This is a genomic window from Siculibacillus lacustris (assembly GCF_004328075.1).
Lineage (GTDB): Bacteria > Pseudomonadota > Alphaproteobacteria > Rhizobiales > Ancalomicrobiaceae > Siculibacillus > Siculibacillus lacustris.
Map to the genome: position 1 here is coordinate 170,020 of NZ_SJFN01000003.1, position 57,165 is coordinate 227,184.

Annotated in this window: 46 protein-coding genes (1 of these 46 only partly in view); 28 read left to right on the forward strand and 18 right to left on the reverse strand. The window is 68.5% G+C overall.

Annotated features, from left to right (window positions below; genetic code table 11):
• A protein-coding gene (locus tag EYW49_RS03315) for a DUF1007 family protein (RefSeq protein WP_131306092.1) crosses the window boundary here: on the forward strand, positions 1-264 show its 3' portion. 408 nt of this gene lie to the left of the window's left edge; the window shows 264 of its 672 coding nt (coding positions 409-672); its start codon lies beyond the left edge, outside the window; its stop codon occupies positions 262-264.
• Positions 255-1,391 carry a nickel/cobalt transporter gene (locus tag EYW49_RS23235; RefSeq protein ID WP_131306096.1) on the forward strand — a complete coding sequence of 379 codons (1,137 nt, stop codon included), beginning with the start codon at positions 255-257 and terminating at the stop codon, positions 1,389-1,391. The genes EYW49_RS03315 and EYW49_RS23235 overlap by 10 nt, the downstream gene beginning before the upstream one ends.
• A gap of 2 nt (positions 1,392-1,393) precedes the next feature.
• On the opposite strand, the gene EYW49_RS03325 is transcribed toward EYW49_RS23235, so the two are convergent.
• Complete coding sequence (locus tag EYW49_RS03325) at positions 1,394-2,146, reverse strand: gamma-glutamyl-gamma-aminobutyrate hydrolase family protein (RefSeq protein ID WP_131306099.1); 753 nt, start codon at positions 2,144-2,146, stop codon at positions 1,394-1,396.
• Between the two features lie 188 nt (positions 2,147-2,334).
• On the opposite strand from EYW49_RS03325, the gene EYW49_RS03330 reads away from it, so the two are divergent.
• From EYW49_RS03330 to EYW49_RS03340, 3 genes are all read left to right on the forward strand, one after another.
• Positions 2,335-2,880 carry a TRAP transporter small permease subunit gene (locus EYW49_RS03330; RefSeq protein ID WP_131306102.1) on the forward strand — a complete coding sequence of 182 codons (546 nt, stop codon included), beginning with the start codon at positions 2,335-2,337 and terminating at the stop codon, positions 2,878-2,880.
• A gap of 4 nt (positions 2,881-2,884) precedes the next feature.
• Positions 2,885-4,474: a TRAP transporter large permease gene (locus tag EYW49_RS03335; protein ID WP_131306105.1), complete on the forward strand. Its 1,590-nt coding sequence runs from the start codon at positions 2,885-2,887 to the stop codon at positions 4,472-4,474.
• A gap of 386 nt (positions 4,475-4,860) precedes the next feature.
• Positions 4,861-5,061, forward strand: coding sequence for a hypothetical protein (locus EYW49_RS03340; RefSeq protein ID WP_131306108.1), 201 nt, complete (start codon positions 4,861-4,863; stop codon positions 5,059-5,061).
• Positions 5,062-5,142: 81 nt separating this feature from the next.
• Here the strand turns inward: EYW49_RS03340 and EYW49_RS03345 are convergent, their stop codons facing one another.
• Entirely contained in the window at positions 5,143-5,865 is a 723-nt protein-coding gene (locus EYW49_RS03345) for a GNAT family N-acetyltransferase (RefSeq protein ID WP_131306111.1), read from the reverse strand.
• 183 nt (positions 5,866-6,048) lie between these two features.
• Here EYW49_RS03345 and EYW49_RS03350 point away from each other — a divergent pair, with 183 nt between their 5' ends.
• The 3 genes from EYW49_RS03350 (at position 6,049) to EYW49_RS03360 (ending at position 10,474) form a co-directional block, all read left to right on the forward strand.
• Positions 6,049-8,316 (forward strand): heavy metal translocating P-type ATPase, encoded by a 2,268-nt coding sequence (locus tag EYW49_RS03350; RefSeq protein ID WP_131306114.1) that lies wholly within the window; start codon positions 6,049-6,051, stop codon positions 8,314-8,316.
• Positions 8,317-8,436: 120 nt separating this feature from the next.
• Complete coding sequence (locus tag EYW49_RS03355; RefSeq protein WP_131306117.1) at positions 8,437-10,023, forward strand: glucan biosynthesis protein; 1,587 nt, start codon at positions 8,437-8,439, stop codon at positions 10,021-10,023.
• Between the two features lie 37 nt (positions 10,024-10,060).
• Positions 10,061-10,474, forward strand: a complete 414-nt coding sequence (locus tag EYW49_RS03360) for a DUF3293 domain-containing protein (protein WP_165498107.1) — start codon at positions 10,061-10,063, stop codon at positions 10,472-10,474.
• Between the two features lie 11 nt (positions 10,475-10,485).
• On the opposite strand, the gene EYW49_RS03365 is transcribed toward EYW49_RS03360, so the two are convergent.
• Together EYW49_RS03365 and EYW49_RS03370 are read right to left on the reverse strand one after the other, a co-directional pair.
• Positions 10,486-11,283 carry a creatininase family protein gene (locus tag EYW49_RS03365; RefSeq protein ID WP_131306124.1) on the reverse strand — a complete coding sequence of 266 codons (798 nt, stop codon included), beginning with the start codon at positions 11,281-11,283 and terminating at the stop codon, positions 10,486-10,488.
• A 200-nt stretch (positions 11,284-11,483) separates the two neighbouring features.
• Positions 11,484-12,821, reverse strand: coding sequence for an 8-oxoguanine deaminase (locus EYW49_RS03370; protein WP_131306127.1), 1,338 nt, complete (start codon positions 12,819-12,821; stop codon positions 11,484-11,486).
• 140 nt (positions 12,822-12,961) lie between these two features.
• Between EYW49_RS03370 and EYW49_RS03375 the strand changes: the two genes are divergently transcribed.
• The 4 genes from EYW49_RS03375 to EYW49_RS03390 all read left to right on the forward strand — a co-directional run bounded on the left by EYW49_RS03375 (position 12,962) and on the right by EYW49_RS03390 (position 16,584).
• Entirely contained in the window at positions 12,962-13,726 is a 765-nt protein-coding gene (locus EYW49_RS03375) for an ABC transporter ATP-binding protein (RefSeq protein ID WP_131306131.1), read from the forward strand.
• Positions 13,727-13,778: 52 nt separating this feature from the next.
• Positions 13,779-14,267: a MarR family winged helix-turn-helix transcriptional regulator gene (locus tag EYW49_RS03380; RefSeq protein WP_131306133.1), complete on the forward strand. Its 489-nt coding sequence runs from the start codon at positions 13,779-13,781 to the stop codon at positions 14,265-14,267.
• Positions 14,268-14,453: 186 nt separating this feature from the next.
• Positions 14,454-15,431: a DMT family transporter gene (locus EYW49_RS03385; RefSeq protein WP_165498108.1), complete on the forward strand. Its 978-nt coding sequence runs from the start codon at positions 14,454-14,456 to the stop codon at positions 15,429-15,431.
• A 118-nt stretch (positions 15,432-15,549) separates the two neighbouring features.
• The gene (locus EYW49_RS03390) at positions 15,550-16,584 is read left to right on the forward strand and encodes a LacI family DNA-binding transcriptional regulator (RefSeq protein ID WP_131306140.1); all 1,035 of its coding nucleotides are present in this window, start codon (positions 15,550-15,552) and stop codon (positions 16,582-16,584) included.
• Between the two features lie 42 nt (positions 16,585-16,626).
• Here EYW49_RS03390 and EYW49_RS03395 read toward each other — a convergent pair whose 3' ends face one another.
• Together EYW49_RS03395 and EYW49_RS03400 are read right to left on the reverse strand one after the other, a co-directional pair.
• Complete coding sequence (locus EYW49_RS03395; RefSeq protein ID WP_131306143.1) at positions 16,627-17,058, reverse strand: GlcG/HbpS family heme-binding protein; 432 nt, start codon at positions 17,056-17,058, stop codon at positions 16,627-16,629.
• A 47-nt stretch (positions 17,059-17,105) separates the two neighbouring features.
• A complete protein-coding gene (locus tag EYW49_RS03400) occupies positions 17,106-19,262 on the reverse strand; it encodes a malate synthase G (protein WP_131306146.1) in 2,157 nt (718 codons plus the stop codon).
• Between the two features lie 161 nt (positions 19,263-19,423).
• Between EYW49_RS03400 and EYW49_RS03405 the strand changes: the two genes are divergently transcribed.
• Positions 19,424-20,530, forward strand: coding sequence for a GNAT family N-acetyltransferase (locus EYW49_RS03405; RefSeq protein WP_165498109.1), 1,107 nt, complete (start codon positions 19,424-19,426; stop codon positions 20,528-20,530).
• 10 nt (positions 20,531-20,540) lie between these two features.
• On the opposite strand, the gene EYW49_RS03410 is transcribed toward EYW49_RS03405, so the two are convergent.
• Complete coding sequence (locus EYW49_RS03410) at positions 20,541-20,786, reverse strand: hypothetical protein (RefSeq protein ID WP_131306152.1); 246 nt, start codon at positions 20,784-20,786, stop codon at positions 20,541-20,543.
• Here EYW49_RS03410 and EYW49_RS03415 point away from each other — a divergent pair.
• From EYW49_RS03415 to xylA, 3 genes are read left to right on the forward strand one after another with little or no spacing between them, the layout of a single operon-like run.
• Positions 20,785-21,828, forward strand: a complete 1,044-nt coding sequence (locus EYW49_RS03415) for a LacI family DNA-binding transcriptional regulator (protein ID WP_131306154.1) — start codon at positions 20,785-20,787, stop codon at positions 21,826-21,828. The two genes, EYW49_RS03410 and EYW49_RS03415, sit on opposite strands and share 2 nt — an antisense overlap.
• A gap of 38 nt (positions 21,829-21,866) precedes the next feature.
• A complete protein-coding gene (gene xylB, locus EYW49_RS03420) occupies positions 21,867-23,324 on the forward strand; it encodes a xylulokinase (protein WP_131306157.1) in 1,458 nt (485 codons plus the stop codon).
• Entirely contained in the window at positions 23,321-24,646 is a 1,326-nt protein-coding gene (gene xylA, locus EYW49_RS03425) for a xylose isomerase (RefSeq protein ID WP_131306160.1), read from the forward strand. Before xylB ends, xylA begins: the two co-directional genes overlap by 4 nt.
• Before the next feature lie 588 nt (positions 24,647-25,234).
• Here the strand turns inward: xylA and EYW49_RS03430 are convergent.
• From EYW49_RS03430 to xylF, 3 genes are all read right to left on the reverse strand, one after another.
• Entirely contained in the window at positions 25,235-26,404 is a 1,170-nt protein-coding gene (locus tag EYW49_RS03430) for a sugar ABC transporter permease (RefSeq protein WP_131306163.1), read from the reverse strand.
• Positions 26,405-26,437: 33 nt separating this feature from the next.
• The gene (locus EYW49_RS03435) at positions 26,438-27,976 is read right to left on the reverse strand and encodes a xylose ABC transporter ATP-binding protein (protein WP_131306166.1); all 1,539 of its coding nucleotides are present in this window, start codon (positions 27,974-27,976) and stop codon (positions 26,438-26,440) included.
• A gap of 349 nt (positions 27,977-28,325) precedes the next feature.
• Complete coding sequence (xylF, locus tag EYW49_RS03440; protein ID WP_131306169.1) at positions 28,326-29,330, reverse strand: D-xylose ABC transporter substrate-binding protein; 1,005 nt, start codon at positions 29,328-29,330, stop codon at positions 28,326-28,328.
• 720 nt (positions 29,331-30,050) lie between these two features.
• On the opposite strand from xylF, the gene ykgO reads away from it, so the two are divergent.
• From ykgO to EYW49_RS03455, 3 genes are all read left to right on the forward strand, one after another.
• On the forward strand, positions 30,051-30,176 hold the full coding sequence (ykgO, locus tag EYW49_RS03445; RefSeq protein WP_131306172.1) for a type B 50S ribosomal protein L36: 126 nt from the start codon (positions 30,051-30,053) through the stop codon (positions 30,174-30,176).
• 85 nt (positions 30,177-30,261) lie between these two features.
• Entirely contained in the window at positions 30,262-30,879 is a 618-nt protein-coding gene (locus EYW49_RS03450) for a tetratricopeptide repeat protein (RefSeq protein WP_131306175.1), read from the forward strand.
• 100 nt (positions 30,880-30,979) lie between these two features.
• On the forward strand, positions 30,980-31,984 hold the full coding sequence (locus tag EYW49_RS03455; protein ID WP_131306178.1) for an alpha/beta fold hydrolase: 1,005 nt from the start codon (positions 30,980-30,982) through the stop codon (positions 31,982-31,984).
• A 4-nt stretch (positions 31,985-31,988) separates the two neighbouring features.
• Here the strand turns inward: EYW49_RS03455 and pyk are convergent, their stop codons facing one another.
• The 3 genes from pyk to EYW49_RS03470 form a co-directional block, all read right to left on the reverse strand.
• Positions 31,989-33,428, reverse strand: coding sequence for a pyruvate kinase (pyk, locus tag EYW49_RS03460; RefSeq protein WP_131306181.1), 1,440 nt, complete (start codon positions 33,426-33,428; stop codon positions 31,989-31,991).
• A gap of 213 nt (positions 33,429-33,641) precedes the next feature.
• Positions 33,642-34,052: a DUF1036 domain-containing protein gene (locus EYW49_RS03465; protein WP_228259449.1), complete on the reverse strand. Its 411-nt coding sequence runs from the start codon at positions 34,050-34,052 to the stop codon at positions 33,642-33,644.
• A 252-nt stretch (positions 34,053-34,304) separates the two neighbouring features.
• Positions 34,305-35,183 (reverse strand): DMT family transporter, encoded by an 879-nt coding sequence (locus tag EYW49_RS03470; protein WP_228259450.1) that lies wholly within the window; start codon positions 35,181-35,183, stop codon positions 34,305-34,307.
• A gap of 150 nt (positions 35,184-35,333) precedes the next feature.
• On the opposite strand from EYW49_RS03470, the gene EYW49_RS03475 reads away from it, so the two are divergent.
• A complete protein-coding gene (locus EYW49_RS03475) occupies positions 35,334-36,188 on the forward strand; it encodes an N-formylglutamate amidohydrolase (RefSeq protein WP_131306189.1) in 855 nt (284 codons plus the stop codon).
• 77 nt (positions 36,189-36,265) lie between these two features.
• Complete coding sequence (locus tag EYW49_RS03480) at positions 36,266-36,535, forward strand: DUF2312 domain-containing protein (protein WP_131306190.1); 270 nt, start codon at positions 36,266-36,268, stop codon at positions 36,533-36,535.
• 103 nt (positions 36,536-36,638) lie between these two features.
• Here the strand turns inward: EYW49_RS03480 and EYW49_RS03485 are convergent, their stop codons facing one another.
• From EYW49_RS03485 to EYW49_RS03495, 3 genes are all read right to left on the reverse strand, one after another.
• Positions 36,639-38,507: a DUF882 domain-containing protein gene (locus EYW49_RS03485; RefSeq protein WP_131306191.1), complete on the reverse strand. Its 1,869-nt coding sequence runs from the start codon at positions 38,505-38,507 to the stop codon at positions 36,639-36,641.
• Positions 38,508-38,770: 263 nt separating this feature from the next.
• Positions 38,771-41,224 carry a L,D-transpeptidase scaffold domain-containing protein gene (locus tag EYW49_RS03490; protein ID WP_131306192.1) on the reverse strand — a complete coding sequence of 818 codons (2,454 nt, stop codon included), beginning with the start codon at positions 41,222-41,224 and terminating at the stop codon, positions 38,771-38,773.
• A 103-nt stretch (positions 41,225-41,327) separates the two neighbouring features.
• On the reverse strand, positions 41,328-42,902 hold the full coding sequence (locus tag EYW49_RS03495; protein WP_131306195.1) for a sigma-54-dependent transcriptional regulator: 1,575 nt from the start codon (positions 42,900-42,902) through the stop codon (positions 41,328-41,330).
• 238 nt (positions 42,903-43,140) lie between these two features.
• Here EYW49_RS03495 and EYW49_RS03500 point away from each other — a divergent pair, with 238 nt between their 5' ends.
• A complete protein-coding gene (locus tag EYW49_RS03500; RefSeq protein ID WP_131306198.1) occupies positions 43,141-44,988 on the forward strand; it encodes a M3 family oligoendopeptidase in 1,848 nt (615 codons plus the stop codon).
• 215 nt (positions 44,989-45,203) lie between these two features.
• Positions 45,204-46,475 carry a tyrosine-type recombinase/integrase gene (locus EYW49_RS03505; RefSeq protein ID WP_165498111.1) on the forward strand — a complete coding sequence of 424 codons (1,272 nt, stop codon included), beginning with the start codon at positions 45,204-45,206 and terminating at the stop codon, positions 46,473-46,475.
• A 194-nt stretch (positions 46,476-46,669) separates the two neighbouring features.
• Here the strand turns inward: EYW49_RS03505 and EYW49_RS03510 are convergent, their stop codons facing one another.
• Positions 46,670-47,392 (reverse strand): hypothetical protein, encoded by a 723-nt coding sequence (locus EYW49_RS03510; RefSeq protein ID WP_131306204.1) that lies wholly within the window; start codon positions 47,390-47,392, stop codon positions 46,670-46,672.
• A 451-nt stretch (positions 47,393-47,843) separates the two neighbouring features.
• Between EYW49_RS03510 and EYW49_RS03515 the strand changes: the two genes are divergently transcribed.
• The 3 genes from EYW49_RS03515 to EYW49_RS03525 all read left to right on the forward strand — a co-directional run bounded on the left by EYW49_RS03515 (position 47,844) and on the right by EYW49_RS03525 (position 52,977).
• The gene (locus tag EYW49_RS03515; protein WP_131306207.1) at positions 47,844-48,236 is read left to right on the forward strand and encodes a hypothetical protein; all 393 of its coding nucleotides are present in this window, start codon (positions 47,844-47,846) and stop codon (positions 48,234-48,236) included.
• A gap of 470 nt (positions 48,237-48,706) precedes the next feature.
• Positions 48,707-48,958 carry a DNA-binding protein gene (locus tag EYW49_RS03520; protein ID WP_131306210.1) on the forward strand — a complete coding sequence of 84 codons (252 nt, stop codon included), beginning with the start codon at positions 48,707-48,709 and terminating at the stop codon, positions 48,956-48,958.
• Between the two features lie 53 nt (positions 48,959-49,011).
• A complete protein-coding gene (locus tag EYW49_RS03525) occupies positions 49,012-52,977 on the forward strand; it encodes a hypothetical protein (protein WP_131306215.1) in 3,966 nt (1,321 codons plus the stop codon).
• A gap of 1,222 nt (positions 52,978-54,199) precedes the next feature.
• Here EYW49_RS03525 and EYW49_RS03530 read toward each other — a convergent pair.
• Entirely contained in the window at positions 54,200-54,892 is a 693-nt protein-coding gene (locus tag EYW49_RS03530; RefSeq protein ID WP_131306218.1) for an alpha/beta fold hydrolase, read from the reverse strand.
• Between the two features lie 815 nt (positions 54,893-55,707).
• Between EYW49_RS03530 and EYW49_RS03535 the strand changes: the two genes are divergently transcribed.
• Both EYW49_RS03535 and EYW49_RS03540 read left to right on the forward strand, forming a co-directional pair.
• Positions 55,708-55,902, forward strand: coding sequence for a helix-turn-helix domain-containing protein (locus tag EYW49_RS03535; RefSeq protein WP_131306221.1), 195 nt, complete (start codon positions 55,708-55,710; stop codon positions 55,900-55,902).
• A 346-nt stretch (positions 55,903-56,248) separates the two neighbouring features.
• A complete protein-coding gene (locus EYW49_RS03540) occupies positions 56,249-56,935 on the forward strand; it encodes a hypothetical protein (RefSeq protein ID WP_131306224.1) in 687 nt (228 codons plus the stop codon).
• Positions 56,936-57,165 lie beyond the last annotated feature (230 nt).

Consider the following 57,165-nt stretch of genomic DNA (forward strand, 5'->3'; position numbering starts at 1 on the left):
CCGGTCAAGCCGAGCCCCGAGGGCGTGACCATCGACGTCTACGACCCGTCCTATTTCGTCGACTACCAGTTGGTCGAGCAGGAACCGGCCCGGCTGATCGGTGCGCCGGCCGCCTGCAAGATGGAGGTCAAGCGCAAGGGCGATCCGGATGCGGCGACCGCGGCGATCCTCGGCCAGATCCCGGCGACCGAACGGGAGTTGCCGGCCTCGCTCAAGGCGCTGACCGCCGAGCTCGCCAATCGGGTGACGGTGCGATGCCCGTGAGTACCCCGACCCGATTCGGCCGCGGGCTGCGGATCGCCGTGCCGGTGCTGGTGACGGCGCTGATCGCCGGGGCGATGCTGTCGGCCGCCTGCGAGCCGGCGGCGGCGCAGGCCGGGCCGTTCGGCGTGGCGGCGCCGGAGGCCGGCGGCGGCGTCGCGGCCGGCGGGATCTTCGGTTGGGTGGCGGCGCAGCAGAGCACCTTCTACCGCGGTCTGACGGCGGGGCTCAGGGCGATGCGCGCCGATCCCCACGCCGGCTGGTGGCTGGTGGCGCTGTCCTTCGCCTATGGGGTGTTCCATGCCGCCGGACCGGGCCACGGCAAGGCGGTGATCACCTCTTATGTGCTCGCCGACGGCGAGACGCTGCGGCGCGGCATCGCTCTCGCCTTCGTCTCGGCCTTCGTCCAGGGCGCGGTGGCGATTCTCTTCGTCGGCGTCGCGGTGGGCGTGCTGCACACCACGGCGCTGCAGATGACCGACGCGACCTTGGCGCTGGAGCGGACCAGCGCCGCGGCGATCCTGGCGCTCGGCCTGTGGCTGACCTGGCAGAAGATCGTGCGGCCCCTGGTGGCGCGGCCGGTGGCGGTCGCCGCCGAGCCCGACGTCGCGGTCGCCGAGATGCGGATCGGGGTGCCGCCGGCGGCGCGCCGCGACGGGCTGGCGCGGGAGTTGCGGATCGGCGCGCCGGTGGCGGCGACGGCCGCGGTTTCGGGGTCGTCGCGGCGGATCGTCGCCGATCCTTGCGACTGTGGCGTCCTCCATGCGCCGGATCCGGCGATGCTCGGTGGTCCCTTCGATTGGCGGCGGGCGCTCGCAGCGGTGGCGGCGGTCGGCATCCGGCCCTGCACCGGCGCGCTGATCGTGCTGGTCTTCGCCTTCGCCCAAGGGCTGATCGGCGCCGGCATCCTGGCGGTGCTGGCGATGGCGCTGGGCACCGGCGCGACGGTGGCGGCACTCGCCTCGCTGGCGGTGCTGGCGCGCGGCGTCGCCCTGCGCTGGGCCGGCGACGAGGGCCCGTGGGAGCGCCGGGTGCTGCGGGCGGCCGAGATCGGCGGCGCACTGGTGGTCCTGGCGATGGGGGTGCTGCTGGCCGGCGCCGCCCTGTGGGGCGGCAGCGGCGGCGGCTGATCTCAGCGGGCGGCGGCGTGGGCCGCCACGGCCGCGCCGAAGGCGGCGAAGATCTTCCCCGAGGGCTTGTCCGAACGCACCCAATATTCCGGATGCCACTGCACGCCGACCGCGAAGGCGGCGGCGGCTTCGACCCGCACCGCCTCGACGGTGCCGTCGGGGGCGGTCGCCTCGACCACCAGGCCGGGCGCCAGCGTCGCCAGACCCTGATGGTGGAGCGAATTGACGGTGATCTCGTCGGCCTCGACGATCCGCCCGAGGCAGCCGTCGTCGACCAGATGGACCGGATGACGGATGCCGTAACGCTGGTCGTCGGTGGGCGCGGCCGGGGCGCGATGATCCATGCGGCCCTCGAAGGTCTGGATCTCGGCATGGAGCGAGCCGCCGAGCGCGACGTTGAGTTCTTGGAAGCCGCGGCAGATGGCGAGCAGCGGGATGCCGCGCTCGATCGCTCGGCGGATCAGCGGCAGCGTCGTGGCGTCGCGGGCGGCGTCGAAGGGCTCGTGTTCGGGGGTCGGGTCTTCGCCGTAGAACATCGGGTGGACGTTGGAGCGGGCGCCGGTCAGGAGCACGCCGTCGACCCGGTCGAGGACGGTGTCGACGTCGATCGCGCCGCCCATCGCCGGCAGCAGGATCGGCACGGCATCGGCGCCGTAGACGATCGCCTCGACGTAAGTGGCGGGCGTGGCGTGCCACGTGGTGCCGTCGACGGTGCGCTGGTCGCAGGTGAGGAGGACGAGCGGACGGGGAGCCATGGAACCTCGCAGGCGTTCGATGTCGGTGCCGGCACGGGGTCGGCCGATCGGCAGATATGCCACGATCGACGACGATTGACGATAGCTGCGCGCGCAGGGCGGATCTCAGGCATCTTGCGTGCTCGACCCACCGCCGTGGCCCGTCTATGAAAGGGCCTTTCGGGGCAACGGCAGTGCGGGCGGACGCGATGTATGGACTGGCCGACGGTATCGACGGGCTGAACCGATGGATCGGGCGCACCATCGCCTGGGGCACCATCGTGATGGGCGTCCTGCAGTTCACGATGGTGATCACCCGTTACGTGTTCGGCATCGGTTCGGTGTGGATCCAGGAATCGATCACCTATGTTTTCGCCTCGCTGTTCATGCTCGGGGCGGCCTCGGCGCTGCTGACCGACGGCCACGTCCGGGTCGACATCTGGTACCGGGAGGCGAGCCCGCGCGGCCGGGCGATCGTCAATCTCCTCGGCACGCTGGTGTTCCTGTGGCCGGTCACCGGCCTGATCCTCTACGAGTCGTTCCCCTACGTGGCCCGGTCTTTCGCGATCCGCGAAGGCTCGCGCGAGACCAGCGGCATTCCGCTGCTCTACCTGCTCAAGGCCGAGATCCTGATCTTCGCCGTGCTGCTGGCGCTGCAGGGCCTGTCGGCGGTGATCCGATCGATCGGGGTTCTGACCGGGCGGGTGCCGCCCGCTGAGGACGACGCTGTCCCCACCTTGCGCGTGGGGCATTGAGATCATGACCGGATTGGCTCATCTCCTCGACGTCCTGATGTTCGTCGTCGCCTGTCTCCTGATCCTCGCCGGCTATCCGGTGGCCTTCACCCTGGCCGGCACGGCGGTGGCCTTCGCGGCGCTCGGCTGGTCGCTCGACCTGTTCAATCCGACCTTCCTGGCGGCGATCCCGCAGCGGATCTTCGGGGTGATGACCAACACCATCCTGATCGCCATCCCGCTGTTCGTGTTCAAGGGCGTGATGCTCGAGAAGTCGAAGGTGGCGATCCTGCTGATCGAGACCATGGGGCGGCTGTTCGGCCGGCTGCGCGGTGGGCTCGGCTATTCGGTGACCATCGTCGGCGCGCTGCTCGCCGCCTCGACCGGCATGGTCGGCGCCACCGTGGTGATGATGGGCCTGCTCGCCCTGCCGGCGATGCTGCGCTGGGGCTACAGCCCGCGGCTGGCCGCCGGATCGATCGCCGCGGCCGGGACGCTCGGGCAGATCCTGCCGCCGGCGATCGTGCTGGTGGTGCTCGGCGACGTGCTCGGCAACGCCTATCAGAAGGCCCAGACCGACCTCGGCAACTTCGCCCCCGACACGGTGTCGGTGCCCGACCTGTTCGCCGGGGCGCTGATCCCCGGGCTGGTGTTGTCCGGGCTCTACATCCTCTATCAGGTGCTGGTGGCGATCTTCGATCCGAAGAGCTCGCCGGCGGCGCCGGAAGAGCTCGGCCGGGTGACCTTCGGCGAGGTGATGAGCGCTCTGGTGCCGCCGATCGCCCTGATCCTGTGCGTGCTCGGCTCGATCCTCGCCGGCATCGCCACGCCGTCGGAAGCGGCGTCGGTCGGCGCGGTCGGCACGGTGCTGCTCGCCGGTCAGCGTCAGTCGCCGAAGAAGGCGTGGATCTTCGTCGTCGGCTGGGCGGCGCTGGCCGGGCTGGTGGTGCTGGCCTCGACCGTCGACATGAGGCTCGGGCGCAGCGTGGTCGCCACCCGCCAGACGGTGGCGATGATCGGTGCCGGGCTGTTGGTGGCGGTGCTGATCGTGTCGATCGCCATCGCCAGTTGGGAGACCTGGAAGAAGGGCGTGCTGGTCCCGGTGATGCGGGCGACGACCGAGATCACCGCGATGGTGTTCGCGATCGTCATCGGCGCCGCGTTCTTCTCGCTGGTGTTCCGCGGGCTCGGCGGCGAAGACTTGGTGTCGAGCTATCTGACGTCGCTGCCGGGCGGGGCGCTCGGCGCCACCGCGGTGGTGATGGTGGCGATGTTCGTGCTCGGCTTCTTCGTCGACTACATCGAGATCTGCTACATCGTCGTGCCGATCGCCGCGCCGGTGCTGCTCAAGATGCCGATGCCCGACGGTTCGGGGATGAGCCCGGTGTGGCTCGGCGTGCTGATGGGCGTCAACCTCCAGACCTCGTTCATGCATCCGCCGTTCGGCGTGGCGCTGTTCTATCTGCGCGGCGTGGCGCCGAAAGAGGTCAAGACCATCGACATCTATATCGGCATCATCCCCTTCGTGTGCATCCAGCTGGCGATGTTGTGGGTGCTGTGGCAGTGGCCGCATCTGGCGACGTGGCTGCCGCACCTGATCTACGGCGGGCAGTGACCCTCCGTTCGGCGCCCTCCGGGGCGCCGGGACCCGTAGCGGTGGGCGTCGCCGTTGCCGTGGCGGCAGCTCGTGCGCGAGCGGGGATCGACCGATCGGTTCGATCGGCGGCGTGATCGGTTCGTCATCACATGCATCGCGCATGCATTCCGCGTTCTGCCCCGGCCTAGACGAAAGACGGTCGGCGGGGTGCTTGCCAACGGATTCGACAGGGTTTTTAGTCGTCGCCCGGACATCGTAGCGCGCCGAGAGGCGGGTTCGTGACGGCGCGGCGGCGCTCTCTGCACGTGAGGGTCGCGGCGGTTCGATCCATTCCATTCGCGGATGCAGATCCGCTCGGCGGACCTCGACGTCAGATCGCGGCCGCCTCCCCGGGGGGAAGACCGATGATCGCTCCTTACGGCCTGCTGTTCGCCGCTGCGGCTCTGGTGGTGGCGGCGCTGCCGCCGGTCCATCCGCTGCGGGTGGCCGGCGAGGTGATCGAAGCGCCGCGCCCGGCGGCGCCCGAGGCCCTGCCGGCGGAGCGCAACGGCGGCCTGACGGTTCCCCCCGACGGCCGCCTGGGCACGCCGGCCCTGCCGGTCTGAACGATTCCCCCGACGTCCGAAACGACTTCGGGCCCGCAATGGCGGGCCCGAGCGTGATCTCGTTGCGGCTTCGTGGGCGCCTCAGTGGGCGCCGAGCTTTGTCTTCGACTTCGGTCGCAGATCGCCGAGCGCCGCCTTCTGATGGCCGACCGCGTCGAAGTTCTCCGGCCGCAGCCAGGCCTGGAAACCGGCGCGCACCGCCGGCCAGTCCTTGTCGGTGATGGCGTACCAGGCGGTGTCGCGGTTGCGGCCCTTGACCACCACGTGCTGGCGGAAGATGCCCTCGAAGGTGAAGCCGAAGCGGATCGCCGCGGCCCGCGACGGGGCGTTGAGGGCGTCGCACTTCCATTCGAAGCGGCGATAGCCGAGGTCGTCGAAGACGTGGCGCATCGCCAGGAAGATCGCCTCGGTGGCGGCGCGGGTGCGCTGGAGCACCGGCGCGAAGAAGATGTGGCCGATCTCGACCACGCCGAAGGCGGGGCGGGTCTCCATCAGCGTCAACACGCCGACGGCGCGGCCCGAGGCGGTGTCGATCACCGAATAATAGAGCGGATCGGTCAGCGCTTCGCGGCCGGTGAGCCAGGACAGGAACGCGCTCTCGTTCTCGAAGGGACCGTAGCCGAGATAGGTCCAGACCGAGTCGTGGCCGTCGACGGCGGTGAACAGGTCGTGGCCGTGGCGGGCCGCGTCGAGGGGCTCGAGGCGGCCCCAGTTGCCGGCGATGGTGCCGCGGACCGGGCGGGCGCGTTCGCTCCAGCCTTCCACCAAGGGGCCGACCGGCCGCTCGTCGTTGTGTCCCGGCATGGCGGGGAGTCCCTTCTGACTGATCGTTTCACTGTTCGTTCGATCTCCGACCTTGGCCCGCGACGGCGGGGAGATCAACGGGCATGCGGACTGTTACCGACACGACCTCCGTCGGGGGGTGATCACGCGACTGCGACCCGCGACCCCCTCGACCCGCCGGGCGCGACGCGGCACAGTGGCGCCATGACCATCCCCGCCCCCCCCGCCACCGCCGTCGCCGATCCCGCCGTGATCGACGAACCCGCGCTGTTCGACGTCACCGGCATGACCTGTGCGGCCTGCGCCGCACGCATCGAGAAGGTGGTCGGCCGGGTCTCCGGGGTCGAGCGAGCGACGGTCAATCTGGCGCTGGAGACCGCGGAGATCGACGCGCCGGGGGTTCCCACGGAAACGATCGTCGCGGCGATCGAGCGGGCCGGCTTCGGGGCGCGGCCGCGCGACCGGGCGGTGGTGGCGCGGCGCGCGGCGCTGGCGCGGGCGGCGACCGAGCGGGCGGCCGAAGAACGCCGTACACTCGCCCTGTTCGTCTTCTCGCTGATCGCGACCTTGCCGTTCCTGGCGGCGATGGTGCCGATGCTGACCGGCGGCCACGCCGAATGGCTGACGCCGTGGTGGCAACTCGGGCTCGCCACGGCGGTGCAGATCGTCGCCGGGGCGCGGTTCTATCGCGGCGCCTGGCGATCGCTCGCCGGCGGGGCCGCCAACATGGACGTCCTGGTGGCGCTCGGGACGTCGGCCGCCTGGGGCTTCTCGGTGGCTCAGGTCGTCCAGCGCGGCGATCAATCCCATGGGCATCTCTATTTCGAGGCGTCGGCGACGGTCCTGACCCTGATCCTGCTCGGCAAGGCGCTGGAGGCGCGGGCCAAGCGCTCGGCCTCCGCGGCGGTGACCAAGCTGATGGCTCTGCGGCCCGACACCGCGACGCGACTCGGCGGGAGCGGCGCCGAGACCGTGGCGATCGACGCGCTGCGCCGCGGCGACCGCATTCTGATTCGCCCCGGTGAACGGGTGGCCGCCGACGGGCGAGTGATCGAGGGGGCGAGCGAGGTCGACGAGAGCCTGGTCACCGGCGAGAGCGTACCGGTCGAAAAGAGCGTCGGCGCGGCGGTGATCGCCGGAACGATCAACGGTGTCGGCACGCTGACCGTCGAGGTCCGGGCGGTCGGTGAGGACACCACCATCGCCCGCATCGGCCATCTGGTCGAACAGGCGCAGATCGCCAAGGCGCCGGTCCAGCGGCTGGTCGACAAGGTCGCGGCGGTGTTCGTGCCGGTGATCGTGGCGATCGCCGCGGCGACCTTCGCCGGCTGGTGGCTGGCCGGGGCCGATTTCGAGGCGGCGCTGGTGCCGACGGTGGCGGTCTTGGTGATCGCCTGTCCCTGCGCGCTCGGCCTCGCCACGCCGACCGCGCTGGTCGCCGGCACGGGCGCTGCGGCCAAGGCCGGCATCCTGATCCGCGACATCGAGGCCTTGGAACGGGCCCACCGGGTCGACTGCGTGGTGTTCGACAAGACCGGCACCCTGACCGAAGGGCGGCCGGCGATCACCGACGTGTTCACCCTCGGCGTCGACGGCGACGAGACCATCCGACTGGCCGCCTCGGTCCAGAGTTCGAGCGAACATCCGCTGGCCCGCGCCTTCGCTGCCGCCGCCACCGCACGGGGTGTGACGATCGCGCCGGTTTCGGAGTTCCGCGCGGTGGTCGGGCGCGGTGTCGTCGGCACGGTCGGGGGACGAACCATCGCCGTCGGCAATCCGGCGATGATGGCCGATCTCGGGGTCGATCTGCGGCTGTTCGAGACCGAACGGGCGCGATTGGCGGCGGCCGGGCGCACCGTGGTGGCGGTCGCCCGCGACCGCGAGGCGCTGGGGCTGGTGGCGCTCGCCGATGCGATTCGGCCGGAGGCGGCGGACGCGGTGGCGCGTCTGCACGCCGCGTCGGTCGCCACGCGTCTGCTCACCGGCGACAACCGTCGGGCGGCGGAAGCGGTGGCGACGGCACTCGGCCTCGATGCCTTCGCGGCCGAAGTTTCGCCCCAGGACAAGCTCGCCGAGATCGGCCGGCTGCGCTCGACCGGGCTGATCGTGGCGATGGTCGGCGACGGGGTCAACGATGCGCCGGCGCTGGCCTCGGCCGACGTCGGCATCGCCATGGGCTCGGGCGCCGACGTGGCGATGGAGAGCGCCGGCATCACCCTGATGCGGCCGGATCCGCGGCTGGTGCCGGCGGCGCTGGAGATCGCGCGGGCGACCTGGTCGAAGATCCGCCAGAACCTGTTCTGGGCGTTCTTCTACAATGTCGTCGGCGTGCCGCTGGCCGCCGCCGGCCACCTGACGCCGGCGCTCGCCGGTGCGGCGATGGCGGCGAGCTCGGTGTCGGTGGTGGCCAATGCTCTGACCTTGACCCGATGGCGGCCGAAGACCACGGCAGCGACCATCAGATCCGTGTGATTGCCCACCATCCGCCCGATTGCGGTCGCATCCGCGGTGTCCTAGAACCATCTCGTCGCCGCTCGAACGGCCGTCCCCGGGCGGCGTGCCCTCTCGTCGGCCCTTCCTGAAGGACCCTCCATGACGTCGCAGCTCTCGCGTCGAGACCTCCTCTCCGCCTCTTTCGCGACCGCCGTCGCCGGCCTGCTCGGTGTGACCGGCCCGGCCGCCGCCGCCGCTCTCAAGTTCGGCCCCGCCCGCGCCTTCGCCTTCGGCAATCTGGTGCAGCGGGCGCGCGAGGCCGCGACCAAGGCCTATCTGCCGCCCAAGCGGCCGGCCCCGGAGATCGTCGCGGCGATCGACTACACCCAACACGGCAAGATCAAGTTCCGGCCGGATCGGGCGCTGTTCGGCGACGACAAGGGGGTCTACCCGATCACCTTCTTCCCGGTCGGCAAGTATTTCGCCAAGACCGTGAAGATGCACGCGGTCGACGGCGACAAGGCGGCCGAGGTGCTCTACGAGCCGGAATACTTCGACATGCCGGACGACAGCCCGGCGGCCAAGCTGCCGGAGGACACCGGCTTCGCCGGCTTCCAGATCCGCGAATCGAAGAGCCGGCCGGATTGGAAGACCCAGGACTGGGTCGCCTTCCTCGGCGCCTCCTATTTCCGGGCGATCGGCTCGCTCAACGAATACGGCCTGTCGGCGCGCGGCGTGGCGATCGATACCGCCAGCCCGCTGCCCGAGGAGTTCCCGGACTTCACCGAGTTCTACCTGCAGCCGGCCAGCGCCGAGAAGCAGCCGGTGGTGGTCTATGCCCTGCTCGACGGTCCGTCGATCACCGGCGCCTACAAGTTCACCATCCGCCGCACCGACGGCGTGATCGTCGACGTCGAGGCCAACCTGTTCCCGCGCAAGGACATCGTCAAACTCGGCATTGCGCCGATGACCTCGATGTACTGGTTCTCCGAATACGACCGCAGCTATCAGCTCGAGTGGCGCCGCGGCGCTCACGATTCCGATGGCCTGGCGATCTGGACAGGTGCCGGCGAACGCATCTGGCGGCCGATCGTCAATCCGCCGGGGCCGTCGACCTCGACCTTCGTCGACGAGAATCCGCGCGGCTTCGGGCTGATGCAGCGCAACCGCGACCCCAAGACCTATCTCGATCGCTATCTCAACTACGAGCGGCGGCCGAGCCTGTGGATCGAACCGATCGGCGGCTGGGGCGGCGGCTCGGTGCATCTGGTCGAGTTCCCGACCGATCACGAGGACTTCGACAATCTCGGCTGTTTCTGGGTGCCGCGCGATCCGATCAAGGCGGGCCAAGCGCTCGAATTCCGCTACCGGATGCACTGGAACGCCGACGAGCCCAATCCGCCGACCAATCTGGCGCGGCCGATCGCCACACGCATCGGACGCGGCGGCTTCCCCTATACCCGCGCCAACCCGCCCGAGATCAAGCGCTTCTCGATCGAGTTCGCCGGCGGCCCGCTCGAGGCCTTCCCGAAGGACCGCAAGCCCGAGGCGGTGATCTCGACCTCGCGCGGCGAGATCTCGTCGATCTTCTGCGAGACCACCTCGTGGAACAACGCCTGGCGGCTGCAGTTCGACATCAAGTCGGAGGGCGCCGATCCGATCGACCTGCGGGTGTTCCTGCGCGACGGCGAGACGGCCCTGACCGAAACTTGGCTGTTCAAACTGCACCCGCAGAAGACCTACTGAGCCGACCGTCATGGGCGTCGATCCGGCGGAAAGCGCCGTGGCCGCCGAGCTGATCGCGGCTTACGGCGGCGCGCGCTACCGCATCGAAGCGCCGGAGGGGGCCTTCACGGTCGTCTGCAGTGAGTGCCACGCCGGGCTCGAGCGGCTGCTCGCCGCCGCCGGTGCGCGTTCGGCGGCGCTGATCACCGCGCACAATCCGCGCGGCCGGCGCGCCGACCCGTCGGCCAATACGGCGGCGGAAGCGGCGCTCGGCGCGGCGATCGCCGACCTCGGTCTCGAAAGCCTCGTCACCGCCGGCGTCGATCCGAACGGGGTGTGGCCGGAGGAACTGGGGCGGCTGATCTTCGACATCGGCCGCGCCGCGGCGATCGACATCGCGGCTCGGTTCGGCCAGGACGCGATCCTGTGGTGCGCCGTCGGAGCGGCGCCGGAGCTGGTGCTGCTGCGCTGACGCGGGCACCGTCAGCCGGCGGTCCACAACCGGTCGGGATCGAAGCGGTGGACGTCGGCGAGCAGGTCGAGGAAGCCGGTGACGGCGTGATCGATCGCCGCCTGTCCCTTGGCGGCGGAGGCGACGCGGGCGTCGCCGACCGCGCCCGACGGGTTGAGATCGGCCATCCGCCAGCCGAAGGCGTGCGGCCCATAGGCGCGCAACCGGGCGAAGTCGCGCTCGAACGCCGCCTGCTGCGACGGGAAGGCGGCGCGGTCCACTTCGCGCACCAGATCCGGGCGTAACGCCAGCAGCAACGAGGTCTCGACGTCGCCGGCATGAATGCCGAGGCGGAGCTCGTCGGCCTCGAACACACCGTCCGGCCGGCCGAAGCGCGACCACGAGGTGGCGACCGCCAACAGATCGTGGCGAACGCGCAATTCGCGGGTGACCACGTCGAGGATCGGCGAATTGCCGCCGTGGGCGTTGACGATCACCAGTTTGCGCAGACCTGCGCGGGCGACCGCGGCGCCGATCTCCAGCCAGACGCGGGTGACGGTGTCCCATTGCAGGGTCAGCGTGCCGGGGGTGGCGTCGTGTTCGATCGACCAGGCGACGGCCTGGGTCGGTAGGAAGATCGCCGGCAGGTCGGCGGGCAGGCGGGCGATGGTGGCTGCGACATGGCCGTCGGCGATGATCGTGTCGGTGCCGAGCGGCAGATGCGGCCCGTGCTGTTCGATCGCCGCGACCGGCAACACGGCGATCCAGGTGGCGACATCGGGGGCCGCGAAGTCGGGCGCGGCGAGGTCGGACCAGTAGGGGCGGGGCATGGCGGGTCCTCGGTGGCGGCCGGCGATCGGGTCTTCATACACCCGCGCCGCGACGGGGCGGAAGCGGTCGTGGAGTGCGGGCGTAGGGTGCATGGAGCGGAGCGACTTGCACCATGGGCGGTCGTGATGGGGAGGCCGGTGGTCGGTCACGGGCGCCGCCGGTGGAACTCGCTGCGCTCGATCCACCCTACGGAGCCACCCTACGGCGCCAAGAACTTCTTCGCCGCCGCCCCATGTTCGCGGCGCAGGCGCGCCACGTCGACGTCGACCGGCAGGCCGTCGATCACCTTCCATGTGCCCGCGACCATCACCCGATCCGCCCGATGGGCGCCGCACAGGACCAGCGCCGCCAGCGGATCGCCGGCCCCGGAGAAGCGCAACTCGTCGAGCGTGAACAGTGCCAGATCGGCCTGGAGCCCGGGAGCGATGCGGCCGATGTCGTCGCGGCCGAGGCAGCGGGCCGAGCCTTGCGTCGCCCAGCGCAGCACGTCGAGATGCGACAGCGTCGCGTCGTAGCGCAGGCGGCCGAGCATCAGGGCGTGGCGTACCCCTTCCATGAGATTGGAATTGTCGTTCGACGCCGAACCGTCGACGCCGAGGCCGACCGGCACACCGGCCGCCTCCAACTCGCGGGTGCGGCACAGGCCGGAGGCGAGCACGGCGTTGGAGGTCGGGCAATGGCAGACGCCGACGCCGTGGCGGCCGAGGCGGGCGACCTCGGCGTCGTCGAAATGGATGCCGTGGGCGAGCCAGGTGCGGTCGCTCATCCAGCCGACCTCTTCGAGATAGTCGACCGGCCGGCATTCGAACTTCGCCAGGCAGAAGGCGTTCTCGTCCTCGGTCTCGCCGAGATGGGTGTGGAGGCGGCAGTCGTGGCGGGCGGCGAGCGCGGCGGTCTGGGTCATCAGCGAGCGGGTGACCGAGAAGGGCGAGCACGGCGCCAGCGCGATGCGGATCATCGCGCCCGGCGAGGGGTCGTGGTAGGCGCCGATCACCCGTTCGCAGTCCGCGAGGATGGTGTCCTCGTCCTGGACCGCGGTGTCGGGCGGCAAGCCGCCGTCCTTTTCCGACAGGTTCATCGAGCCGCGCGACACGGTCATGCGCAGGCCGAGGGCGCGGGCCTCGTCGACCTCGATGTCGATGGCGTCCTCGAGACCGGCGGGGAAGATGTAGTGGTGATCGGCGGCGGTGGTGCAGCCGGACATCAGCAGTTCGGTGCCGGCGAGGCGGACCGCGAGGCGGAAGGCCTCGGGGTTCAGCCCCTTGGTCCAGATCGGATAGAGCGCCCGGAGCCAGGGAAACAGTTCCTTGTTGATCGCTCCCGGATGGGCCCGGGTCAGGGTCTGGTAGACGTGGTGATGGGTGTTGACGAGGCCCGGAATCAGCACGTGGCGGGTGGCGTCGAAGACCGCGTCGACCGGCGCCATCGGTTCGCGGCCGGCGCCGACACATTCGACGATGCGGCTGCCCTCGACGACCACGCCGCGGGCGGCCTCGTCGGCGAGCACGGCGAGCGGATCCTTGAGCCACAGGCGCATGACGATCTCCTCCCTCGGGTCGGCACCAGTCTAGACGGGCCGGGCGGCAGCGTCACCCGCCCGCCCGCGGCGGCGTCGACGGCGGCCGCGCGCTCGGCTAGGGTCGATCCTTCGCCGCCCCCTGTCGCGAGGTGCCACCCGTGTCGCCGTCCGCCGTCGCCGCCGAACCGCCCGCCGAGGGGATCGCGGTGGCGCTCGCCGAGGTCTCCAAGTCCTTCGCCGGGCGGGTGGTGCTCGATCGGCTGTCGCTCACCGTGGCGCGCGGCGAGATCGTGTCGCTGCTCGGCCCCTCGGGCTGCGGCAAGTCGACGACGCTCAGGATCGTCGCCGGGCTGGAGCCGGCCGACGCGGGCCGCGTGCTGCGGCCGACCGACGGGCTCGGGGTGGTGTTCCAGGATCCGACGCTGTTGCCCTGGGCGACGGCGCTCGACAACGTGACACTGCCGTTCCGGCTTTCCGGCACGGTCGACGGCGACACCGAGGCGCGGGCGCGCCGGGCACTGGCGCTGGTCGGGCTCGAGGCGGCGGCCGGGCTGTTTCCGCGCGAGCTGTCGGGGGGCATGCGGATGCGGGTGGCGATCGCCCGCGCCCTGGTGACTCGGCCGCAGTTGCTGCTGATGGACGAACCCTTCGCGGCGCTCGACGAGATCGCGCGCGTCGCGCTCGACGAGGAACTGCTGCGGCTGCGGCGGCGCCAGGGCTTCTCGGTGGTGTTCGTGACCCATTCGGTGCCCGAGGCGGTGCATCTCTCCGACCGTATCCTGGTGATGGCGGCGGGGCCCGGGCGGATCGTCGCCGAGCTGCCGGGGTGCGGTGCCGCCGCCGGCGACGGCGATCCGCGGGTGACGCGCGACTTCGCCGAACGCTGCGCGATGGTTTCGGCGGCGTTGCGGCGGTCCCTATGATTGCTTCGTCGGCTGTCGTAAAATCGAAATGGGCAAACGATAGGTGTTCGGCATGACCTTTCAGCACCGCAAATCCGTGACCCACCGACTGGCGATGGCCGCGAAGGCTCATCGCGCCCGTTCCGGGACGCATCTCGCCCGGATCGGTCTGCACGCCGGCCAGGAGGCGGTGCTCAAGGCACTGGCCGACGAGGACGGCCGGACCATGAGCCAATTGGCCCAGGCGCTCGGCGTTCAGCCGCCGACCGTCACCAAGATGGTGTCGCGCCTGTCCGCTCAGGGCCTGCTGCAGCGCGTCGCCTCGCAGACCGACGGACGCCTGGCGCGGGTCCACCTGACCGAGCTCGGGCGCGGCCGGATCGACGAGATCGACCGCATCTGGAAGCGGATCGAGCGCGAGGCGCTGGCCGGTTTCGACGACAAGGACCGCAAGAAGCTGCGCAAGTTCCTGCGGGCGGTCGAACGCAATCTGACCCTCCAGCTCGATTCGCTCGACGACGTGGCGATCGCCGACGAGCCCGAGGACGATCCGGAAGAGTGAGACCCTCGTCCGGCGGTGGTGCACGGCCGCCGGCTCTGCGTCGGACGCGCGTCTGGGATGCGGCATAACGCCCCATTTCGAGCACAATGGATGGGCACCAGCGACGGTTCGCCCGATCCTTGGGCGAACCGCCCGGTTCACCGTCGCGGTGTCGTGCCGCTCGCGAGCCGTCGAAGGAACTGCGAAGTGTCGAACGCGCCCCTCCCGCGCCCGGATGCCGCGGCCCTGCCGCGCCGCCTCCAGGCGATCGGTCTGATGTGTCTGGCGCTGTTCTGCTTCACCGGCATCGACGCCTCGGCCAAGTGGCTGTCGCTGACCCTGCCGACCCTCGAAGTGTCGTTCTTCCGCTATCTCGTCGCCTTCCTCGTGGCCGCGGCGGTGTTCCATCCGTTCCGCATGCCGGACGCCTGGACGACGCGGCGGCCGTGGCTGCAGGGCTTGCGCGGCCTGTGCCTGCTCGGCTCGACGGTGTTCAACTTCCTGGCCCTGCGCCATCTGCAGCTCGCCGAGACGATGTCGATCTTCTTCTCGGCGCCGCTGCTGATCGCTCTGGTGTCGGGTCCGCTGCTCGGCGAGGTGGTCGGTCCGCGGCGTTGGGCGGCGATCCTGGTCGGCTTCCTCGGGGTGCTGGTGGTCGCCCATCCGAGCCCGTCGCATCTCGATCCGGCGATGCTTCTGGCCTTCGCCAACGTCGGTTGCTACGTCGTCTATGCGTTGAGCACCCGGATCCTTTCCACCGTCGATTCCGCGGCGAGCATGCTGGTGATCTCGGCGGGGATCGCGGTGGTGCTGCTCGCCCCGGCGATGCCGGCGATCTGGGTCTGGCCGCAAGGGGTCGTGCCCTGGGCGGTGGTGGTGCTGATGGGCTCGTGCGGGGCGATCGGCCATTTCCTGATCATCCTGGCCTTTGCGCGGGCGCCCGCCTCGGTTGTGGTGCCCTTCGCCTACAGCCAGATCCTGTGGATGACCGGGGCCGGCTGGTTCGTGTTCGGCGACGTGCCGAGCCACGAGACGATCATCGGCACGGCGATCATCGCCGCGAGCGGCCTCTATCTGATCCATCGCGAGCGCCTGGAGACCCGCCCCCCGGCGCCGCCCGCCACCCCGGCGGTCGCGCCGGTCGAACCGCCGGTCGACGGCCGCGTCGAGGCGCCGGCGGTCTGAGGGCGGGGCCGCGACCCCTCGGCCTGTTGCGTGCGCGGCCGCTTTCCGGCACAAAGCCGCTCGGGGGCCAGCGAGGCTGCGACGGGCGACCGCCGCCGCCCGAACACCAGAGTGTGCCATGGACAATCCAGGAGCGACGCCGAAGAAGCGGCTGACGCTGGCGATGATCGCCGAACGGCTCGATCTGTCGACCGCCACCGTGTCGCTGGCGCTGCGCAACTCGCCGTTGGTCGCCGAGGAGACGCGCAAGCGCGTCCACGCGCTCGCCGAAGAGCTCGGCTACATCTACAATCGCTCGGCCGCCAGCCTGCGCACCTCGCGCACCAACATCGTCGGGCTGGTGGTCCACGACATCCTCAATCCCTATTTCGCCGAACTGGTCTCCGCCGTGGAGACCGAACTCGGCCGCCTCGGCCAGACGGTGATCCTGTTCAACCACGGCGACGATCCGGTGCGCCAGCGGGCCTTCCTGGAGACGCTGCTGCAGTATCGCGCCGACGGGATGATCCTGTGCCCGGCGGCCGGCAGTCGCGCGGCGGACGTCGAGCGGATGGTCGAGGCCGGGTTGCCGACGGTGCTGATCGCCCGGGAACTGCCCGGCCTGCCGGACGTGCCGGTGATCCGCGGCGACGACCGCGCCGGCATCCGCGCGGCGGTCGAGCATCTGATCGGGCTGGGTCACACCCGCATCGCCCTGGTCGGCGGCCATCAGGCCTCCTCCAGCGGCTCGGAGCGGCGTGCCGGCTGGGTCGACGCGCTGACCGCGGCGGGCCTGCCGATCGCGTCCGATCTGGAGTTTCCCGCCGACGCCAGCCGCCGGGCCGGGCGCGACATCTGCGGCGAGGTGCTGGCCGCGGCGCCGACCGCGATCGTCTGTTTCAACGATCTGCTGGCGCTCGGCATGCTGATGGAGCTGAAGCGGCGCGGCATCGATCCCGGCCGCGACATCTCGTTGATCGGCTACGACGACATCGACGAGGCCTCGGTGTGGTCGCCGGGCCTGACTTCGGTGTGGAACGGTCAGCAGGAGGTGGGGCGGATCGCCGCACTGACCCTGATCGACGTCATCGCCGGACGGGCGCCGGAGCAGACCCGGGTGCTGGTGCACCCGGAACTGCGCCTGCGCGAGACGGTGACCACGCCCAAGGCCTGAGGAGCGCCACCCGGCGGCGGCGCGCCTTTTCGGCCCGTCGCCTCAGCCGACGTCGGCGATCAGGCCGGACGCCTCCACCGCGGTCACCAGCAGCGCTTCGTCGGCGTCGGAGGTGTCGCCGGAAGCACCGACCGCGCCGACCAGGACGCCGGCGCGATCGCGGATCAGAACGCCCCCGGCGACCGGCATGGCGCCGCCGTCGATCGACGAGAGCACGCCCGCCAGGAAGTGCGGACGCTCGACGGCGAGCACGCCGAGGCGGCGCGACGACATGCCGAGCGTCAGGGCGCCGTTGGCCTTGCCCTGGGCGATCTTCCAGCGGGCGATCGGCGCGCCGTCCTCGGACGCCGCGGCCTTGAGCGAGGCGCGGGCGTCGAGCACCACCACCGCCATGGGTTTCAGATTGCGGTCGCGGGCGATCGTCAGGGCGTGGTCGACGATCGAGCGGGCGACGGAGAGGGCGAGATCGGTCACGGGACGGACTCCATTCGGGAGTGACGGGACGGGCGGTGCGGTGCGGATCAGGCCCGCGCCGCCTTGGCTTCGCGACGGTAGGCGGTGAGCGTCGCCTCGGTGTAGCCGTTGGCGGCGTCGCGGCCGTCGAAGATCAGCGCCACGGCGGCGCGGAAGGCCGGTCCGTCGTAGGTCGGGGCCATCGGCCGATAGGCCGGATCGCCGGCGTTCTGACGATCGACCACCACCGCCATGCGGCGCAGGGTGGCCATCACCTCCTCGGCGCCGACGATACAGTGGGCGAGCCAGTTGGCGATGTGCTGGGAGGAGATGCGCAAGGTGGCGCGGTCTTCCATCAGCCCGACGTCGTGGATGTCCGGCACCTTGGAACAGCCGATGCCGAGATCGACCCAGCGCACCACGTAGCCGAGGATGCCTTGCGCGTTGTTGTCGAGTTCGGCGCGGATGTCGTCGGGCGGGTAGTTCGACTGGGCGAGCGGCAAGGTCAGGATCGCGTCGAGGGACGCCGGTTCCCGAGCGGCGATGGCGCGGCGGCGGGCGGCGAGGTCGACCTCGTGATAATGCAGCGCGTGCAGCACCGCGGCGGTCGGCGACGGCACCCAGGCGGTCGACGCCCCCGACAGCGGGTGGCCGATCTTCTGCACCAGCATGTCGGCCATCCGGTCGGGGGCCGCCCACATGCCCTTGCCGATCTGGGCGCGTCCGGCGAGACCGAGCGCCAGGCCGACGTCGACGTTGTTGTCCTCGTAGGCGCCGATCCAGGGGCAGGCCTTCATCTCGGACTTGCGCACCACCGGGCCGGCGGCCATGGCGGTGTGGATCTCGTCGCCGGTGCGGTCGAGGAAGCCGGTGTTGATGAACACCACGCGGTGCTCGGCGGCGAGGATGCAGGCGGCGAGGTTGACGCTGGTGCGCCGCTCCTCGTCCATGATGCCGATCTTCAGGGTGTGGCGCGGCAGGTCGACGGCGTCCTCGACGCGGGCGAACAACGTGTCGACGAAGGCGACCTCGGCGGGGCCGTGCAGCTTGGGCTTGACGATGTAGACCGAGCCGGCCGGCGAATTGCGCGATGCCGCCGGGCGGGCGAGGTCGTGGCGGGCGATCAGCGCGGTGACCATCGCATCGAGCAGGGTCTCGGGGATCTCGGCGCCGTCGGCGCCGCGCACCGCGTCGGTCGCCATGTGGTGGCCGACGTTGCGGGCGAGCATCAGGGCGCGGCCGGACAGGGCGAAGGCGCGGCCGTCGGGGGCGGTCCACGGGCGATCGGCGGCGAGCTTGCGGGTGACGGCGCGGCCGCCCTTGTCGAAGGTGTCGGTCAGCGTGCCCTGCATCAGGCCGAGCCAGTTGCGATAGACCCGGACCTTGTCGGCGGCGTCGACGGCGGCGACGCTGTCCTCCATGTCCATGATCGCGGTCAGCGCCGCTTCGAGGATCACGTCGGCGATGCCGGCCGGGTCGACGGCGCCGATCGGGCCCGAGCGGTCGACGACGATCTCGGCGTGGAGGCCGTGGTGGCGCAGGAGGATCGCGGTCGGCCGCTCGGGATCGCCGCGGAAGCCCGCGAAGCGCGTGGGATCGGCGAGATCGGTCTCGCGATCGTCGGCGAGCGACAGGCGCAGGGCGCCGCCCTCGACGGCGAAGCCGACCACGTCGGCCCAGCCGCCGGCGACCAGCGGGGCGATCTCGTCGAGCCGGGCCTTGGCGGCGGCGACCACGCCGGCGGCGCGGGCCGGATCGAAGGGGCCGGGGGTCGGGGCCGCGCCGAGGGCGTCGGTGCCGTAGAGGGCGTCGTAGAGGCTGCCCCAGCGGGCATTGGCGGCGTTGAGGGCATAGCGGGCGTTGTCGATCGGCACCACCAGCTGTGGCCCGGCGAGGGTGGCGATCTCCGGATCGACGTTCGCCGTCGAGATCGGCCGCGGCGCCGGGGCCGGGACGAGATAGCCGATGGTCTCGAGGAAGGCGCGGTAGGCCGCAGGGTCGTGGGGGCGGCCGCGGCGGGCGCCGTGCCAGGCGTCGATCTCGACCTGGAGGCGGTCGCGGGTGGCGAGCAGGGCGGCATTGACCGGCGCCAGTTCGGCGAGGATCACGGCGAAGCGCGACCAGAAGGCGGCCGGCGCGATTCCCGTGCCGGGGAGGGCCTCGTCGGCGAGGAAGGCGGCGAGGTCGGCGTCGACGTCGAGGTCCTCGATGCGGACACGGGTCATGCAGGGCTCCGGATGCTGACGGGGAACGGTTCCCCGCGGGGACTCGGGGGGGCGAGAGTGCCTCCGGATCGGGCCGACGTCAAAGGTATGACGCAGGGACACGTCTTCGTCATTCCTTAGGCACTTTCGGGCAGGATCGAGACGGGACCCGGGGGATGGTGATGTCGGCAGACAGATGGCGGATCTCGGTCCGGTGGAAACCGGACGAGGTGGCACGGCTGATCGGGCCGGACGCCGGATTGCGACGCACGCCCTTCCAGGACGCCGGCTGGCTCGCCGCTTGGCGCCACAGTCTCGGCGCCGAGCCGGGCGTCGAGCTCGTCGTGGCGGAGATCGCCGACGGGACCACCGGGGCGCCGGCCTTCGTGCTGCCGCTGATCCGGGAGACGCGCCGCGGCATCGTCCGCCTCTCCGCCTGGGACCGCGGGGTCGCCGACTACAACGGACCGCTGGTCGCCCCGGACTTTCCACCCGAAATGCTGCGGCAGCTGTGGCCGCGGCTGGTCGCCGCGCTGCCGGCCGCCGACGTGCTGATGTTCGAGAAGAGCCCCGGCCGGATCGGCGGAGCGGTCAATCCGCTGACCCTGCTCGACGGGCTGATTCCCTCGATCTTCTCCGGCCATCCGCTGCGCTTGTCGCCCGACTACGAACGCATGGCCGCGGAGCGCTTCGACGGCTCGACCCGCCGCTCGCTCGCCAAGAAGCGGCGCAAGCTCCAGGCCAAGGGGCGGCTGGAGTTCCGCATCGAAGAGGGCCCGGCGGTGCTGGACGGCCTGGTGCGGGTCCTCGAATGGCGCAGCCGCCGCTTCCCCACCGCCGCCGAGACCGCCGCCGACGGGCGTGCCTGGGCGTTCTATCGCCGTCTGGCGGCCGAGACCGGGGTGGTGCGGGTGGCGACGCTGACCCTCGACGGCGTGCCGATCTCGGGCTGTTTCGGCACGCTGGTCGGGACCTCGTTCCAGTTGATCGCGGTCGGTCACGAGGCGCGCTGGGACAATTGGTCGGCGGGTCTCCTGGCGATCGAGAGTTCGGTCGCCTGGGCCTGCGGCGCCGGCATCGAGACCTACGACTTCACGGTCGGCGAGGAGCCCTACAAGCGCACCTTCGGGGTCGAATCGATGCCGCTGTGGGAGCTGCGGGTGCCGCTCGGGATCAAGGGGCGGCTGGTCCTGTTGGCGCTGTCGCTGCGGACGCGGTTGAAGCGTCTGCGCGACGAATGGCGGGCCCGGCGACAACGCCGCCGGGCGTCGGAGACCGCCGCGCCCTGAGGTGGGCACATCACCCGTGGTGACGCGGCGCGCGCCTCGGATGACGGCCGCGGCGGATATTCTGATGTTCGTACATCAAGTTCTTTTGCAATGCGTCATTGCGGCAATCCGGGATCCGCGAGACCGATACGGCTGCAATTGGTGGGTTTTCGGCGATCTTCTTCGGCGATGCCGCGGGAATGGGCGGTTCGGCGTTGCGCAATGCAGCGACGAATCGAGTTGCGTACATCATTTTTTTGCGCAATCCATCAGGCATGAGCGATCCGTTCGAAGCCACCACCGCAACACTGAAGGACGTCGCCCGTGAGGCGGGGGTGTCGACGGCGACCGTCGACCGGGTGCTGCATGGTCGCCCGGGGGTGCGGGACGCCACGATCAGGCGCGTCAAAGACACGATCGAGCGGCTCGGCTTTCGACCGCATGCCGCCGCGGCGGAGCTGGCGCGCGGGCGCAGCCATCGTTTCTGCTTCGTCATGCCGAAGAACCAGAACGTGTTCATGGCCGAGATCGTCGAGCACATCTCCAAGGTGCGGGTGTGGTTGGCGGCGCGGCGGACGCTGGTCGACGTGGTCGAGACCGACGTGTTCGACGCCGACGTGCTGGCCGAGACGCTGGAGGAGATCGGGCCGCGCTACGACGGTCTCGCCGTGGTGGCGCTCGATCATCCGCGCGTGCGGGCGGCGATCGACGAGCTGGTCGGGCTCGGGGTGCTGGTGGTGACGCTGGTCTCCGACGCGCCTTCGTCGCGCCGGGCCTATTACGTCGGCATCGACAACATCGCCGCCGGACGCACCACCGGCACGCTGATCGGCCGCTTCCTCGGCGGGCGCAGCGGCAAGGTCGCGGTGGTGGCGGGTTCGCTCAGCTTGCGCGACCATGCCGAACGCCTGTTCGGCGTGTCGCAGGTGATCTCCGCGGATTTCCCCAATCTCGATCTGTTGGCGCCGGTCGAAGGCCGCGACGACGACGATCACAACCGGGCGCTGACCCGGCGACTGCTCGACGAACATCCCGACCTGGTCGGGCTCTACAACATCGGCGCCGGCACCACCGGCATCGGCACGGCCCTGATCGAATCGGGCCGCGCCAAGGACGTGGTCTTCGTCGGCCACGATCTGACGCCGCAGACCCGGCGGTTCCTGCTGCTCGGGGTGATGGACGCGGTGATCTCGCAGAATCCCGGCCACGAGGCACGCTCGGCGACCCGCGTTCTGCTCGCCCTGTCGCGCAACGAGCCGATCGTCGCCGAGCAGGAATACATCGGCATCGACATCGTCATCCGCGACAACCTGCCCTGACGGCCGGTCCTCGCGGACATCGGAAGGAGCCTACGCCCGTGTTTCTCGGTCTCGACATCGGCACGTCCAGTGTGAAGGCGGTTCTCGTCGACGGCAACGATCGGCTGATCGCTGCGGCCGAACGCCCGCTCGTCGTCTCGCGCCCGCATCCCGGCTGGTCGGAACAGGATCCGGAAGCCTGGTGGACGGCGACCGTCGGTGCGGTCGACGGGCTGGCCGAAACCCATGCCGCGGAATTGGCGGCGGTCACCGGCATCGGCCTCTCCGGCCAGATGCACGGCGCCACCCTGCTCGATGCGGCGGGCGCCGTGCTGCGCCCGTGCATTCTGTGGAACGACGGCCGCTCGGGCGCGGAATGCCGCGAGCTCGAGGCCGCCTTCCCCGAACTCCACGCGATCACCGGCAATCTGGCGATGCCGGGCTTCACCGCGCCCAAGCTGATGTGGGTCGCCCGCCACGAGCCGGAGATCTTCGCCCGGGTCGCCAAGGTGCTGCTGCCCAAGGCCTATGTGCGCTTCCGCCTGACCGGTGAGATGGCCGAGGACATGTCGGACGCCTCCGGCACCCTGTGGCTCGATCCGGCGGCGCGCGACTGGTCGGACGCGGCGCTGGCCGCGACCGGGCTGACCCGCGAGCACATGCCGCGGCTGGTCGAGGGCTCGGACGTCTCGGGCACGCTGTCGGGCGAGCTCGCGAAGCGCTGGGGCATGACCACGGCGCCGGTGGTGGCCGGCGGGGCCGGCGACAACGCCGCGACCGCGGTCGGGCTCGGGGCGATCAGCCCCGGCGATTCCTTCCTGTCGCTCGGCACCTCCGGGGTGCTGTGGGTGACCACCGACCGCTTCGCGCCCAATCCGGGCTCGGCGGTCCATGCCTTCGCCCATTGCATCCCCAACACCTGGCATCAGATGGGGGTGATGCTGTCGGCGGCGGCCTCGCTCGCCTGGTGGGCCGGGGTCACCGGCCGCAAGGAGGGTGAGTTGATGGCCGAACTCGGCGAGACGCCGCGGGGCGCCTCGTCGGTGATGTTCCTGCCCTACCTTTCGGGCGAGCGTACGCCGGCCAACGATCCCAACCTGCGGGCGGTGTTCGCGGGGATGGGCGCCGAGACCGACCGGGCGACCCTGACCCGGGCGGTGCTCGAAGGCGTCGCCCATGCGGTGCGCGACAATCGCGACGCGCTGGCCGCGGCCGGCTCGTCGGTCGCCGAGATCGACATCGTCGGCGGCGGTTCGCGGTCGCGGCTGTGGGCGCAGATGATGGCCGACATGTTGGAAATCCCGGTGCACCGGGTCGAAGAGGGCGCCGTCGGCGCCGCCCATGGAGCCGCCCGCCTGGGTCGGCTCGCGGCCACCGGCGAAGCGCCGACCGCAGTCTGCCGGCGGGCCCGCCGGCTCGAGAGTTTTCAACCCGATGCGGCGCGAGCCGCTTCCTTCAGCGAGAGTCACGCGCGCTGGCGCCACCTCGCTCCCTTCGCCAAGGAGATCAGCCGATGAATGCCCCTTCCGTCAGTTATTTCGGTCCGATGGAGCCGGTTCGCTTCGAAGGACCGGAGAGCCGCAACCCGCTCGCCTACCGCTGGTACGACAAGGACCGGATGGTCGCCGGCCGGCGCATGGAAGATCACCTGCGCTTCGCCGTGTGCTACTGGCATTCGTTCAGCTGGCCGGGCGGCGATCCCTTCGGCGGTGAGACCTTCATGCGCCCGTGGATGCACGGCACCGATCCGATGGCGCTGGCCAAGGCCAAGGCCGACGTCGCCTTCGACCTGTTCCGCCTGCTCGACGTGCCGTTCTTCTCGTTCCACGACGCCGACGCGGCGCCGGTCGGCGAGACGCTGCCCGAGCACCTGAAGAACCTCGCCGAGATCGTCGACGTGCTCGAGGGCAAGATCGCCGGCTCGAAGACCAAGCTGCTGTGGGGCACCGCCAATCTGTTCTCGCATCGCCGTTACATGGCGGGTGCGGCGACCAACCCCGATCCGGACGTGTTCGCCTTCGCGGCCGGCACGGTGCGCGCCTGCCTCGAGGCGACCAAGCGGCTCGGTGGCCAGAACTACGTGCTGTGGGGCGGCCGCGAGGGCTACGAGACCCTGCTCAACACGGATCTGAAGCGCGAATACCAGCAGATGGGCCGCTTCCTGTCGATGGTGGTCGAGCACAAGCACAAGATCGGCTTCGACGGCCCGCTGCTCATCGAGCCCAAGCCGCGTGAGCCGTCCAAGCACCAGTACGACTTCGACGTCGCCACGGTCTACGGCTTCCTGGAGCACTGGGGCCTGACCAAGGACGTCAAGGTCAACATCGAGCAGAACCACGCGATCCTGGCCGGACACACCTTCGAACACGAAGTGGCGCTGGCCTATGCGCTGGGGATCTTCGGGTCGATCGACATCAACCGCGGCGACGCCCTGCTCGGCTGGGACACCGACCAGTTCTCGATGGACGTCGGCGAACTGACCCTGGTGTTCCACGAGCTCCTGAAGCACGGCGGCTTCACCACCGGCGGCCTCAACTTCGACGCCAAGATCCGCCGCCAGTCGATCGATCCGGTCGATCTGGTCCAGGCCCACGTCGGCTCGATGGACGCCTGTGCCAAGGCCCTGCTGATCGCCGAGAAGATGCTCGCCGAAGGCACCCTGGCCAAGCCGCTGGCCGAACGCTATGCGGGCTGGGACGGGGCCGAGGGCAAGGCGATCCTCGCCGGCGAGCGGACCCTCGATCAGGTCGCCGACCGGGCGATCGCCGAGAACCTCGCGCCGAAGCCGCGCTCCGGCAAGCAGGAATATCTCGAGACGCTGGTCGCCATGCGCCTCTGACCGATCCCGCGGTCGACGGATCTCCCGTCGACCGCGTCTCGATCCGACACGGCCGCCGAGCCCCGCGAGGGTTCGGCGGCCGTCGTCGTTTCGGGGGGAGGCGGTGATGCAGGGCCATCGCATTTCGAGCCGACCTGACCCTCGCCGGTCATCCCCGGCCGGAGCCGCCCTGCCGGCGGAGGGGAAGGGGATCCAGGGGGTATGCCGGTAAGCCTTCGGCGTTTCCCGTGTGGCTTCTGGGTCCCCTTCCCTCGCCCTTCGGGCTCGCCGGGGACGACGGCAGGGGCAAGATGCGATCGATTGGGAGGGTTTGGGTTTCGACGAAATTCAAATGCGATGGCCTTGCGCGGTGATGGCGCGAGGGCGAAGCGGTGGGGCGGCCGTTGGCGGTGGCGGGCGCTCCGGCTCGCGGTCGTCCGCCGAGGGGCGTCGGGCGGCCCGCAGGGGCGCGTGGGGGGTGAAGCGCCACCGGGGCAATGCTGCCGCAAGGAGGCACCGGTTCGCCCGTCGTCGCGCTCGTGGTCGCCCAGAAACGACGACGCCGCGGGGGTGAGCCCGCGGCGCGCGAAGAGGGAGGGGTCGGATCGATCAGGCGCGCTGGTTGCCCGACGAGACGATGTCCATCCACACCGCCAGCACCAGGATGATGCCTTTGACGATCTGCTGCCAGAAGGTGTCGACGCCGAGCATCGACATGCCGTTGTCGAGGCTGGCCATGATCACCGCGCCGACCAGCGCGCCGACCACCGAGCCGATGCCGCCGCGCATCGACGTGCCGCCGATGAAGCAGGAGGCGATGGCGTCGAGCTCGCCGCCGAAGCCGGCGGAGGGCGTGCCGGCCGCGAGGCGGGCGGTGGTGGTCAGGCCGGCGAAGGCGCACATCAGGCCCATCAGGCCGAACACCATCAGCTTGACCAGGTTGACGTTGACGCCGGAGAGCCGGGTCGCCTCCATGTTCGAGCCGACGGCGTAGATGCGGCGGCCGAACACCGTCTGGTTGCCGATCACCGTGAACACGCCGAGGATCACCAGGAGGATCAGCACCGGGACCGGGACGCCCTGGTAGCTGTTGAGGGTCAGCACGAAGCCGAGGATGACCACGCCGATGGCCACCAGCTTGGCGATCTCGGTGGGCATCGAGGCGACCGGCAGGGCGTGCTTCTGGCGCCCGGCGCGGGTGCGGAAGGCCATCACCACCAGCAGCACGAACAGCGCCGCGGCGATCAGATTGCCCATCGTGCCGGGGATGTAGCCCTGGCCGATGACCTTCATGCCTTCGGAGACCGGGGCGACGGTGATGCCGCCGGTGGCGCCGAGCACCGCGCCGCGGAACACCAGCATGCCGCCGAGGGTGACGATGAACGACGGGATGCCCTGATAGGCGGTCAGCCAGCCGACCAGCAGGCCCATGGCGATGCCGAGGAGGATCACCACGGCGATCGTCCCGAACAGCGGCCAGTGATAGATCACGTCGAGGATCGCCGCGACGCCGCCGAGGAAGCCGAGCAGGGAGCCGACCGACAGGTCGATCTCACCGGCGACGATGACGAAGACCATGGCGCTGGCCAACATGCCGGTGATCGCCATCTGGCGCAGCAGGTTGGAGAAGTTGCGAGCGGTCAGGAACTGCGAGCCGCCGAGGTCGGCATCGTAGGTCATGAACCCGAAGAACGTCCAGATGATCGCGATGACGATGACGAGTGCGATGATCTTGTAGGACGAGAGGAAATTTCTCACGTCTTTCTTGGTGAAGGTCATGATGCGCCTACCACGTTTGTCTTCGCGACGCCGTCAGGCGGCCGCCTTGTCCGCTTTGCCGATAGCGGCGGTGAGAATCTGTTCCTGGCTGAGCCCGTTGTTGGGGAAGTCGCCACGCAGGTGGCCTTCGCCCATCACCAGCACCCGGTCGGAGATGCCGAGCACCTCGGGCAGCTCCGACGAGATCATCAACACCGCGACGCCCTGCTTGGCCAGTTCGAAGATCAGCTTATAGATCTCGTACTTGGCGCCGACGTCGATGCCGCGGGTGGGCTCGTCGAGGATCAGCACCTTGGGCTCGGGCAGCAGCATCTTGCCGACCACCGCCTTCTGCTGATTGCCGCCCGACAGGCTGGCGATCGGCAGCATCGGGTGCGCCGTCTTGATCTTCATCCGCAGGATCTCGTGCTGAATGGCCGCGAGTTCGGCCTCCGCATCGATCAGGTGGTTCTTGGTGTAACGCCCGAGCACCGACATGGTGATGTTGTAGCCGACGCCCATCAGCGGCACGATGCCCTGACGCTTGCGGTCCTCCGGCACCATGCAGATGCCCTGGCGGACCGCGTCGGCCGGCGAGTGGACGGTGATCTCCTTGCCTTCGAGGAAGATCTGGCCCTGGTGGTCGCCGGGCCAGCAGCCGAACAGCTTGGAGGCGAGTTCGGTGCGGCCGGCGCCGACGAGGCCGGCGACGCCGAGGATCTCGCCCCGGCGCAGCTGGAAGGAGACGTCGTCGACGACCTTGCGTTCGGTGTTGGTGGTGCCCCAGCAGGTGATGTTGCGGGCTTCGAAGATCACCTCGCCGATGTCATGGTCCTCGCGCGGGAAGAGGTTCTTCATCTCGCGACCGACCATCATGGTGATGATCGAATTGGTGTCGAGCTCGGCCATCGGCCGGGTGGCGACATGGGTGCCGTCGCGGATGATGGTCACGGTGTCGGCGATCTCGGCGACCTCGTCGAGCTTGTGGGAGATGTAGACGCAGGCCATGCCGCGCGCCTTGAACTCCTTGACCAGCTCGAGCAGCGTCGCGGTCTCCGACGCGGTCAGCGCCGAGGTCGGCTCGTCGAGGATCAGCAGCTTGGCGTTCTTGTTGAGCGCCTTGGCGATCTCGATCAGCTGCTGCTTGCCGCCGGAATAGGACAGCACCGGCAGAGCGACGTTGATGTCGGGCATCTTGAGCTGCTTCATCAGCTCGGTGGCACGGGCGTTCATCGCCTCGTAGTCCATGAAGCCGGCGCCGTTGGTCAGTTCCGAGCCGAGGAAGATGTTCTCGGCGACCGACAGATGCGGCACCATCATCAGTTCCTGGTGGATGATGACGATGCCGGCCTCCTCGGTCTCGCGGATCGAGCGGGCTTCGAGCGGCTTGCCTTCCCACAGGATCGAGCCGGTCCAGGTCCCGAACGGATAGACCGCCGACAGGACCTTCATCATGGTCGACTTGCCGGCCCCGTTCTCGCCGCACAGGCCGACGCATTCGCCGGCGCGGACCTGCAGGTGAATCCCGTCGATCGCTTTGACGCCGCTGAATTCCTTGGTGATGTCGTACATCTCCAGGAGGTATTCGGACATGGGTCGTGCTCCCCTCGGTCGCGGTCCTGATCGCGGCTCGGCCGGATCGGACGCCGTCCCTTGCTCGCCACCCCGGTCGGTCGAGCGTCTGCGAAGCGATCCTAGCATCGGCGCGTACACCGCGTCAGGGGATCGTCGCATGCCGGGACGGGAACATCGGGCGAGAAGAGATCTCATGCAGACGCGACTTCGAGCGAAGGCGCATCGTTCGACCCGACCGACGACGGCGGAGGGTCGTTCGGTCGGAGCTCCGACGAGCGATCCGTCGCGGCGGGCCGACGGCGGGTCGCGCTCGGAGGAGATCGCCGGGACGGCGGCGGTGGCCGCCGTCCCGTGATGATCACTCGGCTCAGTTGCCGAGCTGCTCCTTGGTGTAGAAGCCGTCCTTGACGTAGATGTCGACGTTGTCCTTGGTCACCGCGATCGGGGTCAGGAGCAGGCTGTCGACCTGCTTCTTGCCGTTGTCGAGCTTGGTGGTGTAGGCCGGGGCCTGCTTCTTGACCAGCTGGACGGTGAGCTTGGCGGCCTCGGTGGCGATCAGCTTCAGCGGCTTGTAGACGGTGACCGTCTGGGTGCCGGCGATGACGCGCTTGACGGCGGCGAGGTCGGAGTCCTGACCGGAGATCGCGACCTTACCGGCGAGACCCTGCGCGGCGAGAGCCTGGATGGCGCCGCCGGCGGTGCCGTCGTTCGAAGCGACGACCGCGTCGATCTTGTTCTGATTGGCGGTCAGAGCGTTTTCCATGATCGACAGAGCTTCGGTCGGGCTCCATTCCTTGACCCACTGCGAGCCGATGACCTTGATCTTGCCGGAGTCGACGGCGGCCTTGAGGGCCTTCTCCTGACCGGCGCGCAGCAGCTTGGCGTTGTTGTCGGTCGGCGAGCCGCCGAGCAGGTAGTAGCGGCCTTCCGGCTTGGCCTTGAGGACGGCCTCGGCCTGGAGGTAGCCGACCCGCTCGTTGTCGAAGGAGATGTAGGCATCGACGTCGGCGTTCAGGATCAGGCGATCGTAGGACAGGATCTTGATCCCGGCCTTCTTGGCTTCGTCGACCACGGCGCCGAAGACCTTGGAGTTCATCGGCACGATCACGATCGCGTCGACCTTCTGGGCGATCAGGTTCTCGACCTGCTTCACCTGCTTCTCTTCGTTGCCGTCGGCGGACTGTACGCTGACGGTGGCGCCCAGATCCTTGGCAGCGGCGATGAAGTAGTCGCGGTCGCGGGCCCAGCGCTCGACGCGCAGGTCGTCGATCGAGAAGCCGATCACCGGCTTGTCCGGGCTGGCCACCGCGGCGAGCGGCAGACAGATGACGGCGGCCGTGAGCGAACCGGCCAGAACACTAAGCAGCTTCATCGTTCATCCTCCTGATGTGCCCTGTCGCGAGGGCTTTGCCGTCGTTCGCCGACGGGTTCCATGCGGCCCGAACCGTTCGATCGGTCGTGGCTTTCGGCGAAACGGCGGCCACTCGACGCGACGGTGCCCGGGGGAAGGGCGCGTCGCCGATCGGTTGCGTCGTTCGCACGCAAGACTGATTCATCAAAAATCTGAGGTACGCAACTCAAATTCATTGCTGCATTGCGTGATGAATCGCTTCGAATGGCGCCCTCAAGGCGCCGTCGATCACGGAAGTTCCGCGTATCCGCCGGGAATCTCGCAGAAAACGGCGCGCGGCGGTCTGTTGCATCGCATTGACGATTTGATGTACGAACATCGAAAAAATGAGGGCCGGGACCTCGCCGCGAGGTCCCGAGGGCGCCCGCCGTGGCCTCGTCGGACGGGCCTTGCCGGGGCGTGCGCGGACGCGGGTGGCGTCGGTGCAGCGGATCGACCTCGGGCCGGCGGATCGGGCGTGGGCGCGCGCGGCCGGCGGTGCCGGAATCGATTGACAGCGAAGGGTGGCCTGCCTATGGTCCCGGCCGAATTCACGAGCGAGCGCGGGCGACCGGGCTCGTTTCCTGTTCCACGCCGGTGGGGTATGCGGGGGCCGATCGGGCTCCGGACTATCCGCCGACCTCTCCCCAACGGGCCGCCGGTCGGGCGCCTCGTCGGAGAGCAACCGATCGGTACCAGACGATGAAGATCAAGAACTCCCTGAAGTCGCTCCGCACGCGCCATCGCGACAATCGTCTGGTGCGCCGCAAGGGCCGCGTCTACATCATCAACAAGACCAATCCGCGCTACAAGGCCCGCCAGGGCTGAGCCGAATCGGCTTCGGTCGAGCGCGTTCTGCGCCGCCGTCGCGAAAGGTCTCGACGAGCCGCACGAGGGAGATCAAGATCCCCTCATGCGGCTCGTTTCGTTTCTCCCCTCTCGTTCTTCGCGGTGGCCGGCGCTGGCGGCCGCGCTGCTGTGCGCCGTCCTCGGCGCGCCCGCGGCCCTCGCGACCGATTCGCCGCCGCCGGCCAGCGGCGCGGTGGCGGCGCCGCAGCCCACCGATCAGTTCCTCGACATGCTCGCCTCGCGCCCCGGCCCGCACGCCGCCGCGGATCTGCGGACACGAATCGCCGCGCTGTGGGGCCTGTCGGGCAGCGACACCGCCGATCTCCTGTCGGCGCGGGCGGCGACGCTGCTGCGCGCCGGTGACGCCGGCACCGCCTTCGATCTCCTCGACGCCGCGGTGACGGTGGCGCCCGACTGGGCGGAGGGACGGCGGCGGCGGGCGATGATGCGGTTGATGCGCGGCGACGTCGATCGCGCCCGACTCGACCTCGAAGCGGCGGTGCGCAGCGAGCCGCGCCAGTTCCCGGCGATGATCACCCTGGCGATGCTGGCCGAGCAGCGCGGCGACCGGGTCGCGGCGCTCGCCTGGGCGCGGCGCGCGGCGGCGGTCGATCCCTCGGACGCCGCGCTGGCCGAGCACATAAGGGTGATGGCGATCGAGGTCGAAGGCCGCGAGATCTGAACCTGCTCCACCGTCGGCATGGGAGCCCTGCGACGTGCGCGCGATCCACGGCGCGCCGATCGCCGTAGGATCGGTCACGTTCCTGCCGCGGAGGTCTGCCTTGGCGATTTCGATCTGGTCGATGGTGGCCGCCGGTGTGCTGCTCGGGCTGCCGCTCGCCGGCGTCGCGGCGACCGCGCTGTCCACCCGTGCCGCGGAACAGGCGACGCCGCCGCTCGGCCGCTTCGTCGCGGTCGACGGCCATCGCCTGCACCTCGTGGATCGCCCCGGGGCGGCGCCCGCGGCGCCCGTCCTGGTGTTCGTGCACGGCGCCAGCGGCAACCTGCGCGACCCGCTGCTGGCCTTTGGAGAGGCCTTCCCGCGCCATCGGCGGCTGTTCGTCGACCGGCCCGGGCACGGCTGGTCGAGCCGCGGCGGGCGCGGCGATTCGGCGCCGCTCGCTCAAGCCGAACTGATCGCCGATCTGTTGCGGGCCGAAGGGGTCGAGCGGGCGGTGATCGTCGGTCATTCCTGGGGCGGGGCGGTGGCCGCGGCCTTCGCGGTGGCCCACCCGGAAATGACAGCCGGTCTGGTGTTCCTGGCGCCGGCCAGCCACCCCTGGCCGGGCGGCATCGATCCGCTCTACCACCTGGCGACGACGCCGGTGATCGGCCGCCTGTTCGCCGCCTGCTGCGTGGCGCCGGCCGGTCGGTTGATGATGGCGCGGGCGACGGCGGGGGTGTTCGCCCCGAACTCGGTGCCCGAGGGCTACGGCACGACCACCGGCTCGGCTCTGGTGCTGCGGCCCGACGACTTCGTGGCCAATGCCGAGGACGTCGTCGATCTCGCCGACAACGTCCGGGCGCTGTCGCCGCGCTACCGGGAGATCGTCGCGCCGACGCTGATCGTCACCGGCGACCGCGACGCCATCGTCTGGCCGGAGATCCACTCGGAAGGGCTCGCCCGCGACATCGCCGGGTCGCGGCTGGTGCGGCTCGAAGGGATCGGCCACATGCCGCACCATGCGGCGCGGGCGCGGGTGATCGCCGAGATCGAGCGACTCGTCGCCGAGGTCGACGCCGCCGGGACCGGTGCGCGGGCGCCGGCGGCGAAGGTCGCGGAGTGATCGCTCAGGCGGAACCGGTGCCGTCGGCGCCGACGAAGGCGATGCGCAGCATGTTGGTCGAGCCGGGGGTGCCGAAGGGCACGCCGCCGACCACGATGATGCGCTGGCCGGGGCGGGCATAGCCCTCGGCATGGGCGATGCGGCAGCCGCGGTCGACCATGTCGTCGACGTCGCGGGCGTCCTCGGCGACGACGCAGTGGAGGCCCCACACCAGCGCCAGCCGGCGGGCCATCGGCGGCGAGGCGGTCAGTGCGATGATCGGGCTGAAGGGCCGCTCGCGGGCGGCGCGCAGGCCGGTCGAACCCGACTGGGTCAGACAGACGATGGCGGCGACCGCCAGGGTCTCGCCGATCTGGCGGGCGGCGGCGGCGATGGCGTCGGCACCGGTCGCCTCGGGTTCGGAGCGCTGGGCGGCGACGATCGGGCGCCAGGTCGGATCGTGCTCGGTCGCCTCGGCGATCGAGTTCATCATCGCCACCGCTTCGACCGGATATTTGCCGGCGGCCGATTCGGCCGACAGCATGATCGCGTCGGAGCTCTCGTAGACGGCGATGGCGACGTCGGAGACCTCGGCGCGGGTCGGCACCGGCGAGGTGATCATGCTCTCCAGCATCTGGGTGGCGACCACCACCGGCTTGCCGAACTTGCGGCAGGCGCGGGAGATCTGCTTCTGCAGGCTCGGCACGCGCTCCAGCGGCATCTCGACGCCGAGGTCGCCGCGCGCCACCATGATCGCGTCGGACAGTTCGATGATCTCGGCGAGGCGTTCGATCGCCTGGGGCTTCTCGATCTTGGCCATGATGCCGGCGCGGTTCTTGGCGATCTTGCGGACTTCGGCGATGTCGTCGGGGCGCTGCACGAAGGACAGGGCGATCCAGTCGACTTCCGCGGCGAGCGCCGCGTCGAGGTCGGCGCGGTCCTTCTCGGTGAGCGCGCCGATCGGCAGGTCGGTATCGGGCAGGCTGACGCCCTTGCGGTCGGAGACGCGGCCGCCGACCACCACGGTGGTGACGATGGTCATCGGATCGGGCTTGGCGATGCAGCGCAGCTTGACCTTGCCGTCGTCGATCAGCAGGTGATGGCCGACCTCGACCGCCGTCAGGATCTCGGGATGGGGCAGGAAGACGCGGTTGCCGTCGCCGGGGGTGGGGTCGCCGTCGAGCACGAAGGTGGCGCCGTTGGCCAGTTCCGACGGGCCGGCGGCGAAGGTGCCGAGGCGCAGCTTCGGACCCTGGAGGTCGGCGAGGATGCCGATCGGCCGGCCGACCCGGCCTTCGATGGCGCGGATGTCGGCGACCAGGGAGAACAGCCGCTCGTGCGAGGTGTGGCTCATGTTGATTCGGAACAGGTCGGCACCGGCCCGGAACAGCTGTTCGATGACCGCGGGGTCGGAGGAGGCCGGTCCGAGGGTGGCCAGAATCTTCACACGACGATTGCGCTTCATGTCGTCACTCTGCGTCGGCGACGTCGCGGCGGCGTCGCATCGCCCGATTTCTAGACCGGGTTTCGGACCCTGCACAGGCGGAAATTCGACGAAGAGAGCAAATTCTTGCGATCCGGCGAGATATTGCAATGCATTCGTTTCGTGTTGCGCTGCGCCATGAGCAAGGCGTGGACGAGGGGCGGAACAACGGGGGAGGGGGCGACGCCGGCGACGTCAGGGGGCGGGGTTGCCGCCGGCGCGTCCGGGTTCGGTCAGCTGCACCGTCCAGGTGCGCTGTTCGCCGGTGTCGATCTCGAAGAAGCCGGTGCGCTCGTAGCCGCGCCGCAGACAGTCCTCGATACCCTTGATGGTGAAGGTCTTTTCCTGGGTGCACATGAACGAGCGGCCGCTCCACTCGCCGCCGCGGTCATAGTCCACGGCGTAGAGATAGTAGAAGCGCGAGACCAGGGGGCCGGCGAGCAAGGTCTCGCAGGAATTGGCGCCGATGTTCCACCAGCCCTCGGTCTTCCAGGAATCCTCGTCCTTGTAGCCGACGGCGATGCCGACGCGGCTGGTCGTCTTGTTGCAGATGCGCAGATCGGCGAGAGCGGCGGGGGCGAACAGCACCAGCGCGATCGCCGCCACGGCGAAGCGCATTCCGGGCCGAAGCGACGCGAAACAGGAGACGAGCGGGCCTGTCGTCGGCCGGCCGCGCGGGGGCTCAGGGGTGTCTGTCGTCATCCGTCCCGGATCTTCTCGTCACGCCGGCGTCACGTTGGCAACGTTCCGGCGTCGGTGTCAATCGAGAGTGGTCGCCACGACCCGGGCGAAGCCGGAAAAACGTGGGGACGGCGCATGTTGCGGACGGTGCCGCGGTGTTTCGGCAGGCTGGGTGCCTCATCGCGGGGTCTCCTCGCGCGGGCGGGCGATCCAGATGCCGAGGAGGATGGCGGCACCGCCGGCGAACTGCCAGGGGCCGAGCGTCTCCCCGAACAGGATCCAGCCGAAGAAGGCCGCGGCCAGCGCCTCGAGGAAGATCACCAACGAGGAGAAGGCCGCCGAGAGGTGGCCGAGCGCCCAGCCGAGCAGGCCCTGACCGCCGACGTGGCTGACGTTGGCCATGGCGAGCAGCGCCAGCACACCGCCGAGGGTGCCGGGGATCCAGCGGTTCTCGGCGACCGCGGCGACGATCCCGAGCAGGGCGGCGGTGACCACGGTCGAGCGCAGCAGCACGATGCCGGTCGACGCGGTGCGGCGGGCGACCCGGACGGCGAGGAAATAGAGGCCGAAGCCGACCGAGGTGGCGACGCCGTAGAGATCGCCGAGCAGGCGCTCGGGGGCGAGATGCCAGCTCGAGCCGACCAGCAGGGCGCCGCCGACGACGCAGATGGCGAGCCCCAGGGTCATCGCCGCGGTGACCCGCTCGCCGATCACCAGGGAGAACAACATCACCCACACCGGCGCCATGGTGGCGAGCAGGGTGGCGTTGGCGATGGTCGTGTGCAGCACCGCGAGGTGCCAGAAGAACAGATCGACGGTGAAGAACACCCCGGCGAGCAGGATGCTGCGGGTCCAGCCGGGATCGACGACGGGTGTGCCGTCGGAGCGCGGGGCCCGCCGCTCCCACGCCGCCCAGGCGGCGAGGGCCGGCAGGGCCAGGAACACCCGGTAGAAGGCGCTGGTGAAGGGCCCGACGCCGGCCTCGCGCACGAACACCGGCGAGACGCCCATCGCCACCGCCGCCGCCAGCAGGGCGGCGAGGGCGAGCGGCGGCACGGGACGTCGGGCGGAAGCGGCGGGCGTGGGCGACATCGGGCTCGGACGGTTGGGAGGAACGGCCGGACGGCGCGCGCGGGGGCCGACGGGACTGGTCAGCGGTGTTGGGAACGCTTACCATCTCCACCTGCGTTGTCCACCGGTTCCCACATGACGTCCCAGCACGATGGTCCCTCGCGATCCGCTCCGGCGGTCGCCGCCGAAATTGCCGAAGGTTTCGAGATCGTCCCCGGCGATCCGCGGCTCGGGCTGGTGATCCTCGCCGATCACGCCTCCAACCGCGTGCCCGCCGACCTCGTCGCGCTCGGCCTGCCGCCGGCCGAATTCGAGCGCCACATCGCCTACGACATCGGCGTCGCGCCGCTGACCCGGGCGCTGGCGGCGCGGCTCGGGGTGCCGGCGGTGCTGTCGCGCTTCTCGCGGCTGGTGATCGACCCCAACCGCGCCGAGGACGATCCGACCCTGGTGATGCGGCTGTCGGACGGCGCGGTGATCCCCGGCAATCGATCGATCGACGAAGCGGGGCGGCAGGCGCGGATCGAGCGCTTCTGGCGCCCCTACGACGCTGCCATCGGGCGGACCATCGACGCGGCCTTCACCGCCGGGCGGCCGCCGGTGCTGCTGTCGCTGCACTCCTACACCCCGATCTGGCGCGGGCGGCCTCGGCCGTGGCACTGCGGCGTGTTGTGGGACGCCGATCCGCGGCTGCCCGATCTGCTGCTCGACCGGCTGCGTGGTGACACCGAGCTGGTGGTCGGCGACAACGAGCCCTACGACGGGGCGCTGATCGGCGACACGATGTATCGCCACGGCACGCTGCGCGGCCTCGCCCACGCGATCCTGGAGGTGCGTCAGGATCTCATCGCCGACGCCGCCGGGGTCGAGAGCTGGGCCGGGCGGCTGGAGCCGATCCTGCGCGAGGCGGTGACCCACGCCGCGCTCGGCGAGCCGCGGCTCTGGGGCTCGCGCACCGGGCCGATCGACGGCATCGACCGTCGCGCTTGACCGAGGGCACCGACTCGGGCTTGATCCCGCGCCCGATCGCGGCCCGAACCCAGGCGCCCGCATCCAGGAGACCGATCATGTCCGATTCCATCGGTGGTGTGACCGCCGATCAGTTGAAGGCCTTCGTCGAGCGCATCGAGCGGCTCGAGGAGGAGAAGAAGACCATCTCCGACGACATCAAGGACGTCTATGCCGAGGCCAAGGGCAACGGTTACGACGTCAAGATCCTCCGGCAGGTGATCCGCATCCGCAAGCAGGACCGCACCGAGCGCGAAGAGATGGAGGCGATCCTCGATCTCTATCTGGCGGCGCTGGGCATGCTGCCGGGCTCCGGCCCGGCCGCCTGACGCGGCTCACGCCAGGATCCGAAACGGCGACGGCGACCTCGAGGGTCGCCGTTTCTCTGTCTGGAGCGCGTTCGAGACGGTCCGCGGGCGCCCGTGGGGCCGGTCACTCGATGCGGACGATCGGCAGCGCGACCACCGCCGGGCCGCTGAAGGTGGCGGTCGGCAGAGGCGACAGGGCGGCGGAGACGAAGCCGCCGGCCAGTGCCTCGCGCGGCTTGCCCATCAGCCCGTCGAGGCTGCCCTGGTCGGGGTGGCGCAGCAGGGCGAAGCCGCGGCCGTCGGCGGCGGCCGCGGTGTCGAGCAGGCGGCCTTCGCCGGAGCGATCGGACTTGGCGGTGGGACGGGCGACCGGCGGCAGGGCGCGATCGGTCTTGGCGACCAGGCGCGAGGCGGGCGCGATCGGGGCGGCGCTCGACGGCGTCAGCGCGGCGAGTTGCGGGCGTTCGGCAAGCGTGCCGCCGATCGCGCCGGCCTTGAGGTCGGGACGCAGCGGCGGCAGCGAAGCGGTGGTGTTCGGCAGCGCCGCAGCGGCGGCGGCGGCCGATGCGGCGGCTGCGGCTTCCCCGCTGGCGGCATAGCCGAGGGCGACCGGTGCGGCGTCGTTGTCGCCGGTGAGGATCGAGAAGGCTTCGGTCGCATCGATGCGCGGCGCACCGGGGACGGGCGTGCCGAGATCGGCGACGCGCTGCAGGCCGGGGGTCGGGCGCGGCCGCGGCAGGGCCACGTCGATCGGTACGGCGGTCGCGGCGAGGGCCAGCACGGCGCGTTCCGAGCCCGGGCGCGGCGCCGGCAGCGGCACTTCGATGCGGGCGAGTTGGGGGGCGGCGACGGGCGCGGCGGGGCGGGCTTCGGGGGCTTCGGCGACCGGACGGCCGCTCGGGCCCTGGACCCAGCCGGGGGGCAGTTCGTTGCCGGTCGGGGCGTAGCGCGAGGGCACCATCGCCGGAGCCGGCAGCGGGGCCATCGAACGGCCGGCGAAGACCTGAGCCGGGGCGGCCTGCGGCACCGGCATCGGCACCACCGACCCGCGGGCGGTGGTGGTGGGGACCGGCGGGGCCGGCATCGGTGCCGGAACGGCGGCGGCCATCTGGACCGGGCGGGCGGGGGCGACGAGGGTCGGCGACACGCCCGGCGGGGTCTCCGTGCGGGCCAGACGAGACCCGGCGGGCAGCGGGCCCTGGCGGAGGTCCTGGTTGCGCGGCGTCGCCACCACGACCTCGTCCTCGTCCTCGGGGGACGCGGAGCGGCTGGTCGAGGAGCCGCCGAACAGGGCGGCGAGCAGGCCGCCGCCGGACGAACCGGTGGTGGTGCCGCCGCCGTGGGCCTTCTTCGACTGGCTCTCGGCGAGGGCGATCTCGTAACCGGGCAGCGGCTGGCCGTCGGCGGGCAGATGGGCAGTCTTGCCGTCCGGGAACAGACGGACCAGCTGTTCGCGCGACATGCGCGGCCAGGCCCGGACCGAGCCGGTGTCCATGTGGACGAAGGGGGAGCCCGAGGTCGGGTAGAAGCCGACGCCGCCGATCTGCTTCTTCATGCCGGTCTCGCGCAGCGTGGTCAGCGAGACGTCGGGCAGATAGAAGTCCATCGCCTTGCCCAACATGTGCTGGGAGAACTTGGCGACGCCGCGCGAGCGTTCGCGCAGGGCGTTGTTGGTGGCGGGCGAGCGATAGCCGCAGACGATGTGGATCGGTTCGCGGGCGCCGGTGTCGCGGTAGACTTCCCAGATCAGGTCGAACAGGGCGGGGTCCATCCGGGTGACTTCGTTGCGGCGCCAGTCGCGCAGCAGACGATTGAGTTCCTGGAGACCGTCCTGGTCGTAGGCGCCGTCGCGCTTGAACACGACGCTCGCCCGTTCCTGGGTGTGGGTGTTGATCAGATTGAGCGACCGAACCTCGGCATGCGCCGCACCGGCCGTGACGGCCAGAAGACACGTTCCGGCGAGAAACCTCGCCACCTTGCGGCAATTCACCATTACATGCGCCTCGAAGGAACCCAACGTGTCATTCCACGGATCGCCCGAAGAAGAAAGCCCGATCGTGGCCTTTCTCCGGCGCCTCGTCACGAGCACCCACTTTCCCCCACAAGGGTTAATGAATCTTTTACCTGAACGGCCGGTAAACGCAAAGCGTCGAAACACTGGCTCGACGGTAGGCTCGCGGTGACGAGATACGTCTTTTCACCGAGTGCGCCGGTCGCGCGAGGGCGCGCGGCGACGCCGGCCCGCCCTCGCGCCGCTCACAGGCCGAGCAGGCGCTTCATCCGGGCGTCGTGGGAATAGATGTCGCGGCGCGCCTGGAGATGGCCGTCGTCGTCGACCCACTGGGTGAAATAGGCGATGTGGACCGGCACGAAGCGCTTGAGGTTCACGAACTTCTCGCCGCCGCCGAGCATCGCCTTGAGGCGGGCGCCGTCGAGCTTGGTCGGCTCCTCGGACAGCACCGCGTCGGCGAAGGCGAAGGGCTCGAAGACCCGCACGCAGCCGTGGCTGAGCGCCCGGTAGGCTTGCGCGAACAAGCCGCGCGACGAGGTGTCGTGGATGTAGACCGAGTGCTGGTTGGGGAACATGAACTTGATGTTGCCGAGCGCATTGCCGTCGCCGGGGCGCTGGCGGATCTCGACCTGTTCGGCCGGGACCGCGGCCCAGTCGACGGTGGCCGGATCGACGGTGCGGTTGCCCACCGCCACCTCGTAGTTGCCGCGGGTCAGCGAACCGCCGTTGGTCGCCTGGGCCTTGGACAGCATCTCCTTGCGGATGATCGAGATCGGCACGTTCCAATAGGGATTGACCACGACGTACTGCATCATCTCGGAGAACAGGGGAGTCTGGTTCTCCGGGCGGCCGGTGATCACCTTGGAGTGGAGGATCGAGCGACCGTCCTTCATCACGTCGAGGTGGAAGTCGGGGATGTTGACGAAGACGTGCAGCGTGCCGAGGTCGCGCGGCAGCCAGCGCCAGCGCTCCATGTTGACCACCACGTCGGCGATCTTGTCGGCGTTGCCGCCGGTCGGATCGTTGAGTGCCACCACGGTGTCGCGGCCGACGGTGCCGTTGACGACGAGGCCGCGATCGCGCTGGAAGGCCTTGACCGCCTCGCCGAGCGCCGGGTCGAAGATCGTGGCGTCGGTGGCGACCGGGGCGACGCCGAGGCGCTCGCGCAGCAGGGCGACGCGCTCGTTGCGCTGGCCGGGCTTGAGCGGCGGGCCGATCGGCACCTGGACGGTCGGGGTGCGGACGGCCGTGCCGCGCAGGTCGGCCAGCGCCGCCTTGAGGCGCTGATAGCCGAGATGCGGCGGGGCGTAGGCGGCCAGCGCGGCCCCGGCGTCGGCGGCGCTCGCCACGGCCTTGAGGACGTCTGCCGCGGAGGTCTTGGTCGTGCGCGGGGTGACCAGTTCGGACACCCGCCCGGGGGCGAAGCGGCCGGTCTGGAGATGGCGGGCGTAGCGCACCACGGTGGTCGCGACGGCAATCTCGGCCTTGGCGCGGGCTTCGGGCGCGAGGCCGGCGACGAGCGCCGGGGTGGCGTAGTCGTTGGGCTCGAGGCCGTCGCGGTCGGCGTGGGCGAGGCGGTCGAGGGCGGCGACGGCGACCGGGGTCGGTCCGGTCGCGGCGCCGAACAGGAAGCGGTGGCCGCGCGCCTGATAGAAGGCGGCGACGTCGCTGCGGTCGGCGCGCTCCTCGGCGCTGCCGCCGAGCGGATGCAGCGCATCGAGCGCCGCCCTGAGGGCGTCGCTGGCGGCGGCTTCGGCGAGTTCCGCGGTGCGCAGGGCCGGATCGGCCGGGGCTTCGACGGCGGTCGCCGGGGCGGGGGCGTCGACGGCGGCGAGGCGGGCCGGGGCGGTGGGTTCATGCGACGGCGGCGCGGCGACCGGCGCGACCGCGACCGGCGTCGAGGCGGTGGTCTCGACCGGGGACGCGGGGGGCACGACGGCGGCCGGCGGCTCCGGAGTCGGGGCCGGCGCCGCGATGGTCGTTGCGACGGCCTCGGTCGGCGGGGAGCTCGGCGTCGGTGCGGCCGCGGTTTCGGCCACCGGCGGCGCGACGTGGGCGGTGGGCTCGGCGGCGGCGGCCGGCGGCGGCTCGGCGGCCGGCGCGCTCGCGACRGCGTCGGTCACGGGCGCACTCGGTTCGGTGGTGGCGACGGCGGGCGTCGAGACGGCGGGCTCGACCGGGGTCGGCTCGGTGGCGACGACCGCCGGAGCGGCCGGTTCGGCGGGCGCGGCGACGGCCACGGCGGGCGCCGCCGCAGCGGCTTCGGCGGCGATCGGGGCCGGCGCGACTTCGGCCGTGACCGGCGCGGAGTCGGACGCGGGCGTCGCGGCGGCGGTCGGGACGGGCTCGGCGGCGACCGGGGCCGGTGCGGCGTCGGCGCGGACGGGCTCGGGGAGCTGCGTCTCCGCCTGACCGGAGACGGCGGGCGCCGGGGTGGCCGGGGCTTCGCGGGGCGGGATCAGGGCGGGCGGCGTGCCGGCCGGCGCGGTCAGTTCACGCAGCGATCCGCTCGCGGCCGCTCCGGGGGGCACCAGTCCACCGGAGGGTGCGCCGCCGAGCGGCGCGATCGATCCGGTGGTGAGGGCGTCGATCCGATCCTGGGCGGAGGGCGCGAGCGCCTCCTCGGCGCGCGTCGCCGGGGCCAGGCCGGTCGCCAGGATCGTTCCGAGAAGAAGGGAAGACCAGCCGATCGCTTTCATTCCGACACAACTCCGCTGTCGTCGTCCATTGCGAGATGCGATCGGCTCGGAGGCCGCCCGAAGTGATCGTTCCGTCGAGAGGATTCCGGACGCCCGTCCCGAGTCACTCTGCCGCCACGATGTCGGACGCCTCCTCCAAACCATATTCCTTGAGCTTGCGATAGAGCGTCGAGCGCCCGATCCCCAGTCGCCGGGCCACTTCGGTCATGCGGCCGCCGTAGTGATCGATGGCGATGCGAATCATTTCCTCCTCGATCGCGGCGAGATCACGGACGTGACCGTCGCCGTCGAGCGATCGCAGGAATCCGAAGGGGGTCGGGCCCGATCCCATGGTCAGGCCGGAGGGGCTCGGCGACCAGCCGGTCATGGCGTCGCCGCCACGGGGCGCCAGCGGGTCGGCGCGTCCGGCCTCGCCGTCGCCGAGGCGGGGCGTCGGGCGGGCCGCCTCGCCGGTGACCAGCGGCCGGTGGCGATCGAGCACCGCGACGGTGCCGACCTGGGCGGCGACCTGCGGGAATTCGTCGGGGCCGAGGACCTCGCCGTCGGCCAGCACCACGGCGCGGAACACCGCATTCTCGAGCTGGCGGACATTGCCCGGCCAGTCGTAGGCCTCGAGCAGGGCCATCGCCTCGCGGTCGACGCCGATCACCCGGCGGCGGCCCTGTTCGGCGGCGAAGCGGGCGACGAAGGTCTTGACCAGATCGGGCAGGTCCTCCTTGCGCTCGCGCAGGGGCGGCACGAAGATCGGGAAGACGTTCAGCCGATAATAGAGATCCTCGCGGAAGCGACCTTCCTTGGTCATGTCGAGCATCGACCGGTTGGTCGCCGAGATCAGGCGGAAGTCGACCTTGACCGGACGGCGCCCGCCGACCGGATCGACCTCGCCCTCCTGGATGGCGCGCAGCAGTTTGACCTGGATGTCGGGGGCGAGCTCGCCGACCTCGTCGAGGAACAGGGTGCCGCCGTGGGCCTCCTGGAACTTGCCGACGTGGCGATCGACGGCGCCGGTGAAGGCGCCCTTCTCGTGGCCGAACAGGATCGACTCGACCAGATGCTCGGGGATCGCGCCGCAGTTCACCGTGACGAAGGGCCGGGCGCGGCGGTCGGACGAGCCCTGGATGGCGCGGGCGATCAGCTCCTTGCCGACGCCGCTCTCACCCTCGATCAGGATCGGGATGTTGGAGGCCGCCGCCCGACGGCCGAGGCGGATGACCCGCTCCATCGCCGGCGAGGCCGAGGCGAGATCGTCGAAGGTCAGCGTACCGGTGGCGGTGCGGCGGGCGCGGACCACCTCGCCCTCGAGGGTGGCGAGCTTCAGGGCGTTCTGGATCGAGACCTGGAGGCGCTCGGGCGACACCGGCTTGACCACGAAGTCGAAGGCGCCGGCGCGCATCGCCGAGACGATGGTGTCGATGCCGCCCTGGCTGGTCTGGACGATCACCGGCACGGCGCTGCCGGATTCGCGCAGCTTGAGGAGCACCGCCATGCCGTCGAGATCGGGCATCACCAGATCGAGCACGACCAGGGCGACGGTGCGGCCGTCGGGGCCGGCCATCACCCGCAGGGCTTCGGCGCCGCCGGAGACGACGATCGGCAGATGCCCGAAGCGACGCACCGCCTCTTCGAGGAGGCGGCGTTGGATGGGGTCGTCGTCGACGACGAGGATGCGCTCGGCCATGGGGTGCTGGTCGCCCGTTAGGGGTTTCGTCCCGAATCGGGTCGATGGTGGGGGGTGGAGGTTGATCGTTGGTTAACGCCGCCGGCGTTCGCAGTCCCGGTTCCGGGCGATCGCCGGCGGGAAGAACGGCGGCAAAGGTTGAAGCCGGGCCGCGCGACCCGATATGGAAGGAGAAGCGCGTCGCTCGATCGGGGCGGCGCTCATCCCCACAATCCACCGCCCGAGGATCGCGTCGCCGATGACCGTCTCCCCCGCCCGTCTCTCCGTCGTCTCCGATCAGGCCCGTTCGGGCGGGTCGTCCTCGCCCTTCGGCGCCCTGCCCGAATGGGATCTCGGCGATCTCTATCCGTCGATCGACGGGCCGGAGGTCGCCGCCGACCTCGCCCGTGGCCTCGCGACGTCGCGCGACTTCGAGCTTCGCGCCAAGGGCAGGCTCGGCGCCATCGCCGCGACCGGCGACGCGACGGCGCTGCTCGGTCTGGTGCGCGCCTACGAGGCGATCCAGGATCTGCTCGGCAAGATCGGCTCCTTCGCCGGTCTGGTCTATGCCGGCGACACCACCGACGCCGGCCGCGCCAAGTTCTACGGCGACGTCCAGGACAAGCTGACCCAGGCCGGCACCCACCTGCTGTTCTTCGAACTCGAGCTCAACCGCATCGACGACGCGGCGATCGACGCGCTGATCGGTGCCGACGCCGGGCTCGCCCATTATCGGCCGTGGTTCGAGGACATCCGCAAGGAGAAGCCGCACCAGCTCTCCGACGAGATCGAGAAACTGTTCCACGAGAAGTACCTGACCGGGGCGGCGGCGTGGAACCGGCTGTTCGACGAGACGGTGTCGAGCCTGCGCTTCCGGCTCGGCGAGGAGGAACTGACCCTCGAGCCGACGCTGGCGCGGCTCCAGGACGCCGACGAGGGACGGCGGCGCGAGGCGGCGGAAGCCCTGGCGGCGACCTTCCGCGCCAACCTGCGCACCTTCACGCTGATCACCAACGTGCTCGCCAAGGACAAGGAGATCTCCGACACTTGGCGCCACTTCGAGGATCCCGCCGACGCGCGCCATCTCTCCAACCGCGTCGAGCGGGCGGTGGTCGATGCGCTGGTGGCGGCGGCGCGCGCCGCCTTCCCGCGGCTGTCGCATCGCTACTACGCGCTGAAGGCCAAGTGGATGGGCAAGACGCGGCTCGAGCACTGGGATCGCAACGCGCCGCTGGCCAGCGCGCCGAGCCGGGTGATCGCCTGGGACGAGGCGCGCGACACCGTGCTGTCGGCCTACGGCCGCTTCTCGCCGAGGCTCGCGGAACTGGGCAAGCGCTTCTTCGACAATCCGTGGATCGATGCGCCGACCCGGCCGGGCAAGGCGCCGGGGGCCTTCGCCCATCCGACGGTGCCGTCGAGCCATCCCTATCTGCTGGTCAACTACCAGGGCAAGGTGCGGGACGTGATGACGCTCGCCCACGAGCTCGGCCACGGCGTGCACCAGCTGCTGGCCGGCGCCAACGGGCCGCTGATGGCGCCGACGCCCTTGACGCTGGCCGAGACCGCCTCGGTGTTCGGCGAGATGCTGACCTTCCGGGCGCTGCTCGCCGACGCCGGGTCCAAGGACGAGAAGCGGGCGATGCTCGCCTCCAAGGTCGAGGACATGATCAACACGGTGGTCCGCCAGATCGCCTTCTACACCTTCGAGCGCAAGGTGCACGAGGCGCGGCGGGCGGGCGAGCTGACCTCGGAAGACATCTGTCGGTTCTGGATGGAGGTTCAGGGCGAGAGCCTCGGGCCGTCGATCCGGCTCGCCGACGGTTACGAGAGCTTCTGGGTGTACATCTCGCACTTCGTGCATTCGCCGTTCTACGTCTATGCCTATGCCTTCGGCGACTGTCTGGTGAACTCGCTCTACGGCGCCTATCAGCGCGCCCCCGAAGGCTTCCCGGAGAAGTACTTCGCACTGCTGGAAGCCGGCGGCACCAAGCACCACACCGAGTTGCTCGCCCCCTTCGGCCTCGACGCCACCGATCCGGCGTTCTGGTCGGTCGGGCTGTCGGTGATCGAAGGCCTGATCGACGAGTTGGAGGCGATGGAGGGGTGAGGTCCGGTCGGACGCCGTCGGCGTCCGACGCGGAGGTCCGGTGGACCTCCGATCTACGTTATCAGCGGTAATCATGCGATGTCAGAGACCACCACCTATGTGGCGCTTTTCTGCCAGTTTCATGCGGCCTTGGTGGTTTCCCGGCTCTTCCCTTGCACCCCCCAAGCGTCGGGCGTATGAGGGGCCATCTGAGGGACCACAAAGGAACACCAGCCATGGCCCGCGCCTCGTTTCGCCTCACCGCCATGGGTATCCGACACCTCAAGGAACCCGGGCGGCATGTCGACGGAGACGGTCTTGCCCTCCTCATCGGCGAACCGACGAAGGACGGAAGCACCGGCCGGCGACGCTGGACGCTCCGATATCGGCACGATGGGAAACAGTTCGAGGTCGGGCTTGGGACTGCTGATGGTCCAGCCGCGGTGACACTCGCCGAAGCTCGGAAGCGGGCGGCCGATATCCAGGCTTCGGTGAAGCAGGGCGAGCCGCCTCACCTGACGACGAAGACCTCGGTGCCGACGTTTGGGGATGTGGCAGACGACGTGGTGGCGGCTCGCCGCGCGGGGCTCACCAGCAAGATCCAGGGCGCGCAGTGGGCGCGCTCCCTCGGCACGATCCCGACCGACCCCGACCGCTCCCGAACAGACAACGCCGCCTTCGGGCGTCGCACTGCCGCCCTCGCAGCCCTTCGAGCGAAGCCGGTTGACGGAGTGACCACTGATGACGTCGTCGCGGTTCTACGGCCCATCTGGACCGTCACACCGGAGACGGCAAGCCGGACGCGTCAGCGGATAGAGATCGTCTTGGACGCGGCGAAAGCGCGGGGGCTGAGGACGGGGGATAACCCCGCACGGTGGCGCGACAGCCTTGCCTACATCCTGCCCCCCAAGCCGCGAAGGGAGGCGGCCCACCATGGGGCGATGGCCTTCGCCAAGTTGCCGGCCTTCTGGCGACGCCTCGATGAGATCGAAGCGCCGAGCATGCCAGTGCTCATTCTCCAGTTCGCCATCCTGACCGCGACACGATGGTCCGAGGCGGCCGGCGCCCGATGGTCCGAGATCGACGGGGAGACCGCCGTGTGGGCCATTCCGGCGGTGCGGATGAAGCAGGGGCGCACCCATCGCGTCCCCCTGTCAGCGGGCGCCCTGGCGGTCCTGCAAAGGGTCGCTCTACTTCGCCGAGATGGGGTTGACCTCGTCTTCGTTGGGCACAGAAACGGCAAGGCGTTCCCCTCGATCGGGTCGCGGTCCAAGCTCAACTTGATGATGAACGGCGCCACCGCGCACGGCATGAGGTCCACCTTCCGCGATTGGGCCGGCGAGATGACCGACCATGCTCGCGAGGTGGCAGAGGCCGCGCTTGCGCATCAGGTCGGCAACGCCGTCGAGGCCGCATACCGTCGTGGCGATGCGCTGGCGAAGCGGCGGGTGCTGATGGACGACTGGTCCGCCTACGTCACCGGTAAAGAGCGCTCTGCCTGCGCATAATCCCGATTGCCCTCGCACGAAGTGCGAGGGCGGCGGAGTGGCGGAGCGGCAATGTCTCCGCCAGCGCAAGGCGCATGTGGTGAGCGTGGCAGTCGGACGCGAGCGGGGCGGGTCGGAACCCCGACTGGGCAGAAAGCAAAACCCCGCCGAAGTTGGCGGGGTTGGCTGAAGGCAGTGAAAGCCGACCATAAAGATCACGCGGCGCGAGCGTGAATTGATCTGCGCCGATAAAGCCAGAACCCCATGAGGCCGAGTATTGCGGGCAACCCGACACCCGCTTGTGGTCCGGGTACTGCGGCAACGGTTCCGAAGGTTGTCACGTATCCATAATTTCCGGCGTATGCACCTGCGTCGCTTTGCCCAAGGGAGCCGTTATACGCAATTGATACGAGAGGGTTTGCTCCAAATGCTTGCAGCGTTGGCTGGTCCCGATAAGGCGAATCACTCGCCACAAAATCCACCAGAAGGTTGCCCTTCGAGGGATCATAGGTAAAGGCATTCCCGGCAAACGTGAGAAGGCCGCCAATAAACGAGCCATATTGGTATATTCCGCCAGTTAGGCTTGCAGAGATATTGAATGATCCAAAATTGGAAATTAGATTTCCCTTGTTTGAAGAAAGATCGGTACTGAGGGCGCCGATATTCTTTGTCGTTTGATAGAATGACACGGTGAGAAGCGTCGGGTCTGAGAAATTTGTCGATGTAGAAGCATTATAAAGAGAAAGACTATTTATTGTGGTTGTTCCATTAAACAATGAAGACGAGTAAACTTGTTGAAATTCAGCGACATCGTTTAGTATTCCCCAATCAAATTCATGGGTCCCAACCGTTACATCAGTTGCATGGCTGGCTGGTGTCGCGGATAAAATTAAAATGTAGCTCAAGCAAATCGCTTTGATGGCATGGGAAATACGCATATCTCTGTCTCCTACGCAAAAAATTCGCTTCCCGCTCTAATCTGCCATCGCATTTCAGGTGGCTTACCCAAGGTTAATCAATCATTAATGTTTGTCAACCTGCAGAATGCTGTTGCCATAAACACAATCACAACCTGATCGCTTTTTGTGCAGCGGGGTGTTGTGGAAAATTGTGTCTCTCGGTTCCGTTGCTGCGTGGTGGTCCCGGGGCGAGCGCCTTGCCATCGTGACACCGCATCTACCCAGACCTGCGATACCCCGCACACGCGCGCGGGGTGTTGATCAACACGGCAACTCGGGTGCACCGTTTCATCTCGGGCCGACGCCCGGCCCATTCCGAAACCTTCGGATTTGCACGACCCTGATGCCGGCGCTGACGCCGTGTGTCGCCCGCTACCCCACCGACCATCTCCCGCGCCTGCCCAGCCCCCAAGAAAGGGACCACATCGTCATGCCCAGCACCCCCACCTTCGTGATGCCGGCCGACACCATGCTCGAACTCTGCCGCGAGCATTCCGACCAGCTCCACAGCACCGCAACCCGGAAGATCATTGAAGCCGGCGATCTGATCGCCGACGCCCTCGGCCGTGCCGAGGATCTGTTCAGCGGCGCCGCTGACCTCGTCGGCGAGGCGGCCGACCTCCGGCTCGAGGCCGACGGCGCGGACAGCATCGCCGAAGAGGTCGAGCGGCAGATTGCCGCGATCCGTCGCCCCGAGCGCACCCCCGCGCTGCCGGAACGGTACAGCTTCCGGGGAGGACCTGGCGCGTTCGAGGCATTTGTAAAGAACGAGCAGAAGGACAGAGCGTTGCGCGCCAAGTTGGATGCGTTCTATGCCAGATAACGCCTATGTGTTCAACAGCACAACGCCGCCGTCTGTAAACGGTGGCACCTTCATCATGACAAAAGGTGATCCATGACCACGCGTAAACGGCCTCTGTATCCTCGCTCCCCCTGCGAAGGCAACGATTGGGGCGCCCTTCCGAACGACGGCAAGGTCTGGCGTATCCGGAAACAAGGTTGGGATACTCGCCCTTATTGGGCCTACTCGAAATTCGTCTAATCTGATCGTGGGGAGAGCTGCCAGCAAGAGGTTAGGACCTTACCCCCTCGCTGGCGCTCGATCCGTGGTCGGCCGGGTAGAGGACCCACAGCCCACGGGAAATTATAGTTCGCAGGGGGGTGCCCGCAAGGACCAGTACGGGGTTGCCACTATTTTCGCGCGCACTATGATTTTACCCCGAGATGACAAACTTGACAGTATGTGCAATGTGGACGGACGTGCATCGCACGGCCAACCGTCGAGGGGCGATCGTGGACGAATATTTGACGTCATTGGAAGTCGGAGCACTTCTCGGCATCACCAGAGCGGGCGTTGCCCAGAAGTTCAAGGCCGGCACCCTTACCGGGTTCAAGCTCGGCAATTCGACCTCCCCCCTTCGGATCGATCGAAGCTGCGTCGAGGCGATCATGGGCCGCCCGGTCACGGAGGAGATGGTCAACGCCGCCATCGCGGCCCGCAAGACGAAATCATCCGTTGCAACAAAACCCAAGAATGAGAATTAAAACGAAAAGCCCGCAACACTTGCCGGTGTCGCGGGCTAGATGGGAAGCATTCTATGAACGTTCGCACTGTAGGCGTACCAGCAATCGACGTCAATGAACTTGAAGCAGAAAACGCAGATATTGTCCCGGCGCCCGAGCGCAAGGTATCTGCCGAGCTACAAAAAGTCGTCGACGCCCGTGGTATGCCTCATGGCTACGTGACTATTGCTCGTCGCGGCGTCGAGGGTAATGCGCGTAACGGAAAGGGGAAGCGTTACTATCACGATGAACCTCGCGACTCGCGATTTTCGCTCCCACATTGGGTGGCCCGCGGGATGCCTAGATCCCACCTCCCGCGTATGCCGATCGGAAAGCGCAGATTTGTCGATAACAGCGGCAACCGCATCACTCTCGAGCAGCGCGACGGGAACGGGAATTACAAAACGGTTGGCGAATACGACATGCCGACCTTGTGGGATCTACATCGCTTTCCCGTATGGGGGCTCGACGACGTCTTTAATCTCTTGAAGACCCGCGAGGATGCCGCCTTCACTGGTACGCCCGCGATCAGGCGCGAAAGCGCGCTTCTGCATGGCGACATCGTTGGAGCGGTGCATGGCGACATCATCGGAGCGGACGAAGGGTTCTGTCTCAACGCTCAGCGTCGTTCCGTGGACGACAAGCACAGCCTTCCTACGATCCGGGATGCTCCGAATACCGTCTTCGCGCTCGACGTCGAACATATCGACCCGGGCTTCTATTTGGTGGAATACAAGGATAGCGCATTCGATCCCCAGAACCGCGCCGAGATCGTGCGCTTGACGCGGGCCATATTGCCGGAATGGCTGCGCACCGCGGCTTTCGTGGTCCAGTTGTCGGCGTCGCACGGCTTCGGCGCCGGGAATGATGCCGTCCGGCTTCGGGTGTTTTTCGTGACCTCGAAGCCTCTCACGTTGCCCGAGTTGAAGAACGTCATCGCCGACCGGCTCATCGAAAGCGGCAACCCCGATCCCTGGCGTGTGTTCGACGCGGCGCTCTTCAAGTCGGCGCAACCGATTTACATCAACACCTTCATCGAGAGCCCTACCACCGAGGGGAGAACTCTGAATACGGCGAGGGTCGTCATGACCGACGATCCTTTCGCCCCGCGGCTGTTCCGTGCGATGGGGACGCCCTACGCCGTAGTCCCCGAAGATCTGAAGGCCGATCGGACGAACCCGGTTCGCAGCAAGGACGGCAAGCGCCACGTCGCCAAGGGGAGCACACCCAGCCCCCGTGTCCGCACCAAGGACGACCGCGAGGCCCTCGCCGTGATGGTGGCCGACCCTTTCCACGGATCGCTCCTGGTAGCCGCTGGCGCCCTCATCAGGAACAAGCCGAACCGGCCGCTCGCCAATGTCGAGGCCCTTCTCCTTGCCCGCCTGGACGTCATCAAGCGGGAGAACGATGCTGCCCTGGAAAGGGCTCGCCGTGCCAAGAGCGAGGGCCGGCTGGTCAAGGATAACCCCCGACGCGACGGCCGCTTTCAGGGCGACTGCGCGACCGAGAAGCGAGAGATCGCCAGCGTCGTCCAGTCCATCGGGCGCCACTACGAAGACGCTCGCGCTCCCTCAGCCGGAAGCCTTGCCGCCTATCGGCCGGGCGTTCCCGCGCTCACCATCGCCGAGGCATCGGCCGTCACTCAAGGCGTCATCGACCGCGTCATCGCGGTGGCGAAGGGCATCAAGGTGCAGAAGCTCGTGGTCCGCCGTGCCGAGCGTCAGGTCAAGCGGCATCACCTCGGCGCCGTCCTTCGCCACACGGTGGCATTCGAGAAGCTCCAGGCCATGGTGAAGGAGTTGACGGTCGAGGTGGTGTCGGTTTCGACCGGCGTCGGCAAATCGTACTTGATGCTCCTGGCCTTGCAGGCGCTCAAGGGCTCCGGTCTTCGCGTCGCCCTGTGGGTGCCGGACCACGATCTTGCGCAGGCGCACGAGGCCAAGCTCCGCGGCTACGGCGTCAGAGTGATGCGGTATCAGGGCCTGGAGCGGATGTGCCTCCTGAAGACCGAGCACGACGACAACAGCGCGCTCGAATTCGTCGGGGCGAAGGGCGAGGCCACGGCGGCGTGTCGCGGCTGTAGCCTTGCGGGGGACTGCAAGTACAACGGTCAAAGGCTTCTCGCCCGGCAGTCCGAAGTGGTCATCCTGTGCGGACCGGGGCTCATCTTCGGGTCCTCTCCCGTCATGATGCGCCGGGCCGGGTTTAATCAGGTCTTCGGCGATCCGCTGAACGGCTCCGATATGGCCATCCACGAGGACGACGACGGCGCGAAAGCGGATACGTGGGGCGCCATTGGCGACCAGATCGACGACGACGAGTGGGATGCCGCTTTCGCGTACTACGAGGCGAACGGTATCGATCTCGGCGAACGTCTCTCTCTGACCAGCGGCGCCTTCGACCTCATCATCGCCGACGAGGCCAATCCGGCCAAATGGGTGGATGGGAACCTCTTGGACGTCAAGACGCTCGACGACTTCGCCACGTTGTCGACCGGGACCGCGGAAGGTGACGGCGGACGTCGAGGCTATTGGCTGGAGCGGGTGAAGCGCGTCGCGGCGACCATGAGTGCGAAGCTCAAGGCATCACCCGAGGGCTGGGCATTCGACTTCGTGAGGGAGAGGGGCGCACTCGCAGCGTGCCGAGGCATGTGCACGGGCGCCTATTGGCGGCCGAGTGCTGCCGAGGCCAAGGTGGTGTGCAACACCGACGAGGCCGTGAACGGGGCGGCGCGGAAGCGCATCCGCGAGAAGCTGAAGTTCAACCAAAAGCTGGACCGGCTGATGGACCTCTCCTTCATCCACCCGTCCGCCGGCTTCGAGCTGGAGGTCGAGGCGACGACAGAGGATGAGGAGCGCAAACTCCGCTATTTCAGCCGGTCTCGGATGCACCAGCACTGGCGCAACACGCCAATGCTGATCCTCGACGCGACCGCTCACGAGGTCGCGCTGAGGAAGTTCTTCCCGCGGCTCGCCTTCACCGAGGCACGGGCGCGGGATGGCTGGGGGACATGGCGGGTCTTCGTCTCGCAGGGGCCGGGACTTCGGACCTTGGGCGCCTCCACCATGGCGGTCGGCGAGGTTGGTGAGTCCCGTTGCCGGTTCCGGGGTGTCCGGTACCCGGATGGTACCAAGCTGCCGCTGAGGGACCGCACAAAGGACGGTGAGCGGGGGAAGGTCCCCGACGTCGGCCCGCGCGCCGTGAACCTGTTGAACTACCTCTCGGCGGGAACACGGAACGGGGCGTTCTTCGACGCCGAGCGCCCGATGAAGATCGGCATCGTCGCACCGAAGGTCGCCGAGAGTGCCTTTGCTGAGCTGAAGCGGGCGAACCTGTCGACGCTGCACTTCGGCAAGCAGCGCGGCCGGAACGACCTGGAGGGCGTAGATCGTCTTCTGGTTTTCGGGCAATCGACGCCTCAGATCAGGGAAATGATCCTCACGGCGGAAGCGCTGTTCGGCGAACGGGTCGACCGCACCGAGGACGACAACGACATGTGGCGGAAGCACATGCGAGAGGTCTTCGTGAAGGTCGGCACGGATGCGCAGGGTTACCCAGTCGCCGGGACCACCTTGGCCGAGGTATCCGGCTTCGACGATCCGGCGCTTCAGGTGGCGTACGACCTCCTGGTGACGTGCGAGTTGATCCAGGCCGATGGCCGCGGTCGTTCGGTTCGTGGCGACACGTTCGATTGGATCGACATCGTCCATTGCCTTCGGTCGCCGCTGCCGGGCGTGGTGTATACGAACGTCGAGTGGTCGGCGCTGGAGCACTTCGAACCGACGACGGCGACGGGCGAAGCCGTGGCCGTGATCGCCGCGGGCGACGACCGCTCGGGCTTGGCGGCATGGGCTCGAGCGCTCGGATACGATGCGCCGGAGGTCGAAGCCGCGATCGGCCGTTGGCGGGAGCAGAGCATTGCGGGGGGCACTTTCGCCGAGATGCTGAAGCGCGCTCATGCCCGCCATGGTGAGGACGTCATGGCGTCGGGTTGCCTCTGAAAGGGCGATGTGGCAGAGGCCTCGGCGGATAGCTAAATGAAAACAGGTACATGAAGCGCGTACCCCCCGTTTGGCCTCCAAAGAATAGTATATAGGAGGCCAAAGGGGGGGTACGCGGATGATGTTATTGAAATCATTGATGTATCGGCCGAGGCCTCTGCCACATCGAGTTTTCCGCGCTTTCGAGATGCCGCGAGTGATGGCTCGGCATTCCCCCCCCACGACCTCAGCAAGGGTGTGGGGACATTGACGTCGCCGCTTTCCTCGCGGACCAGTCGGTGACTGCGCGCGATTCGATCTGGGCGTTCAGATCAGGGACATCCCTAGTCCGGCGCCATGCCTGTACTCAGATCGGGAAATTGATGTAAGTACCAATTTATAAGCAGATAAATCACACTCAATCCAAGTATCTGGAATTTTTAATCCACCTATAAATGGTGGACTGCAGTATCATAACAAAATCAAAAATTGTGATAATCACCAATACGGAGAGATGCTGGTCTTCCATTCTAGCTGAATGATAAAAAACAAATAGAAACAACGCGCCCCAGAGAAAAGATTTATTAATAAAGTGAACTATTTTATACTTAAATATGCTGTCATCAATGATACCAATGCGAAAATATATGAAGACACAGCTTATAATTGCGAAAAATACAAAAACATCTATAACCCGAACTGGCTTATGATTGGCGGTGAGCCCAAAGAAGACCATTGCAAAAAATATGACTATTGGTCCCAGGAGGGCTGCTTTGAATAGAAAATTGCCGATTCGGTTCCACATAGAATTTCTTTCGAGGAAGAGTAACAGTGCTCGATCTCAGGTTTGCCCTCCCTCTCGGGAAGATCTCATTCAGAGGTTCCCGACTTACCAAAAAAAATGCTGAATGCTCATGGTGATATTCAATATGTCGGAATGAACGCCGAGTCTAGCTGCCGTCAGCCGCGGTGCATGACTCAACCCCATTCATAATGTTGGGGTACCGAGCTTGGCGCGATACCCCACGCCCCTACCCAGGGTGTGGGGGGCAACGGCAGCAAGACCAGCACGCGCTCGACGCTGGGTCGCTCCAGCACTGCTTTACGCCCGAGCGCGGACTTTCGACCTGCTTCGCTCGATTTACCGAAGTTGGCCGACAGCAGATGATTATCATGGGGCTTGTGAGCGTCTATCACCGGAACGCTTCCGCTGCCGTGGATTGCGGCTGGTCGACGGCGATGCTCATTCCCGTAACAATCGGGCAAGGGACGAGGAGACCAGCAGCGGTTGTTCGATCGTAGAAGCATGCCCACAATCGGGTACGACGACCAGAGTTGCTCCGGGAATGAGGGACGCGATCTCCTCCGACCGCTCCGGCGGCGTGAGCGCATCGCAGTCGCCGACGAGGACGAGCGTCGGAACTCGGATCGCCGCGAGACCCGGGCGGGAATCGGGGCGGTTGATCACCGCTTCGGTTTGCCGAGCAAACCCTTCCAAGCCGACCGCCAGGCCCATCCTTCTATTAATCTGACGCAGGTTTGCGTCCGCACGGCGTGAGGGATGCAGGATCGAGGTGAGCGCTTCTTCGCTCCAGGCGGCGAAGTCGCTCTCCCGAGCTTGCGCCAACATCGCCCGGCGCTGGTTTGACTGCTCGGGTGTGTCGGATTGTGCTGACGTGTCGAGGAGTGCAAGCCTTGCTACCCGTTCGGGTGCCTGCCGCATGATCTCCATGCAAATATACCCACCCATCGAGATCCCGACCAATGCGAAGCGCGGTGGAGCATCGTCCAGGATAGCGGCCGCCATCTCGGCGATGGTTTCTCCAGCCAAGGTCGACGCGGTCGTGACCGGCCCGAATTCCCACAGGGCTACCGATTGAGGAGCGAAGGCCTCTGCCGAACAGAGCAGGCCGGGTACGAAGACGATTGGGGTCATTATCACCACCTATGGGGTTTTGAGACGGTCCTTTTACCCAAGCCTGACTGGCTTGCCGCGGCCAGACAACCGGTTTCCCGATTTGTAGAGGACGCGCGGTGCGGTGCTGGTGCTGCCGATACGGAGCGTCAAAAATGACACAGGGCTATCGACTTTAGGAAGCCGTAGCCGGCCGGCGCGACCCACACGCCCCTGCATCGATTGTGGGGGCGGAAGATGCCGGACCAGCGCTCGCCTTGGTTCGTCCCGGCTGGTTCTATCGACACTCCGGCGGCCTTGGCATCTATGGTCTCACGGCAACAACCCAAGCGCGGGTCCTCCCGGCGAACCCGCAGAGCGAAGCGGGGCCTGAGCCCACCGCCATGTTTGACCGTTTGTCCCTCTTTTCCGACCTGCTACGCCGTCCAGGGAGGCGCCGCCAGCGTCCGATTAGGGGTAGACCGCTACCCATATGGCTCTGGGGCCATGTCGACCGCTAGGGGTAGCTCTGAGCCGCCGGATACGATGGTCCTGCCGGCACAGATCAAAAAGGCGCCGCCTCCCTTCGAAGCCGACGATCGACCGGCAAGGGCAACTCCGCAGGCGCTTGGCTCCTCCGTCGTCCCATCCCCCCGACGACTTTCGATTTATTTTGAATTCGTCGTAATCAGCGGTTGACACGCGGTCCGCGGAATGGCATGAAATGATCATCAGCAGAATTGCGCCGCGCGGGACATAGACCGCAACCCCTCCCTCGCGCAAACACCAGATCCGCAAGCCCGCCCGGCACCTGTCGAGGCGGGTTTTCTGTGTCCTCCACAATGAGGTGAACCTCCATGACTGCCCAGCTACTCCAGCTCCTTCAGGCGGCGCAGGCGCTCAACACAAGCCGGTCGACCCTGGAAAAACTGATCCGTGAGGGCGACGTCCGAACGGTCAAACTCGGTCGCCGCACGATGATCCCAGCCGCCGAGATCGACCGCATCGCCGCAGGCAAGCCCCGAGACGACGTCGCTGCCGCCTTCGTGTAATCGCCTCCTACCTGCCCCTGACCTCGCACCCTGCCCAGCCCGCACCAGCGTGCCCTGGAGCCTCGGCGAGGCCACCCCAGCCCGAACATCCTCTGACCTCCAGCAACCACGGCGCCACCAGCCCGAGGAAGGCATCACCATGTCCCGCTTCTCGATCTTCTTCCCGACCTGCTTCTCGACCTCCCCCGCAGTGCAGCATCAGCGCCGCCCGCTGCGTACCGCTCGATTTCATCCAGACACCGAGCACCCCACCGTCCTGACGCAGCACTGGCGTCGCTCTGCCCACCACTGATCGTCATCGGCCCTCCCAGCCGACCCCGACCTCTTGCAATGCGAGACTAAGTCTATGCCCGACTTCCGATCCCCCATTTCCAAAATCGCTCAACGCCTGACCCGCGACGCCGAGAAAGCCCAGGCGATCCACGACTACGACATGAATAGCGGTGTCGCGCTTTCAAAGTATCCGGACCTGATCGAAGTCACAAGAGAAGCAGAGCGCATGTCCAACACGAAGGATGGCGCCAAGGAACTCTGGGATGATCTTCTCTTTACGGTCGTTGAAAAGTCAACTAAGGTTGATATAGAAACGGGTATCGTACTTGATGAAATATTGAAGCACAGCACAACAGGTGAAAACCTTGCTGACATCATCAAGCGTCCGAATTTCCCCATCAAGAAAACGCGAGCATACGTCTGTCTGAGGATTGTCCGGTCTGGCATTCTCGACCGGACGAACTTCGGAATGCTGCCCACTGGCATTCTCGACACGCTCTCGGCACCGGGCTGCCAGCCGTCGACCCTCGAATGGGCCACGCACCTCGTCGCCCAGGGCAAACCGCCGACGCTGGCCCAAGTGCGCGCCCGCGACGCCTCCGACCGTGCCGCGGCAAAGACGACGAAGGCTCACGTCTCCAATGTCGTCGCCTTCCAGCGACCGAAGCGCAACGCAGAGAAGGAGGCCTACATGGGCTCGTCATCGCCCGTGATCACGCTCGCCGGGTCGGTCGTCAAGCTGGACTGCGGGTTTCGGTAATGTCCGGACAGCGTTTTCGGTAATCTCCGGACAGCTCTTTCACTAATTCCCGGACAGCAATTCCGGTAATTCCCGGACAGTTTTGATGGCCGGTTCTCGGCTGCGCCGTTTGGCAGGTTGGGCTCTCACGAAGAAGAGAGGCCGACATGCCCAGACGGAAGCAAGCGAGACGAACGACCGTGAGAGATATCCGGACGATCCTGCGCCTGACCCATGAGCAGGGCCTATCA

What these genes read in the sequence shown, in the direction of transcription:
- EYW49_RS23235 (WP_131306096.1), top strand. Translation starts at nt 255, where the DNA reads ATGCCCGTGAGTACCCCGACCCGATTCGGCCGCGGGCTGCGGATCGCC.
- EYW49_RS03325 (WP_131306099.1), bottom strand. Translation starts at nt 2,146, where the DNA reads ATGGCTCCCCGTCCGCTCGTCCTCCTCACCTGCGACCAGCGCACCGTC.
- EYW49_RS03330 (WP_131306102.1), top strand. Translation starts at nt 2,335, where the DNA reads ATGTATGGACTGGCCGACGGTATCGACGGGCTGAACCGATGGATCGGG.
- EYW49_RS03335 (WP_131306105.1), top strand. Translation starts at nt 2,885, where the DNA reads ATGACCGGATTGGCTCATCTCCTCGACGTCCTGATGTTCGTCGTCGCC.
- EYW49_RS03340 (WP_131306108.1), top strand. Translation starts at nt 4,861, where the DNA reads ATGATCGCTCCTTACGGCCTGCTGTTCGCCGCTGCGGCTCTGGTGGTG.
- EYW49_RS03345 (WP_131306111.1), bottom strand. Translation starts at nt 5,865, where the DNA reads ATGCCGGGACACAACGACGAGCGGCCGGTCGGCCCCTTGGTGGAAGGC.
- EYW49_RS03350 (WP_131306114.1), top strand. Translation starts at nt 6,049, where the DNA reads ATGACCATCCCCGCCCCCCCCGCCACCGCCGTCGCCGATCCCGCCGTG.
- EYW49_RS03355 (WP_131306117.1), top strand. Translation starts at nt 8,437, where the DNA reads ATGACGTCGCAGCTCTCGCGTCGAGACCTCCTCTCCGCCTCTTTCGCG.
- EYW49_RS03365 (WP_131306124.1), bottom strand. Translation starts at nt 11,283, where the DNA reads ATGCCCCGCCCCTACTGGTCCGACCTCGCCGCGCCCGACTTCGCGGCC.
- EYW49_RS03370 (WP_131306127.1), bottom strand. Translation starts at nt 12,821, where the DNA reads ATGCGCCTGTGGCTCAAGGATCCGCTCGCCGTGCTCGCCGACGAGGCC.
- EYW49_RS03380 (WP_131306133.1), top strand. Translation starts at nt 13,779, where the DNA reads ATGACCTTTCAGCACCGCAAATCCGTGACCCACCGACTGGCGATGGCC.
- EYW49_RS03390 (WP_131306140.1), top strand. Translation starts at nt 15,550, where the DNA reads ATGGACAATCCAGGAGCGACGCCGAAGAAGCGGCTGACGCTGGCGATG.
- EYW49_RS03400 (WP_131306146.1), bottom strand. Translation starts at nt 19,262, where the DNA reads ATGACCCGTGTCCGCATCGAGGACCTCGACGTCGACGCCGACCTCGCC.
- EYW49_RS03405 (WP_165498109.1), top strand. Translation starts at nt 19,424, where the DNA reads ATGTCGGCAGACAGATGGCGGATCTCGGTCCGGTGGAAACCGGACGAG.
- EYW49_RS03415 (WP_131306154.1), top strand. Translation starts at nt 20,785, where the DNA reads ATGAGCGATCCGTTCGAAGCCACCACCGCAACACTGAAGGACGTCGCC.
- EYW49_RS03410 (WP_131306152.1), bottom strand. Translation starts at nt 20,786, where the DNA reads ATGCCTGATGGATTGCGCAAAAAAATGATGTACGCAACTCGATTCGTC.
- xylA (WP_131306160.1), top strand. Translation starts at nt 23,321, where the DNA reads ATGAATGCCCCTTCCGTCAGTTATTTCGGTCCGATGGAGCCGGTTCGC.
- EYW49_RS03430 (WP_131306163.1), bottom strand. Translation starts at nt 26,404, where the DNA reads ATGACCTTCACCAAGAAAGACGTGAGAAATTTCCTCTCGTCCTACAAG.
- EYW49_RS03435 (WP_131306166.1), bottom strand. Translation starts at nt 27,976, where the DNA reads ATGTCCGAATACCTCCTGGAGATGTACGACATCACCAAGGAATTCAGC.
- xylF (WP_131306169.1), bottom strand. Translation starts at nt 29,330, where the DNA reads ATGAAGCTGCTTAGTGTTCTGGCCGGTTCGCTCACGGCCGCCGTCATC.
- ykgO (WP_131306172.1), top strand. Translation starts at nt 30,051, where the DNA reads ATGAAGATCAAGAACTCCCTGAAGTCGCTCCGCACGCGCCATCGCGAC.
- EYW49_RS03450 (WP_131306175.1), top strand. Translation starts at nt 30,262, where the DNA reads ATGCGGCTCGTTTCGTTTCTCCCCTCTCGTTCTTCGCGGTGGCCGGCG.
- pyk (WP_131306181.1), bottom strand. Translation starts at nt 33,428, where the DNA reads ATGAAGCGCAATCGTCGTGTGAAGATTCTGGCCACCCTCGGACCGGCC.
- EYW49_RS03475 (WP_131306189.1), top strand. Translation starts at nt 35,334, where the DNA reads ATGACGTCCCAGCACGATGGTCCCTCGCGATCCGCTCCGGCGGTCGCC.
- EYW49_RS03480 (WP_131306190.1), top strand. Translation starts at nt 36,266, where the DNA reads ATGTCCGATTCCATCGGTGGTGTGACCGCCGATCAGTTGAAGGCCTTC.
- EYW49_RS03485 (WP_131306191.1), bottom strand. Translation starts at nt 38,507, where the DNA reads ATGGTGAATTGCCGCAAGGTGGCGAGGTTTCTCGCCGGAACGTGTCTT.
- EYW49_RS03495 (WP_131306195.1), bottom strand. Translation starts at nt 42,902, where the DNA reads ATGGCCGAGCGCATCCTCGTCGTCGACGACGACCCCATCCAACGCCGC.
- EYW49_RS03500 (WP_131306198.1), top strand. Translation starts at nt 43,141, where the DNA reads ATGACCGTCTCCCCCGCCCGTCTCTCCGTCGTCTCCGATCAGGCCCGT.
- EYW49_RS03505 (WP_165498111.1), top strand. Translation starts at nt 45,204, where the DNA reads ATGGCCCGCGCCTCGTTTCGCCTCACCGCCATGGGTATCCGACACCTC.
- EYW49_RS03510 (WP_131306204.1), bottom strand. Translation starts at nt 47,392, where the DNA reads ATGCGTATTTCCCATGCCATCAAAGCGATTTGCTTGAGCTACATTTTA.
- EYW49_RS03515 (WP_131306207.1), top strand. Translation starts at nt 47,844, where the DNA reads ATGCCCAGCACCCCCACCTTCGTGATGCCGGCCGACACCATGCTCGAA.
- EYW49_RS03525 (WP_131306215.1), top strand. Translation starts at nt 49,012, where the DNA reads ATGAACGTTCGCACTGTAGGCGTACCAGCAATCGACGTCAATGAACTT.
- EYW49_RS03530 (WP_131306218.1), bottom strand. Translation starts at nt 54,892, where the DNA reads ATGACCCCAATCGTCTTCGTACCCGGCCTGCTCTGTTCGGCAGAGGCC.
- EYW49_RS03535 (WP_131306221.1), top strand. Translation starts at nt 55,708, where the DNA reads ATGACTGCCCAGCTACTCCAGCTCCTTCAGGCGGCGCAGGCGCTCAAC.
- EYW49_RS03540 (WP_131306224.1), top strand. Translation starts at nt 56,249, where the DNA reads ATGCCCGACTTCCGATCCCCCATTTCCAAAATCGCTCAACGCCTGACC.